At 63.3% G+C, this 55,602-nt stretch carries 56 protein-coding genes (2 of these 56 cut by a window edge); 21 read left to right on the forward strand and 35 right to left on the reverse strand.

The window, feature by feature from the left end; genetic code table 11:
- From ACP7B7_RS13150 to ACP7B7_RS13160, 3 genes are all read left to right on the forward strand, one after another.
- Positions 1-1,027: the 3' portion of a methionine synthase gene (locus ACP7B7_RS13150; RefSeq protein WP_426076945.1), read on the forward strand. The gene continues 2 nt to the left of window position 1, outside the view; 1,027 of the gene's 1,029 nt are visible here — the last part of the coding sequence; only part of the start codon is in view: it crosses the left edge, with 1 base visible at position 1; its stop codon occupies positions 1,025-1,027.
- A 15-nt stretch (positions 1,028-1,042) separates the two neighbouring features.
- Positions 1,043-1,168, forward strand: coding sequence for a hypothetical protein (locus ACP7B7_RS13155; protein ID WP_426077001.1), 126 nt, complete (start codon positions 1,043-1,045; stop codon positions 1,166-1,168).
- 74 nt (positions 1,169-1,242) lie between these two features.
- Positions 1,243-1,374 carry a hypothetical protein gene (locus tag ACP7B7_RS13160; protein WP_308921338.1) on the forward strand — a complete coding sequence of 44 codons (132 nt, stop codon included), beginning with the start codon at positions 1,243-1,245 and terminating at the stop codon, positions 1,372-1,374.
- 48 nt (positions 1,375-1,422) lie between these two features.
- Here the strand turns inward: ACP7B7_RS13160 and ACP7B7_RS13165 are convergent, their stop codons facing one another.
- Both ACP7B7_RS13165 and ACP7B7_RS13170 read right to left on the reverse strand, forming a co-directional pair.
- Positions 1,423-2,655 (reverse strand): MFS transporter, encoded by a 1,233-nt coding sequence (locus ACP7B7_RS13165; protein WP_426076946.1) that lies wholly within the window; start codon positions 2,653-2,655, stop codon positions 1,423-1,425.
- Between the two features lie 234 nt (positions 2,656-2,889).
- On the reverse strand, positions 2,890-3,570 hold the full coding sequence (locus ACP7B7_RS13170) for a TetR/AcrR family transcriptional regulator (RefSeq protein WP_426076947.1): 681 nt from the start codon (positions 3,568-3,570) through the stop codon (positions 2,890-2,892).
- Positions 3,571-3,651: 81 nt separating this feature from the next.
- Here ACP7B7_RS13170 and ACP7B7_RS13175 point away from each other — a divergent pair, with 81 nt between their 5' ends.
- On the forward strand, positions 3,652-4,770 hold the full coding sequence (locus ACP7B7_RS13175; RefSeq protein WP_426076948.1) for an FAD-dependent oxidoreductase: 1,119 nt from the start codon (positions 3,652-3,654) through the stop codon (positions 4,768-4,770).
- Here ACP7B7_RS13175 and ACP7B7_RS13180 read toward each other — a convergent pair.
- The 3 genes from ACP7B7_RS13180 to ACP7B7_RS13190 are packed head-to-tail and all read right to left on the reverse strand — an operon-like array spanning position 4,765 to position 6,143.
- The gene (locus ACP7B7_RS13180) at positions 4,765-5,085 is read right to left on the reverse strand and encodes a hypothetical protein (RefSeq protein ID WP_426076949.1); all 321 of its coding nucleotides are present in this window, start codon (positions 5,083-5,085) and stop codon (positions 4,765-4,767) included. The two genes, ACP7B7_RS13175 and ACP7B7_RS13180, sit on opposite strands and share 6 nt — an antisense overlap.
- An 8-nt stretch (positions 5,086-5,093) precedes the next feature.
- Positions 5,094-5,348 (reverse strand): hypothetical protein, encoded by a 255-nt coding sequence (locus ACP7B7_RS13185; protein ID WP_426076950.1) that lies wholly within the window; start codon positions 5,346-5,348, stop codon positions 5,094-5,096.
- A 9-nt stretch (positions 5,349-5,357) separates the two neighbouring features.
- Positions 5,358-6,143, reverse strand: a complete 786-nt coding sequence (locus tag ACP7B7_RS13190; protein WP_308921344.1) for a DNA/RNA non-specific endonuclease — start codon at positions 6,141-6,143, stop codon at positions 5,358-5,360.
- A gap of 139 nt (positions 6,144-6,282) precedes the next feature.
- On the opposite strand from ACP7B7_RS13190, the gene ACP7B7_RS13195 reads away from it, so the two are divergent.
- Positions 6,283-6,810: an SRPBCC family protein gene (locus ACP7B7_RS13195; protein ID WP_426076951.1), complete on the forward strand. Its 528-nt coding sequence runs from the start codon at positions 6,283-6,285 to the stop codon at positions 6,808-6,810.
- Positions 6,811-6,834: 24 nt separating this feature from the next.
- Here the strand turns inward: ACP7B7_RS13195 and ACP7B7_RS13200 are convergent, their stop codons facing one another.
- The 6 genes from ACP7B7_RS13200 to ACP7B7_RS13225 all read right to left on the reverse strand — a co-directional run bounded on the left by ACP7B7_RS13200 (position 6,835) and on the right by ACP7B7_RS13225 (position 13,888).
- The gene (locus tag ACP7B7_RS13200) at positions 6,835-7,848 is read right to left on the reverse strand and encodes a response regulator (RefSeq protein WP_426076952.1); all 1,014 of its coding nucleotides are present in this window, start codon (positions 7,846-7,848) and stop codon (positions 6,835-6,837) included.
- Entirely contained in the window at positions 7,841-8,938 is a 1,098-nt protein-coding gene (locus ACP7B7_RS13205; protein WP_426076953.1) for a response regulator, read from the reverse strand. Before ACP7B7_RS13205 ends, ACP7B7_RS13200 begins: the two co-directional genes overlap by 8 nt.
- 1 nt (position 8,939) lies before the next feature.
- Positions 8,940-10,283, reverse strand: coding sequence for a sensor histidine kinase (locus ACP7B7_RS13210; RefSeq protein ID WP_426077002.1), 1,344 nt, complete (start codon positions 10,281-10,283; stop codon positions 8,940-8,942).
- Entirely contained in the window at positions 10,283-11,683 is a 1,401-nt protein-coding gene (locus ACP7B7_RS13215; protein ID WP_426077003.1) for an SAM-dependent methyltransferase, read from the reverse strand. The genes ACP7B7_RS13210 and ACP7B7_RS13215 overlap by 1 nt, the downstream gene beginning before the upstream one ends.
- 187 nt (positions 11,684-11,870) lie before the next feature.
- Entirely contained in the window at positions 11,871-12,908 is a 1,038-nt protein-coding gene (locus ACP7B7_RS13220) for an AraC family transcriptional regulator ligand-binding domain-containing protein (protein ID WP_426076954.1), read from the reverse strand.
- On the reverse strand, positions 12,905-13,888 hold the full coding sequence (locus ACP7B7_RS13225; RefSeq protein WP_426076955.1) for a GGDEF domain-containing protein: 984 nt from the start codon (positions 13,886-13,888) through the stop codon (positions 12,905-12,907). Before ACP7B7_RS13225 ends, ACP7B7_RS13220 begins: the two co-directional genes overlap by 4 nt.
- A 187-nt stretch (positions 13,889-14,075) precedes the next feature.
- Here ACP7B7_RS13225 and ACP7B7_RS13230 point away from each other — a divergent pair, with 187 nt between their 5' ends.
- Both ACP7B7_RS13230 and ACP7B7_RS13235 read left to right on the forward strand, forming a co-directional pair.
- Positions 14,076-16,598 (forward strand): TonB-dependent receptor, encoded by a 2,523-nt coding sequence (locus tag ACP7B7_RS13230; protein WP_426076956.1) that lies wholly within the window; start codon positions 14,076-14,078, stop codon positions 16,596-16,598.
- Between the two features lie 11 nt (positions 16,599-16,609).
- Positions 16,610-18,454, forward strand: a complete 1,845-nt coding sequence (locus ACP7B7_RS13235) for a phytase (RefSeq protein WP_426076957.1) — start codon at positions 16,610-16,612, stop codon at positions 18,452-18,454.
- A 39-nt stretch (positions 18,455-18,493) separates the two neighbouring features.
- On the opposite strand, the gene ACP7B7_RS13240 is transcribed toward ACP7B7_RS13235, so the two are convergent.
- The 3 genes from ACP7B7_RS13240 to ACP7B7_RS13250 form a co-directional block, all read right to left on the reverse strand.
- Positions 18,494-19,279, reverse strand: a complete 786-nt coding sequence (locus ACP7B7_RS13240) for a hypothetical protein (RefSeq protein ID WP_426076958.1) — start codon at positions 19,277-19,279, stop codon at positions 18,494-18,496.
- A 65-nt stretch (positions 19,280-19,344) separates the two neighbouring features.
- Positions 19,345-20,466 carry a Gfo/Idh/MocA family protein gene (locus tag ACP7B7_RS13245; protein WP_426076959.1) on the reverse strand — a complete coding sequence of 374 codons (1,122 nt, stop codon included), beginning with the start codon at positions 20,464-20,466 and terminating at the stop codon, positions 19,345-19,347.
- Between the two features lie 28 nt (positions 20,467-20,494).
- Positions 20,495-21,685 (reverse strand): phytanoyl-CoA dioxygenase family protein, encoded by a 1,191-nt coding sequence (locus tag ACP7B7_RS13250; RefSeq protein WP_426076960.1) that lies wholly within the window; start codon positions 21,683-21,685, stop codon positions 20,495-20,497.
- A gap of 93 nt (positions 21,686-21,778) precedes the next feature.
- Between ACP7B7_RS13250 and ACP7B7_RS13255 the strand changes: the two genes are divergently transcribed.
- Positions 21,779-22,819 carry a LacI family DNA-binding transcriptional regulator gene (locus ACP7B7_RS13255; protein ID WP_426076961.1) on the forward strand — a complete coding sequence of 347 codons (1,041 nt, stop codon included), beginning with the start codon at positions 21,779-21,781 and terminating at the stop codon, positions 22,817-22,819.
- Between the two features lie 4 nt (positions 22,820-22,823).
- On the opposite strand, the gene ACP7B7_RS13260 is transcribed toward ACP7B7_RS13255, so the two are convergent.
- Genes ACP7B7_RS13260 through ACP7B7_RS13285 form a run of 6 tightly spaced genes read right to left on the reverse strand, consistent with a single transcriptional unit; the run spans position 22,824 to position 30,978 of the window.
- Positions 22,824-23,210 carry a VOC family protein gene (locus ACP7B7_RS13260; protein ID WP_426076962.1) on the reverse strand — a complete coding sequence of 129 codons (387 nt, stop codon included), beginning with the start codon at positions 23,208-23,210 and terminating at the stop codon, positions 22,824-22,826.
- Between the two features lie 29 nt (positions 23,211-23,239).
- A complete protein-coding gene (locus tag ACP7B7_RS13265; protein ID WP_426076963.1) occupies positions 23,240-24,424 on the reverse strand; it encodes a DUF2399 domain-containing protein in 1,185 nt (394 codons plus the stop codon).
- 11 nt (positions 24,425-24,435) lie between these two features.
- Entirely contained in the window at positions 24,436-27,894 is a 3,459-nt protein-coding gene (locus tag ACP7B7_RS13270) for an SbcC/MukB-like Walker B domain-containing protein (RefSeq protein ID WP_426076964.1), read from the reverse strand.
- Positions 27,891-28,658, reverse strand: a complete 768-nt coding sequence (locus ACP7B7_RS13275) for a DUF4194 domain-containing protein (RefSeq protein WP_308921361.1) — start codon at positions 28,656-28,658, stop codon at positions 27,891-27,893. The genes ACP7B7_RS13270 and ACP7B7_RS13275 overlap by 4 nt, the downstream gene beginning before the upstream one ends.
- Entirely contained in the window at positions 28,655-30,130 is a 1,476-nt protein-coding gene (locus ACP7B7_RS13280; protein WP_426076965.1) for a Wadjet anti-phage system protein JetA family protein, read from the reverse strand. Before ACP7B7_RS13280 ends, ACP7B7_RS13275 begins: the two co-directional genes overlap by 4 nt.
- Entirely contained in the window at positions 30,118-30,978 is an 861-nt protein-coding gene (locus ACP7B7_RS13285) for a helix-turn-helix transcriptional regulator (RefSeq protein ID WP_308921365.1), read from the reverse strand. Before ACP7B7_RS13285 ends, ACP7B7_RS13280 begins: the two co-directional genes overlap by 13 nt.
- Positions 30,979-31,267: 289 nt before the next feature.
- On the opposite strand from ACP7B7_RS13285, the gene ACP7B7_RS13290 reads away from it, so the two are divergent.
- The 3 genes from ACP7B7_RS13290 (at position 31,268) to ACP7B7_RS13300 (ending at position 32,954) form a co-directional block, all read left to right on the forward strand.
- Positions 31,268-32,143, forward strand: a complete 876-nt coding sequence (locus ACP7B7_RS13290) for an EamA family transporter (protein ID WP_426076966.1) — start codon at positions 31,268-31,270, stop codon at positions 32,141-32,143.
- Positions 32,144-32,257: 114 nt separating this feature from the next.
- The gene (locus ACP7B7_RS13295; protein ID WP_308921367.1) at positions 32,258-32,596 is read left to right on the forward strand and encodes a c-type cytochrome; all 339 of its coding nucleotides are present in this window, start codon (positions 32,258-32,260) and stop codon (positions 32,594-32,596) included.
- A 73-nt stretch (positions 32,597-32,669) separates the two neighbouring features.
- On the forward strand, positions 32,670-32,954 hold the full coding sequence (locus ACP7B7_RS13300; RefSeq protein ID WP_426076967.1) for a hypothetical protein: 285 nt from the start codon (positions 32,670-32,672) through the stop codon (positions 32,952-32,954).
- 12 nt (positions 32,955-32,966) lie between these two features.
- Here ACP7B7_RS13300 and ACP7B7_RS13305 read toward each other — a convergent pair whose 3' ends face one another.
- The 3 genes from ACP7B7_RS13305 to ACP7B7_RS13315 form a co-directional block, all read right to left on the reverse strand.
- Entirely contained in the window at positions 32,967-33,230 is a 264-nt protein-coding gene (locus ACP7B7_RS13305; protein ID WP_426076968.1) for a DUF378 domain-containing protein, read from the reverse strand.
- Positions 33,231-33,370: 140 nt separating this feature from the next.
- Positions 33,371-33,898, reverse strand: a complete 528-nt coding sequence (locus ACP7B7_RS13310) for a GNAT family N-acetyltransferase (protein ID WP_308921369.1) — start codon at positions 33,896-33,898, stop codon at positions 33,371-33,373.
- Positions 33,899-33,915: 17 nt separating this feature from the next.
- The gene (locus ACP7B7_RS13315; protein ID WP_426076969.1) at positions 33,916-34,488 is read right to left on the reverse strand and encodes a helix-turn-helix domain-containing protein; all 573 of its coding nucleotides are present in this window, start codon (positions 34,486-34,488) and stop codon (positions 33,916-33,918) included.
- 122 nt (positions 34,489-34,610) lie between these two features.
- Between ACP7B7_RS13315 and ACP7B7_RS13320 the strand changes: the two genes are divergently transcribed.
- On the forward strand, positions 34,611-35,699 hold the full coding sequence (locus tag ACP7B7_RS13320) for a flavodoxin family protein (protein ID WP_426077004.1): 1,089 nt from the start codon (positions 34,611-34,613) through the stop codon (positions 35,697-35,699).
- Between the two features lie 71 nt (positions 35,700-35,770).
- Positions 35,771-36,418, forward strand: a complete 648-nt coding sequence (locus ACP7B7_RS13325) for a LysE family translocator (protein WP_308921372.1) — start codon at positions 35,771-35,773, stop codon at positions 36,416-36,418.
- Here the strand turns inward: ACP7B7_RS13325 and ACP7B7_RS13330 are convergent.
- Positions 36,415-37,176: an alpha/beta fold hydrolase gene (locus tag ACP7B7_RS13330; protein WP_426076970.1), complete on the reverse strand. Its 762-nt coding sequence runs from the start codon at positions 37,174-37,176 to the stop codon at positions 36,415-36,417. The genes ACP7B7_RS13325 and ACP7B7_RS13330 overlap by 4 nt on opposite strands.
- A gap of 85 nt (positions 37,177-37,261) precedes the next feature.
- On the opposite strand from ACP7B7_RS13330, the gene ACP7B7_RS13335 reads away from it, so the two are divergent.
- On the forward strand, positions 37,262-38,020 hold the full coding sequence (locus ACP7B7_RS13335; protein WP_426076971.1) for an AraC family transcriptional regulator: 759 nt from the start codon (positions 37,262-37,264) through the stop codon (positions 38,018-38,020).
- On the opposite strand, the gene ACP7B7_RS13340 is transcribed toward ACP7B7_RS13335, so the two are convergent.
- The 3 genes from ACP7B7_RS13340 to ACP7B7_RS13350 are packed head-to-tail and all read right to left on the reverse strand — an operon-like array spanning position 38,017 to position 40,629.
- Positions 38,017-38,655 carry a CatA-like O-acetyltransferase gene (locus ACP7B7_RS13340; RefSeq protein WP_426076972.1) on the reverse strand — a complete coding sequence of 213 codons (639 nt, stop codon included), beginning with the start codon at positions 38,653-38,655 and terminating at the stop codon, positions 38,017-38,019. The genes ACP7B7_RS13335 and ACP7B7_RS13340 overlap by 4 nt on opposite strands.
- 51 nt (positions 38,656-38,706) lie before the next feature.
- Positions 38,707-39,432, reverse strand: a complete 726-nt coding sequence (locus ACP7B7_RS13345; protein ID WP_426076973.1) for a hypothetical protein — start codon at positions 39,430-39,432, stop codon at positions 38,707-38,709.
- 45 nt (positions 39,433-39,477) lie between these two features.
- Positions 39,478-40,629 carry an MFS transporter gene (locus ACP7B7_RS13350; RefSeq protein WP_426076974.1) on the reverse strand — a complete coding sequence of 384 codons (1,152 nt, stop codon included), beginning with the start codon at positions 40,627-40,629 and terminating at the stop codon, positions 39,478-39,480.
- Between ACP7B7_RS13350 and ACP7B7_RS13355 the strand changes: the two genes are divergently transcribed.
- The 6 genes from ACP7B7_RS13355 (at position 40,628) to ACP7B7_RS13380 (ending at position 46,232) form a co-directional block, all read left to right on the forward strand.
- Positions 40,628-41,080: a hypothetical protein gene (locus ACP7B7_RS13355; protein ID WP_426076975.1), complete on the forward strand. Its 453-nt coding sequence runs from the start codon at positions 40,628-40,630 to the stop codon at positions 41,078-41,080. The genes ACP7B7_RS13350 and ACP7B7_RS13355 overlap by 2 nt on opposite strands.
- A gap of 39 nt (positions 41,081-41,119) precedes the next feature.
- The gene (locus ACP7B7_RS13360) at positions 41,120-42,619 is read left to right on the forward strand and encodes a DUF4331 domain-containing protein (protein ID WP_308921384.1); all 1,500 of its coding nucleotides are present in this window, start codon (positions 41,120-41,122) and stop codon (positions 42,617-42,619) included.
- 10 nt (positions 42,620-42,629) lie between these two features.
- Positions 42,630-42,878, forward strand: coding sequence for a hypothetical protein (locus ACP7B7_RS13365; protein WP_426076976.1), 249 nt, complete (start codon positions 42,630-42,632; stop codon positions 42,876-42,878).
- A 74-nt stretch (positions 42,879-42,952) separates the two neighbouring features.
- The gene (locus tag ACP7B7_RS13370) at positions 42,953-44,119 is read left to right on the forward strand and encodes a tetratricopeptide repeat protein (protein WP_308921386.1); all 1,167 of its coding nucleotides are present in this window, start codon (positions 42,953-42,955) and stop codon (positions 44,117-44,119) included.
- Positions 44,116-45,243, forward strand: coding sequence for a HupE/UreJ family protein (locus ACP7B7_RS13375; RefSeq protein ID WP_308921387.1), 1,128 nt, complete (start codon positions 44,116-44,118; stop codon positions 45,241-45,243). The genes ACP7B7_RS13370 and ACP7B7_RS13375 overlap by 4 nt, the downstream gene beginning before the upstream one ends.
- A gap of 137 nt (positions 45,244-45,380) precedes the next feature.
- A complete protein-coding gene (locus ACP7B7_RS13380) occupies positions 45,381-46,232 on the forward strand; it encodes an aldo/keto reductase (protein WP_308921388.1) in 852 nt (283 codons plus the stop codon).
- A gap of 1 nt (position 46,233) precedes the next feature.
- Here ACP7B7_RS13380 and ACP7B7_RS13385 read toward each other — a convergent pair whose 3' ends face one another.
- Positions 46,234-46,779, reverse strand: a complete 546-nt coding sequence (locus ACP7B7_RS13385) for an RNA 2'-phosphotransferase (protein ID WP_308921389.1) — start codon at positions 46,777-46,779, stop codon at positions 46,234-46,236.
- A gap of 26 nt (positions 46,780-46,805) precedes the next feature.
- Positions 46,806-48,878, reverse strand: a complete 2,073-nt coding sequence (locus tag ACP7B7_RS13390; protein WP_426076977.1) for a TonB-dependent receptor — start codon at positions 48,876-48,878, stop codon at positions 46,806-46,808.
- A 128-nt stretch (positions 48,879-49,006) separates the two neighbouring features.
- Here ACP7B7_RS13390 and ACP7B7_RS13395 point away from each other — a divergent pair, with 128 nt between their 5' ends.
- Entirely contained in the window at positions 49,007-50,191 is a 1,185-nt protein-coding gene (locus tag ACP7B7_RS13395; RefSeq protein ID WP_426076978.1) for a response regulator, read from the forward strand.
- Here ACP7B7_RS13395 and dld read toward each other — a convergent pair.
- The 6 genes in view from dld to ACP7B7_RS13425 are tightly spaced (at most 37 nt apart) and all read right to left on the reverse strand, a layout consistent with a single transcriptional unit that may run on beyond the window.
- Positions 50,188-51,897 carry a D-lactate dehydrogenase gene (dld, locus tag ACP7B7_RS13400; protein WP_426076979.1) on the reverse strand — a complete coding sequence of 570 codons (1,710 nt, stop codon included), beginning with the start codon at positions 51,895-51,897 and terminating at the stop codon, positions 50,188-50,190. The two genes, ACP7B7_RS13395 and dld, sit on opposite strands and share 4 nt — an antisense overlap.
- Positions 51,894-52,760 carry a fumarylacetoacetate hydrolase family protein gene (locus ACP7B7_RS13405; RefSeq protein ID WP_426076980.1) on the reverse strand — a complete coding sequence of 289 codons (867 nt, stop codon included), beginning with the start codon at positions 52,758-52,760 and terminating at the stop codon, positions 51,894-51,896. Before ACP7B7_RS13405 ends, dld begins: the two co-directional genes overlap by 4 nt.
- A gap of 37 nt (positions 52,761-52,797) precedes the next feature.
- Entirely contained in the window at positions 52,798-53,694 is an 897-nt protein-coding gene (locus ACP7B7_RS13410; protein ID WP_308921395.1) for an SMP-30/gluconolactonase/LRE family protein, read from the reverse strand.
- Positions 53,695-53,705: 11 nt separating this feature from the next.
- Entirely contained in the window at positions 53,706-54,455 is a 750-nt protein-coding gene (locus ACP7B7_RS13415) for an SDR family oxidoreductase (RefSeq protein WP_426076981.1), read from the reverse strand.
- Positions 54,456-54,475: 20 nt separating this feature from the next.
- Positions 54,476-55,492, reverse strand: coding sequence for a hypothetical protein (locus ACP7B7_RS13420; RefSeq protein WP_426076982.1), 1,017 nt, complete (start codon positions 55,490-55,492; stop codon positions 54,476-54,478).
- A protein-coding gene (locus tag ACP7B7_RS13425; RefSeq protein WP_426076983.1) for a GntR family transcriptional regulator crosses the window boundary here: on the reverse strand, positions 55,461-55,602 show its 3' end. The gene runs 626 nt beyond the window's last position; 142 of the gene's 768 nt are visible here — the last part of the coding sequence; the start codon falls outside the window, past its right edge — the gene reads right to left on this strand; its stop codon occupies positions 55,461-55,463. Before ACP7B7_RS13425 ends, ACP7B7_RS13420 begins: the two co-directional genes overlap by 32 nt.

Below are 55,602 nucleotides of genomic sequence, written 5' to 3' on the forward strand. Positions count from 1 at the left end.
GAAAAAATTATTGCCTACTTCAACTGCCGGCAGCTTGCCGAAACCTTCCTGGCTGGCAGAACCAGAAAAATTGTGGTCGCCCTGGAAACTGCAAGACGAAGAATTAATCGAGGGCAAACAAGATGCTCTGCGTTTGTCACTGCAGGAACAACAGCACGCGGGCATCGATATCGTCAGCGATGGCGAGCAGACCCGCCAGCATTTTGTCACCACGTTCATCGAGCATCTGAACGGCGTTGATTTTGAAAAACGCGAGACCGTCAGGATACGTGATCGCTATGATGCGAGCGTGCCGACAGTCGTCGGCGCCGTGAGCCGCCAGAAGCCGGTGTTTGTCGAAGACGCCAAGTTTCTACGCCGGCAGACCAGCCAACCGATCAAATGGGCCCTGCCGGGTCCGATGACGATGATCGATACGCTGTATGACAGCCACTACAAGAGCCGCGAAAAACTGGCCTGGGAATTTGCCAAGATCCTCAATCAGGAAGCCAGGGAACTGGAGGCCGCCGGCGTCGACATCATCCAGTTTGACGAACCCGCCTTCAATGTTTTCTTCGATGAGGTCAATGAGTGGGGGATTGCCACCCTGGAACGGGCGATTGAAGGGCTCAAATGCGAAACCGCCATCCATATTTGCTATGGCTACGGCATCAAGGCCAATACGGACTGGAAAAAGACGCTGGGCTCCGAGTGGCGCCAGTATGAAGAATCGTTCCCCAAGCTGCAGCAATCGAGTATCGACATCATCTCGCTGGAATGCCACAACTCGCTTGTTCCGATCGACCTGATTGAACTCATACGCGGCAAAAAAGTGATGGTCGGGGCGATTGACGTGGCCAGCAATACCGTCGAAACGCCAGAGGAAGTCGCCGCCACCCTGCGCAAGGCGCTGAAATTTGTCGATGCCGACAAGCTCTACCCTTCCACCAACTGTGGCATGGCGCCCTTGCCGCGTGACGTGGCAAGAGGCAAACTGAGTGCCCTCAGTGCGGGCGCAGCAATCATCCGCGCAGAACTCTCGCGCTAGTTTGCGCGGGCGCTGCTGATCCAGCAGTGGCGCCACCTGGCTGACGAGCAGATGGCCTTCCATTTGCTCGACCGCCTCAACTTCCAGCATTTTTTCGGGCGGCGCCACGGCAGCCCGATTCCCGTCCTCACCACAGCCTGATCCAGGCAAGTACCGCGACGGCGGCACCATCTACCCGCAATCGTATTGCTACTACGGGACCGTCCAGCCAGGCGATGCCGGCAGCCGCAGCACGGCCGCGCCGCGCCGCGCCGTATGATCCGGGTTACGCCACCACCGGCTACAACGAAGGCCTGCATAACAACTATGGCCGTTACTTCTCCTTCAATGCCCGCTACACGTTTTAATTAAACGCAGCGGTAGTAACAAGCGGACGCCTCCCTCGGGAGGCGTTTTTATTGGCCACGCGCTTTGCGCCGTCCCAGCGCGGCGGCGGCCAGCAGCACCGCCGTCGCCGCCACCGCATACGGCGCCCCCGCATGCAGGCCATACAGCCAGGCGCCCGCCAGCGGACCGCCCATGCGCGCAATCGACTGTTGCGCCTGGTTCGCGCCCTGCACCTCGCCCTGGCGTCCGGCCGGCGCCGCGTCGGCGATCAGCGCGCTGACGGACGGCTGGAACAGGCCGTCGCCGAAGGTGAACATGGCGATGCCGCAGGCCAGCAGCGGCAGCACGGGAAACAGGCCCAGCAGTGCCAGCAGCAGCAAGCCGCACGCATTGATCAGCAGGCCGGCCGTGGCGACGCGCCGTTCGCCAAAGCGTGGCAGCAGCCAGGTCGCCACCAGCCCCTGGCTGACGATATCCATCACGCCGATACCGGCCAGCACGAAACCGATGGCGGCGGGCCCGAAAGCGAGCAACTCCTTCAGCATCACCGCCAGGTTCGATTGCAGCACCACGCTGCCGAAGGCAAAACAGAACACCACGCCGAACAGCAGGCGCAAGCGCCGTTCACGCAGGGCTGCGGCCAGCTGGCTGATGGCGTTGAAGCGGCCGCCTTGAGGGGGCGCACTGCGCTTGCCAGGAGGCAGGCTTTCCGGCAGGTAGCGCTGGACCAGCCAGGCGTTCACCAGCGCCAGCGCGCTGGCGCCATACAGCGGCGCGGACAATGATAGCTGCCCCAGCAAGCCGCCAAGCACCGGCCCCAGCATGAAACCGAGGCCACCGGCCATGCCCAGCAGGCCAAACGCGGGGCCACGCTCGGCCGGGGCATGGGTATCGGCGACATAGGCGTACAGAGTGGAAATACTGCCGGCCGTCAGGCCTTCCATCACACGGCCCAGTACCAGCACCCACAGCGCGCCGCCGATGCCGAACACGGCAAAACCGATGGCCGAGCCGCACAGCGACAGCAGCAGTACCGGGCGCCGGCCATGGCGGTCGCTCAGCGCGCCCAGCACGGGCGCGGCAACAAACGAACACAGCGCATGCACGGCCAAGATCAGCGCGACCCAGAAAGCGACCTCGCCGGCGGCAACATAACGCGCCACCGAGAACGGCAGCACGGGAATAATCAGGGTAAAACCGGCGAAATTGAGAAAGACGGACAGCAGCAAAATGCCGGTGCGGCCCTTGAAGATGGCGGTGAAACGGGTGGCGAGCGAGGTCGCCGCTTGGGGATGATGCATGTACTGCTCCTGGGCTTGGCCCGACCGGAGCGGTTCATCGACATGAGAACCACACGGACGAACCACGGACGCCAAACGGCATCCAGATTCGTCGAGGGGACTCATGCATAAAGCAAGGAACAGAACTTTCACCTGTAACAATGAAAGGATTTGGGCTTACCTATGACCAAATCTGCCTTTTCCGACAAGGGCATTCTAGGGCATGCGGAAAAAAATTGCCAGACAGATCCGCGGTCAGTGGCCGGCGCGCGACACCATGCCGTCCAGGATCAGGTCGATTCCCACCAGAAAATCAGCACGGTCGTCGTGCGCGCTCATCTGCGCCGCGACACTGCGCACGAAGGGATAGGCTTGCGCATCGAGCTGCGACCAGCTGGCGGCCACCGCACCCAGTACCTCGGCCCGGCCGGCGCCGCGCAGACGGGCGGCCTGGGCGTTGGCGGCGTTCTGGCCGCCGACGCCGAGTATGTAGTTCAGCAAAGCCGAGATGGTGGCCCAGTGTTTTTCCGGTGCCACGCCCAGCGCGCGCACCTGCTGGCCCAGGCATTCGATAATGCGCACCATCGTCAATTGCCCCGCCGTCCAGGTCAGCGCCGCACCGATCCAGGGGTGCGCATCCATCGCGTCGAACATGGCCAGCGCCACGCCGCGCACGGTCTGTGCGGGTGCCGCGCCAGCCGCGCCCAGCTCCACCGTGCGCGACACGATGGCGTCGCAGGCCGCCACCAGCAGGTCGTGCTTGCTGGCGATATACCCGTAGATGGCGCCCGGCCCGGTGGCCAGCCGTTCGGACAGGGTGCGGAAGGTCAGCGCGGCCTCGCCCCCGCTGTCGAGCAACTCGATCGAGGCGGCAATGATGCGCTCGCGCGACAGCGCATCGTCGCGGCGGGGGCGGCGTGGTGTTTTTTCAGTCATGCCGCATCTTGACACAAATGGAATTCCATTCCAATATATTGGAACGACGTTCCAAACTATGATCAACCAGGAAAAACCACCATGAAAACACCGGTCACCATTATCGGCGCGGGCCTGGGCGGCCTCGTGCTGGCCCGCGTGCTGCATCTGCACGGCATCGCCGCCACGGTCTACGAAGCGGAAGCCTGCGCCACTTCGCGCGCGCAGGGCGGCATGCTCGACATCCATGACTACAACGGCCAGCTGGCCCTGCAGGCGGCGGGGCTGATGGCACAATTTCACGCGCTGATCCTGGAAGGCCGGCAGGCGATGCGCGTGCTGGAGCGCGACGGCACCGTCCTGCTCGACGAACCCGACGATGGTTCGGGCACGCGCCCGGAAGTACAGCGTGGCGAGCTGCGGCAAATGTTGCTCGACTCCTTGCCTGCCGGTACCGTGCAATGGAATCACAAGGTCAGCAGTGTGGCTGCGCTGGGCAATGGCCGTCACGCCGTCGCGTTTGCGCATGGGGCCACAGTTGAAACGTCATTGCTGGTGGGCGCCGACGGCGCCTGGTCGCGGGTACGGCCACTGCTGTCAAACGCGACACCAGGCTATATCGGCACCTCGTATGTGGAAACGTGGCTGCACGATGCCGGGGCGCGGCATCCGGCCAGCGCGCAGATCGTCGGCGGCGGGCAGATGTGCGCGCCGGCACAGGGTCATTCGATCATGGCGCATCGCGAACGCGGCGAGACCTTGCACGCCTATGTCATGCTGGCCAGGCCGCTGGCCTGGTTTGACGATATCGATTTTACGGACCAGGCCGCGGCCGGCGCGCGTATTGCAAGGCAATTCGACGGCTGGGCGCCGGCATTGACGGCCCTGATCACAGACAGCGACACGGCGCCACTGTTGCGCCCCCTGTACGCCCTGCCCGTCGATCACCGCTGGGAGCGGATAGCCGGCGTCACCCTGCTCGGCGACGCGGCCCACCTGGCCGCCCCGAATGGCGAAGGCGCCAACCTGGCCATGCTGGACGGCGCCGAGCTGGGCCAGGCCCTGGCCGCCCATCCGGAAGATGTCGAGGCCGCATTGGCAAGTTATGAGCAGGCCATGTTCAGCCGCAGCGCACAGGCAGCCATCGAGGGCGAGCAGCTACAACGGCTGCTGACCGGCGACAATGCGGCCGCCAGGCTGGTCAGCATGCTGACATCATGAACCGCCATCGCCATGGAAACATTCCCACGCCGCCGCTTCGATATCCTCGATGACATTGCCGTCCTCGTCCGTCACCGTAAACTGTTGCTGGCAACCGCCCAGGCTGGCCGCGCCGTCCAGCGCCAGCAGCATGGTGTACACCGTGTCGCGCACCACCGTGTCCAGGATGGCTGTCAGCTGCCGCGCCTGCTGATCATCGAGTCCCAGCATGGCGATCTTGGCGGCAACTTCGCTGCCGGACGCACGCTGCGTGAAATCGTTGACCAGCTCAGCCCTCAACGCATTGCAGTGGCCGGCGAATTGTGCGCCATCCATGGCCGGCATCACTCGAACGGGTTGTCGACCGTCTTGACCTCGGGCGGCGGCAACTGCTTGGGCAGTTCCTGCTGTTCCAGTTGCGCCACCACCTCGCCGAGCAGCTTGTGCAGCTGCTTGGCCAGTGCCAGTCCGGCCTGGTCCAGGGTCAGGTCCAGGTCGCCAATGAGGCTGACGCGGTCGAGGCGGTTTTCCACGCTCAAGGTGCCGATATTGAGCACATCGCTCTCATTGGCGTAGGGAACGAATTTTTTTGCGCACATGGGATGGCCTTATTTGAACTTTTTGCTGTTGATCTTGGGCAAGCTGAGCATGCGCAGCTTTTGCTGGCGCGTCAGCGACGGTAACAGATTGATGCCAAGCTTGTCTTCCAGTTGGGCGATGCTCAGCACTTCATAGTCCCTGGTATCGGTGTTGGCGATGAAATAGGCGGCGCCGGCGCCCTGGCGCGGGCTGTAGACGGCCTTGTACAAATGGCTGGGAACGAGCACCCGGCCCACCTTGCGCAAGTTGCCGCCGATAAAGGCCGGCCCCGTGATCACATACAGCGCGCCTTCCTTCTTGGCCATCTTGCGCACGGCGCCCTCGATGCCGGCCCACACATAGCGGTTGTTGCGCGCATCCTGCGGCACCATATTGGCCAGGGTAAAACTGTCCTGCTGGCTGCGGCGGTCGGGCATGTCGCCATTCGGCGCCATATGGCCGCGGTCGAAGCCGCTGCGGGCATAATCGGCCAGTTCGGCGCGCTGGCCGGCGGGCAGCTTGCGTTCCGCATGAAATGAGTTTTCGCGCGACAAATCCTGCGCCGCTTCGACATTGCTGGCTGTCAGGTGCTCGGCCGACCACAGCGGCGTGCGCGTGACACCGGAATGCATGACGCCAAACACGGTATAGCACAGCTCGGTGGTCGATACGTCCAGCTTGGGATTGGTGATTTCGGGCGGCCGGCCATCGACATAATGTGCGGGACAGGCGGCGGCCCAGGCGGTGTTCGCGGCCAGCGCTGTCGCCAGCAGGCCGCACGCCAGGCCGAGCCTGGCGATGGTACGTTGAATCATGATTCCCTGGTTTCAAATTCTTGCAAAGCAGCATTCTAGCGGACGCCAGCCGCAGCCGACAAACGCCATGCGCAGCCGTGCGCGCATCTGCTAAGATTGAACCGATTTGTCGGTATCCCTATCAAGCATTGGAGAGCATATGATCAAGAAGACCTTGCTGCTGATTGCCATTTTCGTTGCCGGCGTGCTCGGCTTTGCCACCACCAAGCCGGACATCTTCAAGGTGCAGCGTGAAGTGAGCATCAAGGCGCCGCCGCAGAAGATCGCCGCGCTGATCACCGATTTCCGCGAGTGGAAAACCTGGTCGCCCTGGGAAACGCTCGATCCCGGCATGCAGCGCACCTACAGCGGCCCGGACAGCGGCAAGGGCGCGCGCTATGCGTGGCAAGGCAATGACAAGGTGGGCGCGGGCCGCATGGAAATCATCGAGGCGCCCGGCCCCGAGCGCACCGTGATCAAGCTCGACTTCCTGCAGCCCTACGTCAGCCACAACACCACCATCTTCACCTTGAAACCCGACGGCGACAACACGCTGGTCAACTGGACCATGACCGGCCCCACCCCGTATGCCAGCAAGGTCATGAATGTGTTTGTCAGTATGGACACCCTGATCGGCAAGGATTTCGACAAGGGCCTGGCGCAATTGAAGCAGGCCGTGGAGGACTGATCGTCCGCTGCCACGGCGGGCCGGTCAGAACTGCTCGATCCACGCCGCCAGGTGATCGGGGGTGAGCGCCGGTTCCGCCTGCATCACCTTGCCCTGCAAGCCCTGCTCGCTGGCGTCGACCTGCAGCGACCAGCCGCGCCGCGCCAGCCACAGCAGGCTGGCCAGCCAGAAAGCGTGCGTAGCCGAGACCGGCGTGCCGGTCGGCGCTTCCAGAAATTCCGTCAACAAGCGGCTGTCGAGAAACAGCACCGTGCCGCCAACGTCGCGCACCGCCGCGCCGAACACCGGCAGCAGCAGGTCGATGGTCTGCTCCACGCCGCGCCCCGGGTGCGCCGCTTCCAGCGCGTCGAACTGCTGCCGCACATCGGCGCCGAAGGCGGTGCTGCGGAATGCCTCCGACGCGACCAGGTCGGCATAATCCATCAGCAGCCAATCCGGTTCCGGCGCAATCACGCCGGCCGTCAAGGCGGCCGACAGATAGGCTTCCACCGGCAATTGCTGCTCCGGCCCGGCCAGGCTGGCGCACAGGCTGTACAGGCTGCCGATGCGGTTGGCGACCGCCTGGCGCTGGCGCACCAGCAGCTTTTCGCGCAGCAACTGGGCGTGCTCGCTGCGCAGCTGCGCCAGCGCCAGCGCCTGCTTCAACTCCATGCGCAGCGCCGCGATATCCCACGGCTTCTGGATATAGCGGTGGATCTGGCCCTGGTTGACGGCCTCCACCGTATGTTCCATCTCGGAATATGCGGTGGTGAGAATGCGCACGATATGCGGATAGCGGTCCCAGGCATACGACAGCAATTCATTGCCGTAGGCGCCAGGCATGCGCTGGTCGGAGACCAGCACGGCGATCCGGGCCGCGTGTTCGTCGAGCACGCGCTTGCCCTCCTCGACCGACATGGCGGTCAGCACATGGGCCAGCGGCGACATGGCGCGCTGGAAATATTTGAGGGCGTTGGCCTCGTCATCGACATACAGTATCGTCGGCAAGGCGGGTACCGGCTCGCGCTGGGCCGGCAAAGGCAGGGAGGCGTCAATCATGCTCGTTCCTTATAGGTACTGGAAAATTCAGGGTGACGGTGGTGGAAATGCCATGCTCGGTGGCGATAACGATGGTACCGCCGAACGATTGCATCATGCGTTTGCAGAAGATCAGGTTCCAGCCCGGCGCTTGCGGGCCGGCGGTGGCCAGCGGATCGCGCAGCAGATGCTCGGCCAGCTCAGGGCCGGCGCCGCCATCGGCATTGCTGCGCACGCTGATGCTGCCCGCCGTCACCGCCAGCACGATGGCCGGACTGGCATGGCCCTCGAGCGCGCGCAAGCCACTGCCCAGCACCGACGACAGGATCAGCGAGACGCAATGGGGCGACTCGGCAATGGCAAAATCACCGCCCTCCTGCAGCGTGATGCAGGCACGCTGGCCTGGCGTCATGGGGTAGCTGTCGAGCAAGCCGGCCAGCAGTTGCCGCGCGCTGCTGCCGGTCACGGTCCCCGTCACGATCCCGCTGCCGGCCAGGCGCACGGTGTCGACGAAGCTGGCCAGCACCGCCAGGCAATAGCGCGCATTGTCATGCATCAGCGCCGCCGCTTCGGCGATCTCGGCCTCTTCGCCGTGCAGCGCGGTGGCGCGCCGTTCGATGCCGCGCGCAAAATTGGCCACCGCCGCCAGCGGCGTATTGAGTTCATGTTCCAGGAAAGCCAGCGATTCGTCGATCGCCATCAGGCCCAGGCGGCGCGCCGCGCGGGCGCGCCCGGCCTGCACCGCCAGTTCCAGGGCGCGCAGCAGTTCGTTTGTCTCCAGCGGCTTTTCCAGCAGGCGGAACAGGGAACCGGCATTGATCAGTTCCAGCAGCACCTGCTTGTCGGCGTAGGCGGTGGCCAGCATGCAGACGATGTGCGGATAATGGCGCTCGACTTCCGGCAGCAGCTCGCTGCCCAGGCGCCCGGGCATGCGGTAGTCGGTCACCAGCACGTCGATGCGCGCGCCGCTTTCGGCCAGCAGCGCCAGCGCCTGGTCGACGCCGGCGGCCGTCAGCACGCGGTAGCGCGCGCCGGCAAGATGGGCAAAATACTTGCGCGCCAGTTCCTCGTCATCCACGTACAGCACCGTGGCGCGGCTGTCGAGTTCCATGCTAGCGGCCCTCCCAGTCGGAGCGCTGCAGGTCGAAATTCATGCTGGCCCAGGAACCGAACAGGCTTTCGGCCGACAAGGTGCCGCCGTGGCGCTTGATCACGCCATAGCTGATGCTCAGGCCCAGGCCCAGCCCCTGGCCCACTTCGCGGGTGGTAAAGAACGGTTCGAACACACGCGCCAGGTTTTCCGGCTCGATGCCGGGGCCGTTGTCGCGCACGCTGACATGCAGCCGCTCGTCCTGCCAGTGCGCACTGATGCGGATTTCGAAGGGCTGCAGATTGCGCTTGCGCATCGACAGCACGGCGTTGCCCAGCAGGTTGATCAGCACGCCGACGATGGCCGCCTCGTCGCCGCGCACCAGCGTGTCTTCCGGCAATGCATGGCTGATATCGACGTTCTTGGTTTCGTGGCCGACCAGGCGGATGGCGGATTCCAACGCGCGCTGGAACTGGAAATGGCCCCGTTCGAGCTGGTCGCCGCTCTTGCGGTAGGCAAAGGTCTTCAGGTCCGAGACGATGTGCTGCACCCGCAGCATGCCCTGCTTGGCGTCGGCCAGGCATTCGCTGATCAGGGCGTTCTGCCGCGCGGCTGGTTCCTCCATGGCGACGTCGATCGCCATCATGCAGAAATTGACGGGGTTGTTGACTTCATGCAGCAAGCCGGCCGCCAGGGTGCCGATCGCCGCCATCTTTTCCTGCTGCAGCATCTGGCCCTTGATATCGGCCAGGTCCTTGTTGGTCTCTTCCAGCTGCAAGTTCTTTTGCGCCACTTCGGCCTTCAGCTGGAACAGCATGAAGCGCGCGCGTTCGTTAAAGTAGGTAAAGACGGCGCTGATGCTGGCCGACATCACCAGGAACAGGCAGTTGACGACGAATTCCGGCGACAGCTGCGCGCCGCCCGCATGCCAGGCGCAGGCGGCCACGTACAGCAGGCAGGACAGCGCGCCGAACACCATGTTCTGCCACAGGCCGAAGGCCAGCACGATGCCCGAGGAATAGATCGCCAGCGTCATGCCGACGTAATAGATCGAGGCCGCGCCTTCGGTCATGGCGATCATCCAGGCGATCATCAGTTGCGGCAGCAGCAGCCAGGCGAACGTCATCCAGGCGATGCGTTCCTGTGCCCATCGCGTGCGCATGGCCAGCGCCACGCAAAAGATCAGCGCCGCCACCAGCACCCGCGCGCCCGTAAACGAGCGCTGCATGTCCGGATACAGCGCCGAGTCCAGGCCCATGCCCAGCAGGATCAGCACGATGCCGGTATACGCCCCGCCGCGGCTGAATTCCAGCCGGAAGTCGCGCAGCACGGCCGTGTAGCCGGCATGCAGGCCTGGTCTGTCCATCACGGAATGCTCACTTCCGCAAACACATTCACGCCGGTGGCGTCGACATAGATATGGCGCTCGACCGCATACTCGGGCAGCAGGGCCGACAAGGTCGCTTCATTGCGGTAGATCAAATGCCACTCCAGCAGATGCTCCATGCCGAACTTGCCGGGGTTGTTTTCATGCACGTTGGTGACCAGCAAGCGTCCGCCAGGCCCCACGCGTGAGGCGAAATGCATCAGCAGGCGCGCGCAGACCTTGTCGGACAGGTAATCGAACAGGCCGGCGCAATACACGGCGTCGAAATCGCCGCCCCTGCCCGCCTCTGCCTGCGCGGGGCCGTGGCGGCGCTTGAGCAGGTTGTGCACGGAATCGTGCACGTATTCGATCACGGCCGGGCGGCCCGTGCGCTGCATGATGGTGTCCAGGCGCGCGCGGGTCCAGTCCAGGGTTTCGCCGCTGAAGTCGACCAGCTCGAACGACAGCCACTGCGCATCCATGCAGGTGTCGAGGAAGCGCTGTACCTCGACGGCCGGGCCGCAGCCGACATTGAGCACGCGAAACACGCGCCCGGCCTGGCGCGCCTCCGCCGCTTTTTGCGCGAGAAAGTCCGTCAGAATGTCGATGCGGTTGCGGTGCGCGGTGGCCACCGCCGCCTGCAAAAAGGCCGCATTGACGATCTGAAAATAAGTGCTGGGGCCCTGGCGCGGATCATCGAGCAACTGGTTGACCATCTGGTAGTCGCCCGCATAGCCGAGCGGCTTGGTAAAGGTGCGGAACACGAACGGCGCGCGCAGGATCAGGGGATGCAGGGCGGCCTGGGCAAACGCGCGGTGGGCCGGCGCATGCTCGTCGGGCACTTGCGCGGCGGCCGTTTCCAGCTGGCGCAAGTACAGCTGGGTCTGTTCCATCAGCGGCTGCGCCAGCTCATCGAAAATATCGCTGCGCAGGCGGCCATTTTCCTTCGGCAGCGAATCGGACAGGTCGACCTGCTCGACCCAGCGCGCCACCTCCGACAGAAAGGCGCGCATCTCGTTGACGACGATCTGGTAGTCGCGGCTGATGCGCGAACGTTCGCTCCAGCCGGTCACAAAGGCCGACGATTCGCGGCCGATGGCGCCCTTGACCACCACCACGTCGCTCAGTTCGCGCCATTCATCGATCAGGGTCACCGAGACGATGGCGGTAAGCCCCGTATTGACGCTGCTGATGACCACCGCCTTGCCGACATAAGCGTTCTTGGCGCCCATGCGCACGGTCAGTTCGTTGAGCACTTCGCTCACCTGCACGATCGAATAGGGATTGTAGATTTCCATCACCAGCGAATTGCGCTGCAGGTTGAAAATCGTACCGCGCACCGCTTCACCCTGGGTGTTGCGGAAACTGACGACTGGATCGATTTGCGATTGTGAATACACGATTGAGGTTATCAAGTTGTCGGTTGCCAAACGCCATCCGTGCCCGGGATGCGCCAGCGACCGCACAGGGTTGGTGGCCGGCCTGGCCATTTTCCAGCGTCTGTTATCGCTCTTGTCGAGTGTACTATGGATGTAGCCGGAAGGGCAATTGTTCGCTCTGGAACCTATCTGCGCAGGGGCCGGATGCCTATCCCGAGACGAACAAACCGAGCGCGTGGCGCAGCAATTGCGGCGTCTGCCCGGTCCAGCGCTTGAACGAGCGGCGGAAATTGGTGGCGTCGTGAAAACCCAGGTAGGCGGCCACGGCGTCGTTGTCGTAGCCATGGGCCTGGAACAGATAGATGGCCTTGTGCGCGCGCACCTGGTCGAGCTCGGCCTGGAAATGACTGCCGTGGCGCGCCAGGTGGCGCTTCAGGGTGGCCGGGCTGACGCCGAAGTCCTGCGCCGTGCGCTCCAGGGTCGGCGCGCGGCGCAGTTCACGCAGCAGGTAATCGTACAGGCCGCCAAGCAGGCTGGGCGCGGGCGCCGCCTCCAGGCTGGCGGCGCGCTGCGCCAGGGCCGCCGCGGTGGCATTGCCGCGCGGCCAGGGCCGGTCCAGCCAGGCCGTGTCGATCAGCATGGCGTCGAGCTGGCAATCGAAGCGCAAGTCCTGGCCCAGGTGCACCTCGTGCTGCTCCACATGGCGCGGCCGCGCGCGGTTGAAACAGTAGCGCCATGGCAGCTTCTCGCCGGCCAGCCAGCGGCACATGGCGCTCAGGGCGGTCATGTGCATTTCGACCAGGAAGGGCAACTGGCTCGGCGCGCCGAAGGCATCGGTCCAGTACAGCACCTGCAAGGCGCCGGCGTCGCGCAGGCGCGGCTGCAACAGCGGACACAGCCTTGTATGGCTGCCGCACAGCACGCCCAGGGCCTGGCGCAGATTCTGCGCCTGCAGCAGCGCGTGGCTGACGGCGCCATAGTGCCCGGGCAGCAATTGCTGGCCCAGCATGAAACTGGTATCGCTGCTCTCGAGGCTGCGCGCCACATTGGCCAGCAGCTGCAGGTATTGGGTGGCCGACAGCAGGCTGTCATCCAGCCCTTCGTCGACGCTGTCGAGACCGGTGCCGCGCAGCAGCGGCGCGCCGGGCGCATCGCGCGAACGGGCATAGCCGAGCACCAGCGCCGGCTGGTGCCGCGCCGCAATGCTGGGCTCCATCGCCTGCGTCAGTTTCACCGGGCAGTTCAAGCGGGCGCCGCGCCACGCAGCGGCGTTTCCACGGCGCGGCTCAGCTCGGCCAGCACCACTTCGGGCACGCCATCGGTCATCGAGCAGGCATGGCGCAGGCTCAGGCCCACTTCGCCATCCCTGGCGAAATGGCGCATCTGGCCGACCATGAAACACAGATGGCGCGCCACCTCGACGGCGTCGGTACGGGCCACGCCCGGCATCAGCACGGCAAAGCGGTCGCCCGCATAGCGGCACAGCAGGTCGTCATTGCGCAGGTTCAGCAGCAGCATATGGCCGACCGCCTGCAGCACGCGGTCGCCTTCGGCATGGCCGTGTTCGCGGTTAATCAAATGAAATTTGTCGATATCGAGCAGCACCAGCGCGCAATCGACGCCGGGGCGGCGCTCCTGCTCCAGCCGCAGCTGCGTGCGCAGATAGCTGGCGTCGGCCAGTTGGGTGATGCGGTCGAATGCGCGATGGTCGCGGAACAGGCGCTCGCGCTTTTGCAGGTGCTCGTTCAGCCGGAACTGTTCATGGCGCCAGTAGTACATACCCACCGTCACCAGCAGCATGCCGAAAGGAATCAGCGCTTCGAGCCAGTTGTCCCACAGCTCCTGCTTGTCGACGGCAAAGAATTCATCGAGACAATCGGCCCAGGACCCCAGCATGATGGCGCACAGGCCGCCCGCCAGCAGGCGCGTCACCAGCCCGCGCGGCCGGCTGCTGAGGGTAAACAGGAACCAGATGCCCGCCATCACGGCCGTGCCGCCTTCGCAGACGATGTCCATCCATTTCCAGGCGTGAAATGGCTTGGCCACGCCCAGGGTCGAATACAGCAGGAAAAAGACCGGCAGCGCCAGCGCGGCGGCGATCAGACTGTTGCGGTGAAGTTGCAGCATGGCGTTACCCTTTTTGACAAGTGCGACCACCATACCGGCCAGCCATGACAGCACGATGACATGTGCGTGGCGCGGCGCCGACAGGTGCAAACGGCTCACGGCGAGAGCGAAAGCCCCGCTAAAAACATGGCGCCGCCGCCCTGGCCCGTGCGTGCAAGAGTCATTTCAGCTCATCCGGGCCTGAAACCCGCTGCCAGCGCGCCTTTGTGCCGTGCCCTGTCATGGATCGGTCATATTTGCTGCCTAGAATCCGCCCGGTTCCCTCCACTCCCCTCTTGAGCCCAACATGAAAACCAGCATCACTTCTTCGATGTCTTCCCCGCTGCGCCTGTCCGCGCTGGCCCTGGCCGTGATGGCCGCCTTCCATGCGCCAGCGCAGGCACAGGACGAGTCCGCTACAGTAGTCATCAAGGGCCAGCGCTCCAGCCTGCGCAATGCGATCGCGGCCCAGGAAAAGGCCGACAATATCGTCAGCGTGATCAGCAGCGACGATATCGGCGGCCTGCCCGACAAGAACGCGGCCGAAGCGCTGGCCAGGTTGCCCGGCGTTTCGGTGCAGCGCGACCAGGGCGAAGGCCGCTATATCACCGTGCGCGGTCTGGGGCCGGACCTGAACGCCGTCACCATCAATGGCGCGCTGGTGCCCTCGCCCGAAGCGGGCCGCCGCGCCGTCGCGCTCGACATCCTGCCGGCCGGCCTGATCCGCACCCTGGAAGTGTCCAAAACCCTGCTGCCGGAAATGGACGCCAACTCGCTGGGCGCCACGGTGGAAGTGAAATCGCTGTCGGCCTTCGATGTGCCGGGCAAACTGTTGTCGGCGAATATCGCCGCCAGCCACGACGATAAAACCGGCAAGACCAGCCCCAGCGGCGGCGCGCTGTGGGCCCAGCGCTTTCTCGATGGCAAGCTGGGCGTGGCGGCCGGCATCAGCGCCGAAAAGCGCTCCTTCGGTTCCGACGACGTGGAAACGGGCGGCGCCTGGAGCAATGGCCGCCTGAGCGGCCTGGAATTGCGCGACTACCTGCCGGTGAGGAAGCGCGGCGCGCTGGCCGTCAACCTCGACTACCGCCCCGAAGCGGGCAACAGCTGGTTCCTGCGCTCCTTCCTCAGCGAGTTTTCCGACAATGAAGTGCGCGACCGCCTGAACATCAGCAATATCGCCGGCGGCAGCCTGGCGGAAGGCGAAACGGGCACGGCGCGCGCCGAACGCCGCATCCGCCAGCGCAAGTACACGCAGCAGGTGCGGTCGCTGGTATTGGGCACCCAGCAAATCTCGGGCGACTGGACCCTCGATATCAAGGGCGGCGCCAGCCGCGCCACGGAAGACACGCCGGAGTCCTTGAACGACGGACGTTTTCGCGCCACCAGCAATATCGCCGGCGTCGGTTTTACCGACACGCAGCAGCCGCTGTTGACCGGCCCGGCCTCGCTGTACGACCCGGCCAGCTATGCGCTGAACGCCATCACCCTGCAGCAGCGCTATTCGAAGGACAATGAGCATCATGCGCGTATCGATCTCACCCGCAAGTTCGATAGCGCCACCCTGAAATTCGGCGCCAAGGCCAGCCGCCGCGAAAAAACCAATGACACCAATCAATGGGCATATAACAGCAGCAAGGCCACCAGCGGCAATTACTGGGGTGCGGGCAGCACCGCCATGAGCGCTTTCGTGCAGGGCCGCAATCTCGACTACGACCTGGGTGCCATCGGCGTGGCGCTCGACCCCGCTTTGATCCGCGCCCGCGTGGCCGGCCTGGACCGCGACAAGGCGCGCCTGGCCACCGAATCGATCATCAATGACTACCGCATGCATGAAGACATCAATTCCATGTACGTGCAGAACAGCTATGACGTCGATGCCTGGCATGTGCTGGGCGGCGTGCGCGCCGAGCGTACCAGCTTTGAAGCCGCCGGCTCGCAAGTGAACAGCAGCGGCGTCGCCACGCCCTTGACGCGCGAGCGCTCCTACACCAACTGGCTGCCGAACCTGCAGACGCGCTACGACCTCGACCATAAAACCAGCGTGCGCGCCGCCTGGACCCAGGCCGTGGTACGGGCCAACTTCAGCCAGCTGGCGCCCGGTGTCAGCCTGGCCAGCAATACGGAAGCGGTGATCGGCAACCCGGACCTGAAACCGTTGAAGGCCAACAACCTGGACCTCGGCATCGAGCGGGTGCTGGGCAACGACGGCGTGGTGTCGGCCTACGGTTTCTACAAGGACATCAAGAATTTTACCTACACCACCAACCTGGCCGGCACCGGCCAGTGGGCCAGCTACACCAGCGCCACCTCGTATGCGAATGGCGACGCGGCCAAGGTCAAAGGTATCGAGCTTTCTTACATGCAGCCGCTGCGCATGTTGCCCGCACCGTTCAACCAGTTCCTGCTGGGCGTCAACGGCACCTTGACCACCTCGTCGGCGCAGATCGCCCGCTACGACAAGGCGGCCGGCCGCCAGTTGTCGCGCAACATCCGCCTGCCGGGCCAGTCGAACCAGGTGATGAATTTGATGCTGGGCTATGAAACCGGCCCCGTCAGCGCCCGCCTGGCCCTCAACTACAAGTCGCCATATCTGCTGGAAATGGGCGGCGATATCCTGCAGCAAAGCCAGGACCATATCGTCGACAGCCAGAAGCAGCTCGATTTTTCGCTGTCCTACCAGCTCAGCAAGCAACTCCAGCTGACGTTCGAGGCGGCCAACCTGAACAATGAAAAATACTATGTCTATCAAGGCACGAAGCAGTTCAACGTGCAGAACGAACAATACGGCCGCACCTACAAGCTGAGCCTGAAAGCGAGCGCCTTTTAATGAAAGTCATCTTGAAAAAATCCCTGTTGCGCGCCGCCCTGCTGGCCGCTTTTGCCGCCCCGATCACCTTGCTGGCCGCCACCCTGCCTGCTTTTACTCCACAGGCCGAAGAACTGGCGCGCCTGCCCGGCGGCGGCTGGCTGGCGCTGGACAAGCATGGCCTGCACCTGTTCGACAAAAGCGGCCGCGAGCAGGACAATGTCCCGGTGCGCGCCAAGCAGCTCGACACGCGCATTGCCGGCAACCAGGTGCTGGCCGTCTTCCTGGAAGCCGATACGCAGCGCCCCGTGCCCGTCACGGTGGACCTGCAAGCCGGTAAACTCACGCGGCTGGCGCCGTTCCCGGACGCCACGTTTTCGGTGGAGGCATCCTGTTTGTACCGCGACGCCCAGCGCCTCGATCATCTGTTCCTGATCGCCAAGGACGGCCAGGCCGAGCAATGGGTGATGCAGGGTGAACAGCGCCGCCTGGTGCGCAAGCTGGCCCTGCCGCCGCACGTCAAGCATTGCCGGGTTGACGATGGCGCCAAGCAATTGCTGGTCAGCGAAGGCAACCTGGGCGTGTGGGCCTATGATGCCGAGTCCGAAGGCATGGGCAAGCGCGAGGCGGTGGCCTTGCGCCGCCCTTACAGCCAGCTGGACGGCGGCGCCGGCGCCCTGGCCGTGCTGCCGGGCGGCGTCGCGGTGCTGGACGCCAGGGCCGAAAAACTGCACCTGCTGGCGCACAAGGATGGCCGCTGGACGGCCTTGCCGCCGCAAGCCGTGGCCCTGAACGTGCGCAAGGGCGACAGCCAACTGGCCCTGGACGAGGGCAAGCTGCTGCTGCGCGGCAAAAATGGATGGCAGTCACGCACCCTGGCCTGGCAAGGCAAGGCCGACAAGACGATGCCGGTGGCCATTATCGAACCGCAGGCGCAAACGGAGCCGATGGCGCGCCAGGGCGACGCGGCCGACGATCCGGCCATCTGGCTGTCCAGCAACCCTGCAGACGCACGCATCCTGGGCACGAATAAAAAGCAAGGCCTGCTGGTCTACGACCTGCAGGGCAAGCAGACGCAGTTGCTGGAAGTGGGCAGACTGAACAACGTCGACGTGCGCCAGGGCATTGACCTGGGCGGCGCCAAGGTCGACCTGGCCGTCGCCACCCGCCGCGACGACAACACCATGATGTTGTTCAGCATAGCCGCCAATGGCGAGCTCAGCGTCGCCGGCAGCTTCGCCACCGGCCTGAACGACATCTACGGCATGTGCTTGTACCAGCCCAAGGCGGGCGGCGTGGAAGCATTTATCAACGACAAGGACGGCACTTTCCAGCAGTACAAGATCGGCATGAATAACGGCAAGTTCGGCGCCACCCTGCTGCGCAGCTTCAAGGTCGCCACCCAACCCGAAGGCTGCGTGGCCGACGATAACAGCGGCCGCCTGTTCCTCGGCGAAGAGCGGCGCGGCGTCTGGACCACCTCGGCCGATGCGGCCAAACCGGACGCCCTCAGCATGGTATTGCCGGTCGGCGCCAACCTGGCGGCCGACGTGGAAGGCATGGCCATCTACCACGGCCGCAATGGCGCCCCGAGCTACCTGGTGGTCTCCAGCCAGGGCGACAGCAGCTACGTGGTGCTGGACGCCACCGCGCCGTACAAGGTGCGCGGCCGCTTCCGGGTCGGATTCAACCTGCGGGCCGGCGTCGATGGCACCTCGGAGACCGATGGCCTGGAAGTGACCTCAAGTAACTTGGGCGGCCCGTATGCGCAAGGCATGCTGGTGATCCAGGACGGCTACAAGCGCTTGCCGGACGGGCCGCAGAACTTCAAGTATGTGGCGTGGGGGGATGTGGCGAGGGCATTGAAGCTGGATTAATGGCGGCTGGGCACGCCTCAGCGATGCATCGGATTAATGCTATGCATCGCTGCCCAGCGCCTCGATCAGCGAAAAAGAGTGGCCGCATTCGGCACAGCGCGCGCTGCCAAACAGGAAAGGCAGGCGAAACGCGACGTCGTCGAGGCAGGGCAAGGCGGCCGTTTGCGCCTTCAGCCTGGCAAAGGCGGCGAGCTGGGTTGAACTGTCGACCGGCCCGGCAGTCACCAGTGCCGTTTTCGCCGATGGCGTGAAGACAGGGTCTGCGGTGGCGGCCGACAAGCCTTCCGGCACCGGCCAGACATACAGGTCGATGCCGCAGCCCGGGCAAGCCAGGCAGAACTCCTCATCGGCAAAACCGCTCAAGACCCGCGCCGCGCCGGCAAATCCGGCAAATGCGGCAGCGGCTTTGAGCAGGTAGATGCCGTTCAGCCTGTCCTGAACCTGTTGCAGGTCGGCTGTCGCCATGGCTAGCGCGACCGGCACCGCGGCACGAAATGCGGCGACACAAGGGGATGCCTGCAATTGCTCGTCAAGGCTGGCGCTTTCACAAATCGAGCCGGCCAGCGACAGCAGGCCCGCGCGCAGGTCCGGCGCTGCCACTGCCGCCGCCACCGAAACCAGGTGCGGGAATGCGGCGACCGACGCCGGGTAAATCGAGCCCTGGTGACAGATATGGCCATATAAATCGTCCAGGGCCTCGGCGTCTCCGTGTCGCAGTTCTTGCAGCAGCGCCGGGATTTTTTCAGCGCTGCCGTAAGCATCGGCCAGGCTGGCCCATGCCGCAGAGTGCAGGTCGAGTGGCGTTGTTTCAGTCGGTTTTTCCATGGCGCCAACTTAAACCATGGGTGCCGGCTTGTCCAGCGCCGCTCTTGACGTCGCCGAGACCCATATTATCCCAGCGACACCCACCCCCGCTCGCGCATCGAGCGCAGCGCGGCCTCCACCACTTTATCCACTTCGTAGCCATCGCGAAACGTCGGCCACACGGCCTGCCCGCTGGCGATCGCCTGCAAGAAGTCGCGCGCTTCGATCACGATCTGGTCGTTATAGCCGGTGCCGTGGCCCGCGCCCTGGCTGAACGCCAGGTAGTCCGGGTGCGCCGGGCCAGTCAAGATGCGCTGGAAACCCTGGCGCTGGGCCGGGCGGCCGGCGTCGTACAGCCACAGTTCGTTCTGGTTTTCCTGGTCGAAGGCGATCGCGCCCTTGGTGCCCGTGATGCGGTAGGTATAGCCCATCTTGCGCCCCGCCGCCACCCGGCTGAAGGTCAGCGCGCCCAGGGCGCCGCTGGCAAAGCGCAGCATCAGATTGCCCTGGTCGTCGTTTTCCACCGCTTCGCGCCCTTGCGGCCCCTCGCGATGGGCATGCACCACGTTCATGTCGGCCACCAGCCTGTCGACCGGGCCGGCCAGGCGCAGCACCAGGTTGATCAGGTGCGAGCCGACGTCGGCCAGCGCGCCGGCCCGGGTGGCGGTGGCCGCGCGCGTGCGCCACGATGCCTGCGCGCGCGGATCGTGCAGATAGTCCTCCACATGTTCGGCCTGCACATGGATGATCTCGCCGATTTCGCCCGCTTCGATGATCTGCCGCGCCAGCTGGCTGGCCGGCGTGCGGATATAGTTGAAGCCCACCATATTGGCCACGCCGGCGGCTTCCGCCGCCTCGGCCAGCGACAGCGATTCGGCGGCGGAAAAGCCCAGCGGCTTTTCGCAGAACACGGGTTTGCCCAGCGCCAGCGCGGCCAGCACGATGTCCTTGTGGGTGTGCGGTGGCGTGGCGATGATGATGGCGTCGACATTCGGGTCATTGACCAGCGCGCGCCAGTCGCCGGTGGCGCGGTTCCAGCCCAGTTCCCGGGCGCAGCGCGCGGCACCCTCGTCACTGCTGGTGCAGATGAGTTCGCAGACAGGCATCAATTCGGTATTGAAAATGCTGCGCACGGATTTATAGGCGATGGTGTGGGCCTTGCCCATGTAGCCGGCGCCGATCAGGCCGATACGGATGGTGTTGGTCATGGTGTCTCTCGTTGTTGTTGGTAAAGGCTCAGGCTTGCTGGCGCCATTGTTTGTCGGCCAGCGCCGCGTCCAGGCGCGCTGGCGGCCACTGTTCCTCCAGCGCCTGCAGCAGGATTTGCTGCTGGGTGGCAGGCGCCATGCCGCCGATCGGCGGGTCGCGGTCGAGGTTGCAGGGAAAGGCATAGCCTTCGGCACAGGCCGCCACCGCGTGCGCCGCTTCATCGCGCGGCTGGCCTTGCGCGCGCAGCGCCAGCAGGGCCGGATACAGCGCCTGGCTCATGGCCTGGCGATCCAGCGTTTCCATGGCGCGGCCGAACGGCGACGACACTTGCAGCAGATTGGCCATGCGCCGGATGCTGGTCGAGCGGTTGTGGCCGGCCGCATGGAACAGCGCCGGATTGAAGAACACGGCGTCGCCCGTCTCCAGGGGCAGTTGCACCTTGTGCTGCTCGAAATAATCGCGAAAGGCCGGCTGGTGATACGCCAGGTAGCCGGCCGGGTACAGCTGCGAGTAAGGCAAATACAGCGTCGGGCCGGACTCCAGCGGCATGTCGCAATGGGCCACCGCGCCCTGCAGGGTCAAGGCGGCCGACATGTGATGCACATGGGCCGGGAAGCTGGCGCTGCTGGCCTCGCTTTGAAAACCCAGGTGGTAGTCGCGGTGCGCCGACTGCGCCGCGCCACCCGGGTTGACCACATTGACCTGCGCCGTCATCTGGTAGCCCGGCCCCAGCCAGGCCTGGCTGATCCAGGCCAGCACGGGATTGCCGTAATAGCGGCCGAACGCGTCCGGGTCGCGCAGGCACAGCTTTTGCTGGGCATTCCAGATGCGGTCATTGGCGCCGGGTTTCGCAAAATGGTCGCCACTGGCGCTGCCGCTGGCATGCTGCTCGGCGATCAGCGCGCGGAATACATTGCTCACCTGCTCCAGCGTGGCCAGGTCCGCCACGGCGCGCTGAAGCACGATCACGCCAGGACCGCCGAGCAGCGCCCGGCCCCATTCGGCCTGCAGGGCTTGCAGGGTTGCCGGGTCTTTGCCCAGGCGCCGCACGCTGTCGCAGTCGTAGACCGGCACCCTGGACTGCACGCTTGCTGCGTGCGGGTAATCGGCGGCATCGGTCTGCCGGCTGGCCAGGCGGTGGAATGCGTCCAGGTCGCAATCCTGCCTGGACAACCAGTAGGGCTGCAGCGGCGCGCTGGCGGCGCTGTATTCGTGCATGAAGGTCTCCTGTGTTTTTTTTGAATGTAAAATCAGTATAAGCAAGGAAACCTGCATTTTTGATCCGAAAACCCCTCAAGAAACCGTCAACTCATGGCCCACCCCTTCCCCCTGAAAGTTGTCGCACTGCAGGCCGGCGTCAGCATTGCCACCGTCGAGCGCGTCGTCCGAGGCGGCGCTGGCGTGCATCCTTCCACCGTGCGCCGGGTGCTGCAGGCGCAGGAGGAATTGTCCAGGCAGAGCGTGCAGGTGGGCTTGTCCGGCAAGAAATTCATGATCGATGTGCTGATGGTGGCGCCGCAGCGTTTCACCGACTCGGTGCGCCAGGCGCTGGAGGCGGAACTGCCGTCACTGCACCCGGCCGTGCTGCGCTCGCGCTTTCACCTGCATGAAACGCTGGAGGTGGAACGCATCGTCGAGCTGTTGGAACGCATCCGCAAAAATGGCAGCCACGGTGTGCTGCTCAAGGCCCCCGACCTGCCGCAGGTGGCCGATGCTGTTGGCAGGCTGGCCGCCGCAGGTATTCCGGTAGTGACCCTGGTGACCGACCTGCCCGGCTCACGGCGCTGCACCTATGTCGGCATCGACAACCGCGCCGCCGGCGAAACGGCGGCCTACCTGATCGGCCAGTGGATGGGCAACGCAAAAAAACAGCAGGTGCTGGTGACGCTCAGCAGCAACCGCTATCACGGCGAGGAAGAGCGCGAGCTCGGCTTTCGGCGCGCGCTGCGCGAACGCCATCGGAACTTGTCCATCGTGGAAGTGAGCGAAGGCCATGGCATCGACGGCGCCACGGGGCCACAGGTAGCCCAGGCGCTGCGGGACCACCCCGGCATTGCCGGCGTGTATTCGATAGGCGGCGGCAATGCGGCCATCGTCGCAGCGTTCGCGCAGGCGGGCCGGCGCTGCAAGGTCTTTATCGGCCACGACCTCGACGCGGACAACCTGGCGCTGCTGCGCGCCGGCGCCATCCAGGCCGTGCTGCACCATGACCTGGGCCAGGACATGCGCCGCGCCTGCCAGGATGTCCTGCGCGCGCTGGGGGCATTGCCACCTTTGAAGCAGGGCCAGTCGCTGTCGGCGATCCAGATCGTCACGCCATGGAATTTGCCGGCGCTGGCGGCGCGGCCGTAGACGCTTATTGCCCCGACGGCGGCTGCCACAGCTCGACCTTGTTGCCCTCGGGATCGAGCACCCAGCCGAACTTGCCATATTCCGACGCCTCGCCCGCCTCCAGCACATTGCAGCCTTCAGCCCGCAAGGCGTCCAGCAGCGCATCGAGATCGTCAACCCGGTAATTGATCATGAACGGCGAGCTGCCGGGCGCATACGGCTCGCCCTGCGCCGGCGCGATATTCCAGATGGTCGTGCCGGCGCAAGGCTGGCCATCCTCGCCCGCCCAGCTGAAAGCGGCGCCGCCCCAGGCCTGCACATCGATGCCGAGATGGGTCTGATACCAGGCGCGCAGGGTGGCCGGGTCTTTCGCCTGGAAAAAGATACCGCCGATGCCGGTGACACGTTTCATGTGAGCTCCATAAAGAATTATCAAAACTTTTAAGCCAGCCCCTCCTGTTCAACAGTCATCTTAGCAATTTCGACTGCCGCACTAATTTCAGGCCAGCCTGCACTGAGTGCGTAGCGACTCATTCGGGCCACCGTACCTTCTGAAGCAGGTCGCCGTAGATCTTCCTGTATATCGTCGGGATGCATTCGCCAAGGCTGCAGAATTTTTCCGGCATGGTTGCTATCTTGAGCTATCAGGGTTGCAATTCTATACCCGCCTTCATCGATATCCCCCCAGTGACGGACTGGCACTGAGTCAGGAATCGATGCGATAAGCCGGCGGTACATGGCTCGCCATGCAGGACTCGGCGTGCCACCTGTATAGATCAACAGGCACCTTTCGTTGCATTGTCGGCGCGCTTCGCTGTGAAACGTTGTCAAATTCTCGATCGTTGTGACATGCTCAGGAACATCGACGATACCCAGAAGAGACGTAGCTGCAAACGCGGCGTAAGGAGTATCAAGAGTCGCTGTTAGGCGTTCGCGCTTGATCGTTACGTTCCCTGCAAGCCGAATAGGCTGCTCTTCGCGAAACAGCCCGATTTCCTTCCAAACTTCGTCACCGGGACGCGGCAAGGCATCAAGGTCATTGTAGAGCAGCACATCCACCGCCGGCGCCAGCTTTTCAAGGCGTTTGGTATCCTTGAATATACGATAACTCGCTTCGCGAATGGGAAGGGCTATGGCGTCGGCCTCTCGCAAGCCGCGCGCGAAAACAATCACTCGAATTGCATCGAGCCATGCTTGGGCGCTCTCTGGACCAAGTCTGCGTACAGTGCGAAGCAAAGCCCAGCGCTCGCACAGCTGAACCAACACAGGAAATGAATCAAATTGAGAGGAAAGCAACGCTACCGCCTCTGCCTGGATATCTCCGCGCGAGCGCTCACCTAAAAAATCAGCAAGCGATGTCAGGGTAGCGAGATTGACGCGCTCGATAAAGTCGTCCGGAGCGCTTTCGTTGACACTACCTTGGTCCCAGACAAGCCGCACCGCGCCCTGCGCCCTGGCGGCGCGCATTATCGACTCAAATTCGTCCTTATCCTTTAATGATACGGTGTTGCGGTAGTCCGCAAGGTCCAGCGCCTTCAGCGCCGGCGGTCGCGAACGAACGCCGGCGGCGCACCGCTCACCTTCTGCCAAGAGTTTATGTAAAAGTTTTTGAGCAAGAGTTCTCATGATGTTTAGCCTTACGCTGTCGGACCACTCGGTGGAGCCGTCTTTGGCTCTACGTTACTGCCATGGGGGCCGAGAGACGGCTGAAAATTACGCAGCTCTTCATCAATCAACTCGGGATGAAACTCTGGCAAATCACTGCGGAACAGTTCGCGCGCTTCCTCACTTACATCATGACCCTCAAGATAAATAACGTTGGTTTTAGCGTCTCGCATGATGTCATAGTAACGGTGCAGAAACGCTGTCAAAATACCAAGGTTTTCACCGGGGCTGACCATTAACACCTGCAGGCCGATATCTTCAAGATAGCGCATGGTGGCCGTAATGTTGGTCATATCCATCTTGTTAAACGCTTCGTCCAGCAAGATAAGGCCGACCCCATCCTGGTGGGTGTCGTCCAGCCGATAAGCAGAAGCCAATGCGGCGCCAGCGATCACGTAGAGCGGCGCGCGGTGCTCACCTCCTGAGCCAGGCCCGAGGCGCTTGCTGAGCATGCCGACACGCTTTGTGGCGCCTGTGACGGCATCTTCACGCTGGATCTCAATATCGAACTCGAAAAACTCACGGTAGTCATCCAGGGGACTGCGCGCGCCAGCTGCGCCCGTAGCGATCTTATCGTCGAGCAGATCACGGAACTGCTCAGGCAGCTCCCCGGCGGATCCAAACATGCTACCGCTAACGCCAAAAGCGGCCACATCTTTAATAAACTTCAGAAGGTGGGCGAGCTTAGGCCGCGGGTTGGCGACAAATTGATAGCGTTCTCCGTTTGTAAAAACTGGGCAATTTTTCAATGCGCTATTCAGCCGATTAATTGTGCGGTCCAGCCACTCAAAATTCGCATCCAGAAGGACTGCTACGTCCGTTTTGAAGGTCTCCTGGGAGGTTTGATAGGCATGATCCATTTCTTGCTTGTAATCGACAAGTTCGATATCGCGCAGCCGAGCGATAAAATTGCCAAGCCACATGCGCGACTGTTGCCAATCCCCCAGCACTTCGCGGCTGACATGTTCCCTGTACTTACTGATGAACTGCCCAAAATTCGTCGCGCCACGTGATCGTGCCGTCTCCAGCCTGTTGCGTGCCAAGCGCGCCTGGTCGGCACAATGGGTGCGCATCAAAGCGTACTGTGAACCGAATTGGCCAAGGCATTGGTCCCAATCTTTAGACGCAGCATCGACATCGAACTCCCCATCTTGGCGCGCCTCCTCAGCGCGTGCATTTGCAAACCGGGAGTTTTCCGCAGCCAGACCTTCTGCCTGTATTGCCATCCCCGCTGCCGAATTTGCGTTGGACTCTTCCTGATAAAGGCCGTTCATGGCACCTTGCAGTCCAATTTCCTTCTCAATAGCAGCATTCAATTCCAGGTTCAGCCGCACGTACTCAGCGTCTGCCGTAGCGGCCAGTCTCGTGGCGAGGGAAGACTTCTCTTCAAGCGCGTCCTTGACCTGTTTTACTGCCGCGATGGCGCGATCAATGTTTTCTGCAGAATTGAACGCTATCAACTCATTCGTCAGCTGGCGAACGGCTGTTTCGCGCTTTTCGAGAACCTCGATTTGAGCCTTCAATCTCATAATCTGCTGCGCCAGCTCGTCGCGCTGTTCTATTGCAACCCTTCCAATACGGCACCGGCCGGGCTCGACTGGCTGAACGCGGTCGATATCGCCGCCATTGACATACATACCGTCGTTCATCAATGTACGTGGTCCGAGCAACGCTTCTGCGTTTGTATGTGCTCTCATCAGGTCGCCGAATTTGGCGCGGACGTACGCGACGGCTGCAGGCGAGTCGCCCTCAATCAATTCGGCAACAGATCCCGCCTTGGGCCGCCAGTTGATATTCTGGCGCGACTCCATGCCCATCTTGACACCGTACAGAGGGACCGAACGATAGCAAGAAAAGCTCTCTTCTTCTTCCCCCGGCGGTACCAATAGCGCCTCACGATGAGGGCCAAGATAGCCCTCGATCACGCCCTGCCAAGCTGGATCGGTAACACGCACGAGATCACATACTGGGACTGGGCTCAGCTTTTCCCGCTGCATAGCAAGCAACAGCCTTTTAACGTTGTCAGTCAGTGGCGGACGTCCCTCCTTGATACGTTTCAGATCGTCTTCAGCCTCACTTAGCTGTTCACGCAGCGTTCCGATTTCGTGACCAATCGCGCCAGGCAGCCTGAAGAGCTTAGTGACGGCTGCAGCGATCAGCTTGTTCATCGGCCTAAATGCGGCGCGCAGTGCATCGGCCGACATGCTGGCAGCAGTCTTTCCACTCTCGGGCAACCCGGCTGCACAGGCTTGCAGGTCAGTCGCCTCATTTTGTAGGTGCTCGCTGGCGCCAGCGGCGGCGAGATGCATGCGAGCAAGGTCGAGAAACCCGCTGAGCTCCTTCTCGCCGCTTACAGCCCGGGCATTTGCTTTCTCGATAGCAAGCTGCAGTGTCCCGCTATCTTGATGAGCTGCGTGGCCGTCTCGCAGTGCGCGCAAGCGCATAATATCCGCGCGCTTCTCGTCAAGGCTGGTTTGTCCATGCTGGAGCGCGCTCTTTGCATCGTTGTACCTCGCCTCGGCCCGTTCGCGCGATGTCGTCGATAAGTCGTGCTTTTCCAATTCGGCTTCGCGCACGCACGATAGGGCCAAAGCGTCCCAGGTAACTGCCCGGCTCGATTCGGTCGCTGCGCGGGTAAAGTCCTTCAGGATCGCATCGCCATCATTGATCTTGGTTTCTACGTGCGCCACCATCTCGGCAAGTTTCTTGAACGAATCTGTAACATCCTTGAACTTTTTGATGTTCGTAGGTTTGCGCTCCAGCACATCGTCTCGCACAATGTTGTCCACGGTCTTGTCGAACTTCATACGCAAACCGAATCGAAAGGCGCGCGTAAACGCTTCAGTCACCGGCGCGCCGCCGCTCCCACGCAAAGCGAGCAGATGAGCGCGGATAAAGCGTTCGCTATCTGTGAACAGGATCGTTTCAGCATCCTGCCCAGAGCGGTGCAGGAGCTGCTGCCGGAAGCTCTTCCAGTCTCGAGGTTGCTCGTCGCCATCAATCGTTTCAAGATGGTCGCCCATCGACAGTTCGATCCCATGCAATACATACCGCCCGAGCACTTCATGACCATCTTTTTCAATGGAGGCGTAAATGCACACTCCAACAGTGATTGGCAGGTTCGTCTGGGAATCTCTGAACAGCAGCGTAATATAGGTAATGGCTTGGTCGCGGACGCGGTCTTCAGGGTTTGGACCGTATTGCCCAAGGCAATACGAACGAATGTTTCGTGTTGTGCTGTTGTCGTCAGCCTGAGCATTCAATGCGAGTAAATTGGAGTTCCCGCCGAAGAGCGCGATCTGGGAAGCGTCAAGCATGGAGCTCTTGCCACTACCATTCGGTCCGAACACACCGGTGATTTTCTTGATGGAGAACTCCTGTTGTTCATACAGGAAAAACTGAACTACTTTGATACTCTCCAAATATTTCAATTTGTGTCCCCTTCAAGGTGGTGATGGTCTTCGTCCAATTCCGGTTTGTCGTCATTTATTTCCAGATCAACTGGCCAGTTCTCCGCGACGATCATCTCTTGCTGCGGCTCTGCATCATCATGATTTTTGTCGTCCTCGCCATCGTCATCATCCAGGTTGCCCGGGAGTGCCCATCCGGCGAGTCGTGATAGCGCTGCTTCCCCTAAAACAACGGTGATCGCATGTCGGATCATAATTGCGTAGTCCTGGCCGTGAAGATCCACATCGAGGACCTCCTCGTCGGCACCGCCTACGATGCGAGCAATGCCCCAGCGTCTCGCAGTACGGAGGAGATCCCTCAATTCCGATTTCCCAGGAAGCGTCCGGCCGGTCATCATGCGATACTTTTCGCCTAGTTCCACGAGATCACAAACCACCTCGCCATCGTCGTTTGTATCAGCATTTCGCGCCGCTTCGTCATAGATATTGCGCAGCACCAGCGCGAACAGGGTCTGGTTGGTGCTGGCGGTACCGGATTTTCCATGTAGTGGCACTGCATAAGCGTACCGGAGCTCGCGGTTAACTTGGACGCCCACACCCAAGGGGCGCAATGCAATCCTGATATCGCGCTCATAACCCTCGATAAGGTGGTACGCGTTACGGCTGTGCCTGTCCGAGTGGTACAACACCTGTTCGTTGACCAGACGGTAACTCGCTAATTCAAACTCGGCGGGCATGTACAGGCCCTGCGAGCGCGCTGCCAAGGTATCCCAATGATTACTCATGATTTGCCTTTTGCTTTGTTCTTGCGTGCCACCCTGAACGTGCGCCCGCTGACCAAGTGATGTGATTCTTCCCCAATGGATTGCGGCATAACGTTAAAACCAGGGACCATTGATCTGACATCCCGTTGTAGCGTGGGGCTTTCGGTACCCATCGCAACCGATATGGTTAAGAGCGACTGATATGCTCTGCCCTCTACCACCTTCTCAATTTCCAGATCGGAGCTTTCGATCTGGGTCTGGCCGCCCAACTGCTGCAGCAAAAATGCAGTCAATTTCGGCGAGTTCATCGCACGCGCATCGCGGGCCCGTTGCATCACATGGGCACGCGCAATGTCCCCGGGGGCAGGAAGCACCTTCCTGAGCTTCGACGGCGCCAGGCGCTTCGTGAATTTGCGTGGCAGTGCCAGGTTCATTCCATTGATCATCCCGCCAGCGGCAAACGGGTCACACATGAGTAGCTGGGTGCCGCCATTAATACTTTCGATCGCAACATTGATCATTTGACCGATAGGGCGAACGGTGCGAACCGAGTAGTCCAGGTAAGCTAGGGCACGACGATTCGCGCGACGGATTTCGTCATCCAGCCGGTCAAGGTATTCGTCAATGCGCGTTAGCTCGCGCAAGCGATGCAGGTCACGTTCGTACTGGCGTTCAGCGCGCGCCATGTCACCGGGGAACTGCTTGTCTTCATACCATTCGATCAGCCGCATTCGCTCGATTGGTGATTCATCGATCCCATCGACGATGCGCAGGATTTGCTGACGTTTGGACAATGGATGCTCTCGCGTACGCAACTCCCTATAATCACCAATGAACACTCGCTCGATATAGTCGCTGAAGAACTTGGACAGGTACCTCGCCGGAGTCGCTTCTTTACTCAGCGACTCCATCAAATCGCGGATGATCGTACTGGTATTGCGGATGTGCTCAAGCAGATTGCGAGCCTGCTGCGCCGCCTCGATCAGCGTGTCCCCACTAGCTTCCTCATTCTCGACCATCGTAATCAAGCCAAAGATCGAATTGATTTTCCCTGACACGTAAATTGGTCCACTCTCAGCAAACTGCATAAGCAAATTTAGAAAGTGACTAATGGACGGACTCATCGTGACAACTTTTTCCGCACCGTGGCGGCCACGCCGCAGCCATTCAGTTTCCACAAATCGATTGAAAACCAGGTTGGCACGCATGTTGAGGTTTGAAACGGGGCCGCTACCCTCTTCATCCTCCCAGGCCTCGCTGTCATCGAGCTCACGCTCGATATCCGCAATGATGTCGCGGATCGGAAAGCCGTCACTTGGTGGTAGTGGCGCATCTGGCCCAAAACGGGTTCGGTGCAACCCTACCAGCACAGTCCAAAATCGCTCATGGTTCAGCGACGCGAGGGGTTTAAAGATAGTCCCGGGCAGCCGGTCGAATAGCGGCGGTACGTTGACGCTCGCGGCCCTGCTCAAAGTCGGTTCTAGAAGAGCCATTGCTCAATCTCCCTGACATTTTGGACCGCAAGCTGGTAGTCCGGCGGGCGCTGCGTCTCGACGTTAGTCGCTGCACGCACGTCCTGAACAAAATACTGGATCAACGCGGCCCGGCAGGTTTCGACAAGTGCCACCGCGCCATTCATGTACTCAAAGCGGATTACTTCCGCCTGCTCCGCTGACAAAGCGGGATGAGCAACCAGAGAAATTTTCACTGGTGTCATCCACGCAGTATCGGACTCAGATGTAAATTCGGCCTGTCGATCCTTCAGTATCTTGGCGCTCACAATACGGCCCAGTGCGAAGTCACGATATCCGGCGGCTTCCTCACAATAGGCACGGACATGCCAGCGGCACCCCGCTCTGATGAGACTATGCGGGCTGACAGTTCGTTGGTGCGGAGCCGGATTTTTCATCGATCGATATGAAATACTGACCACCCGGCGCTCACGCGCGGCCGAATGCATAGACGAATAGATCGCGGGACCAGGCGCTGCAATATCAGGATATCCAACCCAAACAAGCGAGTGTTCTTCACCGATCGGAGTGGCATATGGCATTCCGGCAAGCACGAGGTAGTGCGCGAGTTCAGCTGCGTTATTGCGGCGATTCGACTGCGCCGTGTGCAATGGACGCAGGAAGTCTGCGGTCGGGTAGAAGTTCTTGGTCTTCGAGTCATGAATGAGCCAAGTTGGATGCGCCTCCCGGAACTCCCTGATCAGGACACTAGCCCGCACGCTGCTATTCAAACCGAAAATTCCACGCAAACGTGCGTTGTTTAAGCGTCCTTCCCAGCGCAGCAAAATCTCCATTTGATGCAGTTGTGAGTATTTTTTTTCACTATACATAGGAAAGATATTCTCAAGTCGTTACCAAAGTTGTAAAACTGCACCCAAGAAAAAATAATATTCCAAAAAATATGATATGTAAATATGTATTATGTTATTTGCATTTTTCTGAAATAATTTGTTGATTAACCATCTCCATTGACAAATAAATGACACCCACGAGTTTCTGGTATTGAGCAGTTAAAAACAACGCTGCGGAGCAAGTCAAAATCGGCTGCATTTGCGGCACTCTGCCATTTCCCCGTAAAGGTGTCGCTGAAGAAGCTCTGGCGTATTAAAATCACGCCCCATGACCTCCCCCACCACCACTTCCCCCATCCCCGACAGCATCCTGCTCCCTTCCCTGGCCGTACTGGGAGGGCAGATTTCCGTCAACCTGGGGGCGGCGGTGGCGAAAAACCTGTTTCCGGTGATCGGCGTCGAGGGCATCACGGCCTTCCGGGTGGGCTTTTCGGCGCTGTTCCTGCTGGCGGTGTTCCGGCCCTGGCGTTTTACGCTGACGCGCAAGGATGTGCTGAACCTGCTGGTGTACGGCTCCGTGCTGGGGCTGATGAATTTGCTGATTTACCGGGCGTTTGCACTGATTCCGATCGGCATCGCGGTGGCCATCGAGGTGACGGGGCCGCTGGCAGTGGCGATGCTGTCGTCGCGCCGGCCGCGCGACCTGCTGGCGGTGGGGTGCGCCGTGTTCGGCCTGTATCTGCTGCTGCCGCTGCAGGGCAGCCCGGGCAGCCTGGACCCGGTCGGCGTGGCCTATGCGCTGGGCGCGGCCACCTGCTGGGCGCTGTATATCATTTTCGGCAAGCGCGCTTCTTCACTGCAGGGTGGCCAAGCCGTGGCCTGGGGCATGACGGTGGCGGCCCTGCTGACGGTACCGATCGGTGCGGCTTATGCGGGCACCGCCCTGCTGTCGCCGTCGCTGGCCCTGATGGGGCTGGCGATCGCCATGTTGTCGAGCGCGCTGCCGTACACCTTGGAAATCTTTGCCCTGCGCCGCTTGCCGCAGGGCGTGTTCGGCATGTTCAGCAGCGCCGCGCCGGCCGTCAGTGCGCTGGCCGCCATGGCGGTGCTGGGCGAGCACCTGAGCGCGATACAATGGCTGGCGATTGCCTGCATCGTGCTGGCGTCGGCGATGGCGGCGCTGGGCGCGCAGTCCAAACGTTGATCGACAAGGACGGGCGGGCAGCCCTGTAGAATAGCTCATCGCCATTTACGCCGCATCGTCACCACCATGATTCTTTTTTCGCCATCGGCTTGCCGCGCTGCCTTGAGCCTGGGTATGGCTTTACTCGCCACGCCAGCCGCCGCCCTGAAAGGCGACCCCGTCGCCGGCAAGGCGGCGTTTTACAGATGCGCCTCCTGCCACCAGGTGGGTCCGTCCGCGCGCGCCGGATTCGGGCCGAAACTGTCAGGCGTGATCGGCCGCAAGGCGGGCGCCACGCCGGACTACCGGTACTCGCCGGCCATGAAAAACGCGAATATCGTCTGGACCGAACAAAACCTGGCCAGCTTCCTGAAAGCGCCCGGCGATTTTATTCCGGGCAATAAGATGCGCTTCTGGGGACTCGGCAACGCCCAGCAGGTGGCAGACCTGCTGGCCTACCTGCGCACGCAATAATGTTGTCATAATCAGCAGATATAATCACCACATTCAGCCCACTGTTCAGCACCGACCACAAGGACCTGTTTCGATGACCACCATGCCAGCCAACTCCGTTGCCAGTAAACTGATCGCCATGCGTGGCTGGCTGATCGCCCTGCCCTGCGCGCTGTCGCTGCTGCTGGCCCTGCCGTGGCTTGCCTCGCTGGGCGGCACCAGCTTGCCGGCGTGGTTCACTGCGGCTGGCGGCCTTGCCTGCCTGTTTGCCATGCTGGTCATTGCCTGGCGTGCAGGCGCCTTGCGCGGCGGCTTCATATTTGCCTTCGCCGCTGCCCTGCTGCTGTTGCCCGCCGCCCGGTATTTGCAGCTGATCTGACCTTCCGGTGGCTCACGGCTTGGCCGGCAGCTTGCCGGCGCACAGGTAAATCGCATACACGGCGGCCATCCCCACCAGCACATACACGGCGCGCGAGGCCGTGGTCATGTCGCCCAGCAGGCGTGCCACCACGTCGATACCGAACAGGCCCAGCAGGCCCCAGTTCAGCCCGCCGATCACCAGCAAGACCAGGGCCACCCAGTCCAGCGTGTTCAGGCGCGCTAGGGTCAGTACCTCACGCACGCCGCTTTCCGTCCCCGATTGAGTATTCGCCATCGCTGCCTCCCGTCAAGTTCGAAAACCTGGCCGTGCCATCGCGCGCCAGGCCAGGACTGGAGTGTAGGCGCGGCGCGCGCGATGGGCATTCAGAACATGCCGCAGGAATCAGTAGGACGACTCCTGATTTGCCGCCAGCATCAAGGCAGGCTCAGCTGCTTGTACATGATGGTGGTGGCGTCCAGCCTGCCGCCCTCGGGCGCCAGCGCATAGCCGGGTATCACGCCGGCTGTCTTGTAGCCCAGCGAGCCATATAACGATTCGGCATGGTCGTGGGTGCGCGTGTCGAGCGTCAGCAGCTGGCGGGGCAAGGCGCGTGCCCTGTCTTCCACGGCCTGCATCAGCCGGCGGGCAATGCCGCGCCGCCGGAACGCGGGATGGACCAGCAGCTTGCGCACCTCGGCCCGGTGCGCCTGGTTGGGCGGCGTGTCCCAGTCCAGCTGCACCGCGCCGGCGATCGCGCCAGCGAACTGCGCCACCAGCAGCAAACGGCTGCCGCGCGCCACCGCCGGCAGCACATTGCCGGTCCAGAAAGCATCGCTGTCACAAGATTTGAACGGCAAGATAAAACCGATGCTGGCGCCGTCGTGCACGCAGGCGTGCAGCAAGGCGGACAGTTGTGGCAGGCGCGCGGCAATGGCATCGGCGTCGAAGGTTACAAGGTGCATGGGGTCCTCGGCAGTCATCAGATAATCAACAGGAAATAGCGCGCGCCGCTGTCAGCAGGCGTATCGAAGGCGCTGGGGCCGGACAGCTGGTAGCGCAGGCAGTCGCCAGGCAGCAAGTCGTGGCGCTGGCCATCGACGGTGACGGCCAGCTTGCCTTCCTGCATCAGCAAATGGTGTTCCATGCCGGGACGCGGCGAGGTGGCGTAGGCGATATGGGCGCCGGCATCGAGTTCGCATTCGAGCGCTTCGCCGGCCAGCGCCTGCGACGGCGGCGAGACGGAACGGCGGCGAAAGCCCGTTTGCGGATCGCTCCAGACGGGCTGGTCCGCGCGCCGCAGCAGCGGTGGAAAATCCTCTTCCACCATGCGCAGCAAACGCGACATGCTCAAGCCATACACGGCGCACAAGCGGCCCAGCACGCTGGTGGTGGGACTGACCTCGGCGTTTTCCAGGCGCGACAAGGTGGCGCGGCTGACCTGGCTTTGCGCGGCCAGCTGATCGAGCGACCAGCCGTGCTCCACGCGCAGCTGGCGCAAGCGCTGGGCCAGGCGCTGTTCGGTGGCCTGTTCAGATGTGATTGCATTTTCCATATATGGGAATATATTCCATAAATGGAAATTTCTCAAGCACCGACCGTTGCGCAACGTACAGACCCAGCCGCAAGCTGCTGCCAGCATGGGGCCTCACTCACCAGGAGATCGCCATGCCAGCGATGAAAGACACGCCAGCCATTCCGCCAGCCCGCCAGGGCCAGGCCCCCACCAAATTGCAGCGCGACGAGTTCCATTTGCAATTTGTGCGTTCGTTTGCCGATCCGACCTTCGACAAGGTGCGCGAGGCGCTGGGCCAGGTGGAGGACGTGGCGTGGAGCAATTACGAGCAAGGCCGCAAGGCGCCCGTCACGCAAAAAGCGGGCCCGGGCTTTGCCGACCCCGACTACGATCTGTCGGTGGAATGGAAGGAAACCCACGACCGTCTGCTCGCTGCGGAACAGCGCCAGAAAGACCCGGCCACGCCGTCGCGCGTGCTGCTGATCTGCGCCTCGGCCCGCAACGACGGTTCTTGCCCCGGCGAAATCTCGAAGACCTGGCGCATGAATCTGTGGGCCCGCGAGATCCTCGAAGCCGATGGCATCGAGGTGGACTTGCTGGACCTGAGCCTGCTGACGTCCTCGTACGATTTGCATATTCACCCGTGCAAGGGCTGCGCCTCGACCGCCATGCCGCTGTGCCACTGGCCGTGCAGCTGCTACCCAAACCATGGCGAACGGCAAGTCAACGACTGGATGGCCAGCATCTACGAACAATGGACGGCCGCGCACGGCGTGATCATCATGACGCCCGTCTACTGGTATCAGACGCCGGGCGTGCTCAAGCAGATGATAGACCGCCTGGTCTGCGCCGATGGCGGCAATCCCGACCCCACCTCCACGCATGGCAAGAAGGCGGTCGAGGCGAAGGCGCTGGAATTGCAGGGCTGGAATTACCCCAAGCACCTGGCCGGGCGCGCCTATGGCCTGGTGGTACATGGCGACGTGGCCGGTATCGAAGGCGTGCGGCGCGGGTTGTCGGACTGGCTGGACTGGATGGGCCTGGTCGCCGCCGGCGCCAAGGCACGGCTGGACCGCTTTATCGGCTACTACGAAAGCTATGCGCAAAGCCATGAAACCCTGGACCGCGACTTGGCGATGCAGGAAGAAGTACGCAACGTGGCGCGCGCCGTGGCCGAGGCCGTCAAACGGCAACGCGCGGGCACCCTGGCGCCAGCCGATGCGGGCCTGACGCCGCCACGGCCGAAATAAGGCAGAGGCGACCCGGCCTACCGCAAAACTTCGTACAATAGGGGCTGGCCGATTTTTCCTTCAGGTATCCCATGCATTTCTCGAACTGGCTGCTGTTTTGCGGCGTTGCCCTGCTTGTCACGTTTTCGCCCGGCCCGGCCGTGCTGTTGGCCATCTCGAATGCGATCGCCGTCGGCCCGCGCCGCGCCATGGTCAGCAGCTTGGGCAATGGCGTGGGACTGTTCATTATTTCCGGCGTGGCAATGGCCGGCATGGGCGTGGTGCTGGCCACCTCGGCTACCGCCTTCATGCTGCTGAAACTGGCCGGTGCCCTGTACCTGGTCTACCTGGGCATCAGGCAATGGCGCAGCAAGACCAGCATTGTCGCCGCAGCCGAAGTCTCTCAACAGCCGCGCGCGGCCAATCCGTATTCGAACTGGAAACTGTTCCGCCAGGGCCTGACGGTGGCGCTGACGAATCCGAAAGCCATCCTGTTCTTCTCGGCCCTGTTTCCCCAATTTATTACACCAGGCGAGCCGGTCGGCATCCAGTTCGCCGTGCTGACGACCTCGTTTGTCGCCTGCGCCATGCTGGCCCATCTGTTCTACGCCACCCTGGCGCGCCTGCTGAAAAGCCAGCTGGCCAGCCCCGGCCGCGCCAGGCTGTTCAACCGCATCTCGGGCGGCGCCTTCGTGCTGCTGGGCCTGAGTTTGTTGCGCCTGCGCAGCAAAGCGGCTTAATCGCCCAGGAACGCCTCGATGCTGGCCGCCAGCGCCAGCGGGGTTTCATTCATCGGATAGTGGCCCGCGTTGTCCAGCACCTCCAGCCTCGCTTGCGGGTACCACGCCAGATAAGTGCGGCGCATCAGGGCCGCATCGAAACGCGGGTCGTGCCGCCCCACCAGCGCCAGCAAGGGAACGTCCAGCCTGGCCTGTTTGACTTCTCCGCTGAAATCCGTGTCGCTCCAGGCAAGAAAATACTTGGCAAACGCGGCCGGGTCGGCGCTGGCCCAGGAGTAGCCAGCTTTCCAGTCCAGCCAGGCCGCCGATAAACGCCCACCCGTGCTGCGGTCGATGATTGCCCGCCGCGACTGCAAGCTGCCGGCCGCGTCCATGAACAGCGCACGCGCCGCGTCGTCAAACGCCACGCCGCAACTGGGCACCGGCGCCAGCGCCACCAGCTGGCGCAAGCGCCCCGGGGCCAGCAGCGCCAGCCTTTCCATCGCCATGCCACCCATCGAGTGGCCGATCACGCTGAAGGTGGCGAGGCCCAGGCTGTCCGCCAGCGCCAGCGCGTCGCGCGCGATTTCCTCGATGGTGCAGTCGCCGGCCGCGCCGCGCATGCCGCCATAGCCGCGGCTGTCCATGAAGAAATAGCTGCATCGATGGCCGTCCAGCCCCACTTCCATGGGAGCAAACGCCCACGCGTCGCCAAACCAGCCGTGCAGCACGATCACGGCGTGTGCGCCCTTGCCGTAGCGGTGATAGGTGTTGACCATATGATTGCCTTTCAAATCGACGATGGTAAGGGCGACGACGTCGGCCTGCTACCGGCAAAAGGTCAAATACTGTAGAGTTTGGGCCATGAGCGATTTTTATACGGAAGTGCCACGCGAACTGATCACAAGCAGGCGGGACCATGCCGCCGGCACGCAGTTCCCCAGGCATCGGCATGCGCGCGGCCAGTTTGCCTGTGCCGCCAGCGGCGCCATCAGCGTGCATACGCCGGAAGGCAACTGGCTGGTGCCGCCGCGCGGCGCCTGCTGGCTGCCGCCGGGCATGGAACACGGGATGCGCATGCATGGCCAGGTGACCATGCTGAATGTTTTTGTCGACGCAGCCGCCATCGCCAGGGCGCAGCTGCCCCTGGACTGCCGGGTGCTCGACACCACGCCGCTATTGCGCCAGCTGCTCGGTGAGGCCGTCAAAACAGATCCGCTGTATGCGCCGGACTCGCGCGCGGGCCGGCTGATGGCCTTGCTGCTCGATGAAATCGGCGCCATGCCGGCGCTGCCGTTGAATGCGCCGCTGCCGCACGATGCGCGGCTGGCGCGCCTGTGCACCGGCCTGCTTCAGCAACCCCATCTGCATGACGACCTCGATGCCGTGGCGAATACGGCCGGCATGAGCCGGCGCACCTTTACCCGCTTGTTCCGCGCCCAGACGGGCCTCAGCTTTGCGCAGTGGCGCCAGCAAGCCTGCCTGCTGGCGGCGATTGCGCGCCTGGCCGACGGGCAGGCCGTCACCCGCGTGGCGCTGGACCTCGGTTATGCCAGCCCCAGCGCCTTTACGGCCGCGTTTCGCCGTGTGCTGGGAACGGTGCCCAGCGCATACAATCCTTAGGCGATCAACCCGGCAATGCGCTGCGCGATCGCCTGTGCCAGCTTCTGGATATGGTAACCGTCGACAAAGCCGTGGTGGGCCTGCACCGAAAACGGCACCGCCATGCGGCCATCGATGCCCGGGCCAAACTTGCCCCAGCTAATGCACGGAATATCGGCGTCGCCGTGGCGGTAGACCGGGTGCTCGATGGCGCGCAGGTCGAGCCACGGCAGGCTGGTAATAAAGATATTGTGGCGCTGCTCGCGCACGCTCTCGCCTTCGCCGGTATTGATCAGCTTGGCTGAAGCTTCGGCGATGCGCTTGGCGTCCAGGCTGCGGGCGATAAACAGGTCGAGCTGGTCCGTCATCTCGAAGCGCGTATAGTTCAGGTTGTCGTCCGCATTGATGACGGTGTAGGAAGCGGGAAAGTCATCGATCTTGATGACTTCGCCGTCCAGGATGCGGTACATGAAGTTGTCGCTTTGCTTGACCGTGTTCAGCACGCAATACAGGAAAAAGTGGAACACGGGAATCTGGCGCGCCTTGCACCAGGGCCGGAAGTCCGGCACGTCGAGCAGGAAATTGATATTGACCAGGGGATTTTCAAACGAGCTGAACAGCTCATAGCGGTCGCGCCGCTTTTCAAAATTTTTCATGCGGCGAGTGTAGACGATGGATGTGCTGGCGGGCAAGCCCGGCAGGATCATCTATTGCCTGTCGACCGGGATCGTCACAAACACCATCTTGCGCGAGGCGCTGCGCGGTTTCCACGGCGGGTTGATGACCGAGATATCGCGCACGCCCAGCCGGGCAAAGTCGTCCAGGCTATAGGTCCAGCCCGCCGCATTCGGGTTCGCCTTGACGAATTGGTCGTAGCGTTCGTTCTGGCCCAGCGAGCTGATATCGGCGCGCACGCCCAATTGCTCGAAATATTGCGCTTCGCGGCGGCCACCCTGGCTGCTGATGCCGGCGATCTGCGCCATGAACGCCTTCTGTTCCTCGGCGGACAAGGCGTCATAGATCTTCCGGGCACTCTCGTCCAGAGTCAGTTTCTCGAGCTTCCCCGGCCCGCCGTGGTAGCCAATCATGGCGAAATTGCTGACGATCTTTTCGATTCCCGCCGGGAAAACGTAATTGGCGCAGGACGACAGGCAGAACTCCATCACCCGGACATTGAGCTTGTGCGCGCGCACCCAGCTGCCCAGGTCCATGCCCGCATTGACCTCGCCGCCAGGGCTGCGGATCGACAGCACGGCCGGCTTGGCCGCGAGGCTGTCATACAGCGCAATCAGCTGCTGGTTCGCCGCCTGGTTGATGGGCCCGACATATTCCAGCTGGCCATTGCTGAAGTACACCTGGGTTGTCTCTTCCCCGGCCGCCATGGCCGGAGAGAAAAGCGCCAGCAGCGCGGCGCTGCACATCAAATTACGCATCAAAAACCACCATATCAGGAAAGGAAATCAAAAACGGGCCCGGCATCATGCCTGCAAATCCCGTTGCACGCGCCAGGCCAGCGGCAAGGTCAGCAACAGCATGGCGGCCAGCGCCAGCAAGGCCAGCGGCACGCCGGTGGCGTCGCCGAGGGCGCCGAACAGCACCGGCGCGACCGCGCCACCGCCGATGCTGCCCGTATAGAACAGGGCGAAAGCCTGCTCGCGCTTGCCGGCCGCGGCCAGTTCCGGCACCATGCCGTACAGTACGGACGAGGTGCCGTTCAGCGCCAGGCCCAGCAAGGGCAGCATGACCATAATGGCGGCCAGCGGCAGCCACAGCGCCAGCACGATCAACAGCGACGTCATCGATTCGGTCAGCCAGACGGTTTTCATCATGCCGATGCGCGCGCCTAGATAGCCGCACAGCAGCTTGCCGAAAGCACCGCCGACGAACAGCAGCGACAAAGCCACGCCGATGCCCGCCGTGCCGGCGCCTTTGCTTTTCAACAGGAATGGCAGAAAGGTCAGAAAACCCATGCGCACGGCGCTATCCAAGGTGCCGGTCGCCAGCAGCGCATGAAAGCCGCCCCGGGCATCCTTGCCTGCGATGGCTTTGCGCACGGCTTGCTGGCTGGCCCGCAGCTCTTCCGGCTTGGGCAACAGCCACCACAGCAAGGCGGCGGCGGCCAGGCCCAGCAACCCCAGCAGGCCGACGCTGGCCTGCCAGCTGCACACCAGCAGCAGCAAGCCGACCAGGGCCGGGATCAGGGTCTTGCCGATATCACCGGCGAAATTGTATTGCGACAGCGCCTCCTTCACGCCGCCGCCCGCCTCGTGCGTGTCGGTGACGATCGACGAGGCCAGCGGATGCTGCACGCTGGCGCCCAGGCCGCCCAACAGCAGCGCCAGCAGCAATACCGCCAGGCCACCGGCCAGGCCCGCCAGCAGATAAGCCACACCCGCCAGCGCCGTGCCCGCCACCAGCATGCGTTCGCGTCCCCAGCGTTTGGCCAGGCGGCTGGCCAGCAGCTGGAAACCGGCCATCATGCCCGAATACGATACGCGCAACAGCCCCACCATGGCGTAACTGAGGGCAAACTGGGCCTGCCACAGCGGCAGCAGGACATAGATCGCATCCGTCAGGCCGTCGTGCACGGCGTGCGCGCCGCAGGCGGCAAACAGCGAGCGCCGGCGCATGGATTTTTCCGCACCCGGGGTAGCGGATATCGAAGCAAGCGCTGCGGCGGGCGTATCAGTCATGGCCTGGCATGAGGAAGATCGAGGGCTTGCCAGTCTACACCCTGCCCGCAACTGCTGTCACGATGTCACGGTGGCGCCAGCGACAGCCTATCATGCCCATACCGACAAACTCACGCATTCCCACCCGCTGCGCCGCGCCATCCTGTGCGCGCATGCCAGCTCCTGCCCGTCACATGCTCGCGGCTGCCCTGAATCATGGCCAGACTGCCATTATTTCTTGTCGCCGAAATATTTATTTTTGTTGCACTGGAAGAAACGGGTAGATTGGATGGGCGCCTGCCAGTCCCGGAAATCGATGGATGCCGATTCTTCCCGAAAAAAATTGCAAGAATTTGAATCCGGTCACGTTTGCCATCCGTACAAGTCAGGCAGCTCTGTAGTTCATTGAAGTATTGCTCTTGCGTATAACAATTCAGGGAGAATCGACATGTCTTTAATGCAATCGAAAACCGCACTGGGCGCCGCCATCCTCGGCAATCTGTTGGCCATGGCGTTTGCGCCATCGGCCTTCGCTTCCAGCCACCGCGAAGCACCGTTCATCACGCAAAACCCCAAGGTCGACGCCACCGACTTCTATATGTTCCGCAGCTATGAAGCGGGCCGCGGCGCCTACACCACCCTGGTGGCCGACTATGTGCCGCTGCAGGACGCCTATGGCGGCCCGAACTATTTCACCATGGACCCGCAGGCCCTGTACGAAATCCATATCGATAACAACGGCGACGGCAAGGAAGACATCACCTTCCAGTTCCGCTTCACCAACACCATCAAGGACGCCCAGTTCACCGTCGGCGGCAAGAAAGTCTCGATTCCACTGGCCATCAACGGCGGCGCCATCGACACCGTCAACCCGGCCGGCCTGAACGTGCGCGAGACCTACAGCGTCACCGTGGTGCGCGGCGACCGTCGCAGCGGCACCCGAACGGCGGTTACCAATGCCAGCGGCGGGGGCACCACCTTCGACAAGCCCATCGACAATATCGGCAACAAGTCCATCCCCAACTACGCGGCCTATGCGGCCCAGCACGTGTATGCCGTCAATATTCCCGGCTGCGCCACACCGGCCCGCATGTTCGTCGGCCAGCGCAAGGACCCGTTCGTGGTGAACCTGGGCGAAACGTTTGACCTGATCAATATCAAGGCGCCCGCCACCGAGTTCGCCGCGAATGCGGAGTCGGCCACCAAGGATGACCTGGCCAAGAAAAACGTCACCGCCATCGAAATGGAAGTGCCGACCTCGTGCCTGACGGCCGGCGCCGACCCCGTCATCGGCGGCTGGACCACGGCCAGCCTGCGCCAGGGCCGTCTGCTCAACCCTGCGCCGGGCACCACCACCACCGCGTCGAAAGAAGGCGGCGCCTGGGTCCAGGTATCGCGCCTGGGCATGCCTTTGGTGAATGAACTGGTGATCGGCCTGAAGGACAAGGACCGTTTCAATGCCAGCAAACCGTCGGGCGATGCGCAGTTTGCCGACTATGTGACCAACCCGACCGCACCGGCCCTGGTCGAAGTGCTGTTCGGTTCGGCCGGCGCCAAGGCGCCCACCAACTTCCCGCGCAATGACCTGGTGGCGACGTTCCTGACCGGCATCAAGGGCGTGAACCAGCCGACCACCGTCACGGCCTCGGAAATGCTGCGCTTGAACACCTCGATCGCGGCCACCGGCGTCGGCGCGCAAAACCGCCTGGGCGTGATCGGCGGCGACAATGCGGGCTTCCCGAACGGCCGCCGTCCTGGCGACGACGTGGTCGACGTGGTGCTGCGCGTGGCGATGGGCAAGCTGTGCACCCTGAATATCGGCTGCGTACCGGCCGATGCACCGGCTGGCGGCCTGCACTTCACGGACGGCGCCTTCCTGGACGAAACATCGTTCACGGCCGGTTTTCCTTACCTGAAAACCCCGATCGCCGGCTCGCCACAACTGTAAGGAGTACGACATGAAAAAGCTCAGCTTGATGGGCGCGCTGGCGGTAACGGCGCTGATAGCCGGCTGCGGTGGCGGACACAGCAGTCACCATGACGACAGTGGCAGCGGCGGCGTCAATCCGCCACCGGTGGCCCTGCTCGACACGTTTTACGTGGCCGTCAGCAATCTCATCCTGACCACCAGCGAGGACAAGGAAGGCGTCAGCATCGACGCCATCGTCGCCACCTCGCCGGAAGACAAGGAACCGGTAACATTGTAAGCAGCACCGGCGGGCCGCGGGAGCATTGCTCTGGCGGCCCGTATCACCCGACCGCAGGCCCGGAGCCCTCGCTGATGAGAAAATTGTTCTTGCTGTTTTTTACCCTGGCCAACATCGCGCACGCCGCGCCGTATATTCCCAAGGACGGCAATGCCGTCATCGAACAACTGCCGCGCCGCGCGGACACCACCCAAAGCGAACTGCGCAGCCTGCGCGCGCAGCTAAGCAGCCGGCCCCAGGACTTGGCGCTGGCCACCAGCCTGGCGCAGCGCTATATCGGCCTGTCGCGCAGCGAGACCGATCCGCGCTATCTGGGCTATGCGCAGGCGGCGCTGGCCCCCTGGTGGCGGCAAGCCGCGCCGCCCGTGCCGGTGCGCCTGCTGCGCGCCACCATCCTGCAAAGCACCCACCATTTCGATGAGGCCCTGCAAGACCTCGACGCGGTCATCGCGCAAGAACCGGCGAATGCCCAGGCCTGGCTGACGCGCGCCACCGTGCTGACGGTGCAGGGCGACTACGAAAAAGCCACGGCCAGCTGCGCCCGGCTATCTGCGCTCGCCACGCAACTGGTGACCGTCACCTGCATCGCCAATGTGGCGGGCGTGACGGGCCGCGCCGCGAAAAGCGAGCAACTATTAGATCTCACGCTCCAGCGCAGCGCCGGCACCGCGCCCGAACTGGAACACTGGGCCTTGAGCCTGCTGGCCGAAATGGCCGCGCGCCGTGGCGATGCCACGCTGGCCGAGGCGCGCTTCAGGCAGGCGCTGGCGCAGCAGCCGCGCGACAGCTATCTGCTGGGCGCCTACAGCGACTTTTTACTGGACCAGCGGCGCGCCCCCGAGGTCATCACCTTGTTGAAAGACCAGCAGCGTATCGACGCCCTGCTGCTGCGCCAGGCGCTGGCCATGCAGGCAGTGCAGAACCAGGACGCACCGTTAAAGGCGGCCACCGCCGAGCTGGCGGCCCGCTTCAACGCCGCCATGCAGCGCGGCGACACCGTGCACCAGCGCGAACAGGCGCGTTTTGCCTTGTTCCTGCAGCGCGATAGTGCCGGCGCCCTGCTGCTGGCGCAAAAAAACTGGGCCATCCAGAAGGAGGCGGCCGACATGCGCATCCTGCTGGAAGCGGCCGTGATGGCGCGCGACCGCGCCGCCGCCAAACCGGTGCTCGACTGGATAGCCGCGCACAAGGTGGAAGACGTGGCGCTGCAGGCACTGGCACGGAAAGCGGGTGCCCTGTGAACGCCCGCTTGATTGTCTTCATCGTTCTGCTGTGCGCCTGGTGTTCCCCGGCGCAGGCGCACAAGCCCAGCGACAGTTATCTGGCCATTACCGTGCAGGGCCAGCAAATCACCGGCCAATGGGATATCGCCCTGCGCGACCTCGATTTCGCCATCGGCCTCGATGGCAATGGCGACGGCCAGCTGACCTGGGACGAGATCCGCGCGCGCCACCAGGCGATTGCAGCGTATGCACTGCAGCGCCTGCATATCGCCACCACCGAGGGAGCGTGCACCGTGCAGGCGGGCGAACAGCTGATCGACCATCACACGGACGGCGCCTACAGCGTGCTGCGTTTTACGGCCGCCTGCCCCGGCACCGCCGCGCCCGCCAGCCTGGATATCGGCTACACCCTGTTCGCCGACCTCGACCCGCAGCACAAGGGCCTGCTGAAGCTGACGCACGATGGCGAGACGCAGACGGCGATTTTCGACCCCGACAGCCCGCGCCAGAGCTTGTCGATGGCCGCGCCGGACCGGCTGGCGCAGTTCGGCGCGTACGTGAAGCATGGGATCTGGCATATCTGGATCGGTACCGACCATATTTTGTTCTTATTGTCGTTGCTGCTGCCGGCCGTGTTGTTGCCGGGACTGCGCGAGCAGCAGGCCAGCTTGCGCGCCGCCTTTGTCGACGTGCTCAAAGTCGTCACCGCCTTTACGCTGGCCCACTCCATTACCCTCACCCTGGCCAGCCTGTCGCTGGTTTCCTTGCCCTCGCGCTGGGTCGAGTCGGCGATTGCCGCCTCGGTGGTGCTGGCCGCGCTGAACAATCTTTATCCGCTGTTTCGCGGCAGGCGGCCGGTGGCGGCGTTCTTGTTCGGCCTGATCCACGGTTTCGGCTTTGCCAGCGTGCTGCGCGACCTGGGCTTGCCGCAATCGGCCCTGGTCAGCAGCCTGTTCGGCTTCAACGTGGGCGTCGAGATCGGCCAGTTGGCCATCGTCGCCGTGTTCCTGCCGCTGGCCTGGTGGCTGCGCAAGAGCTGGTTTTACCGCCAGTTGTTCACCTGGGGCTCGCTGGCGATTGCGCTGGTGGCGGCCGTCTGGCTGGTGGAGAGAATTGCCGATATTAAACTGATCAGCGCCTGACGATGGATGCAGACGGCGCAGCTTGGCTGCACCATTGATTAGCCGGGCTTATAAGTCCATCCCGCTGCCGGCGGCTAATCAAATGCCGCCCACGCCGCTAGACTGTCTGCCATCGCCACCAATCGCAGGAGCCCGCCATGCAGCATGTCACCTTGAATAACGGAATCATCATGCCCGTGCTGGGCTTTGGCGTATTCCAGATTCCCGATCCGCAGGAATGCGAGCGCAGCGTGATCGACGCCGTCAACAGCGGCTACCGCCTGATCGACACGGCGGCGTCGTACATGAACGAGGCGGCCGTCGGCAAGGGACTGCGCAACAGCGGCATCGCGCGCCAGGAATTGTTTATCACCAGCAAGCTGTGGGTGCAGGACACGGGCTATGTGAACACCCAGAACGCCATCGAACAGTCCTTGCAACGTTTGCAGCTGGACTACCTGGACCTGTTCTTGATACACCAGCCGTTCGGCGACGTGCACGGTTCGTGGCGCGCGATGCAGGATGCGTACCGGGCCGGCAAGCTGCGCGCCATCGGCGTAAGCAACTTTCACACCGACCGCCTGATGGACCTGATCGCCTTCAACGAGATCGCCCCGGCCGTCAACCAGATCGAAGTCAACCCCTACCACCAGCAGGCCGGCAGCATGGCCTTCATGCAGGAGCACGGCGTGCAGGCCCAGGCCTGGGCGCCATTCGCGGAAGGCCGCAACAATCTGTTCCAGAATGAGGTACTGCTGACGATTGCCGCCAAACATGGCAAATCGGTGGGCCAGGTGGTGCTGCGCTACCTGCTACTGCGCGGCATCGCCGTACTGGCCAAGACCGTGCGCCCGGAACGCATGGCCGAAAACCTGGCCGTGTTCGACTTCAGCCTCGACGAAGCGGACATGGCCGCCATCGCCACCCTGGAAACCGGCGCCAGCAGCTTTTTCTCGCACCGCGACCCGGCCATCGTCAAGTGGATGAGCGAACGCAAGCTCGATATCTGAATCAGGGGAACGAGATAAACGCTGCCGGCACGGCGTCGGTCAGCCACACCCCATTCGCCGCCAGATAAAACACATGGCCCTGCGCCTGCATGGCGGCCGTGTCGACCGCCAGCACCACCGGCTTGCCGTGGCGGCTGCCGACGTTGACGGCGGTATCTTCGGTGGCCGACAGGTGCACATGGTTGCGGCTGCCGGCGCGCAGGCCCTGCTCGCGGATGGACTCGACAAAGCGGCTGGCCGTGCCGTGGTACAGCACGGCTGGCGGTATCGCCGGCGGCAAGGCGATGTCGACGGTCGCCAACGAGTGACCCTGGTTGGCGCGGATGCGCAGGCCATCCATGCTGACGGCGTAGCGCGTCTTGCTGTCGTTCGCCACCACTTCATCGAGCTGTGCGCGCGAGATGGTTTTGCCGTGGCTGGCCGCCTGCGCCAGCAGCTGGGCAATATCGGCCCAGCCGTTGGCGTCCAGGGTCAAGCCGATGGTCTCGGGCGCATGGCGCAATACAAGAGAAAGAAATTTGCTGGTTTGTACTGAATGATCTGTCATGCCCGCAGTGTAGCAGAGCAATATTGCTAGAAAGCGTAAGCCAGGGTCAAGCGTACCGACCTCGGTTCGACCGGATGAAAATGCCGGTCCTCCACTCCTTCCGCAGCTTCACCGGGCAGGCGCGACGCGTAGTAGTAATCGATGTCGCTGGCTCGCTTGTCGAACAGGTTGAACACATCGAGCGAGACGCGGGTCTGGCGGTTGAGCTGGTAACCGAGGCGCGCATAGGCCAGGGTGGTCGAGGCGGAGCGCACACTATTGTCTTCCACCAGCGGGCGCGGGCCGAAGTAGCGCAGTTGGAAGGCGGCCGACCATGGGCCCTGGTCGGTCAGGGTGACGCCGAACGAGGCCACCTTGTCGATCGAGCCGGGAATGAAGTTGCCAGCCGGGTCCTGCTCCGTATAGCGCGAGCGCGAGGCGGCCAGGTCCAGGTCGAACAGCAGCCAGGGCGCGGCAATATAGTGGTTGTTCCATTCGATGCCGTGGCGGCGGCTGGCGCGGCTCGGTTCGGTCTCGCCGGCGTCGCCGACAAACAGCAGCTCCGAATCGATGTCGAGGCGCCATAGCGCCAGCGAACTTTGCAGTCCCGGCAGCCATTCCGTGCGCGCACCGAGTTCCATGCCGCGGGTGGCGACCAGCGGCGTGACGGGCGCAGACGCCGTGCCGTCGGGCAAGCGCGTCTGCGTGGTGCCGCGCGCGTCATTGCTGTGGAAACCCTTGCCGGCATTGGCGAAGAACTCCGTCTTGCTCCACGGCCCGAAAATCAAGGACAGCTTGGGCGAGGTGATGCCGTCGCTGGCCTTGCCGCTATTGCCGGCGATACTGCTGGCCACATTGAAACGGTAGGCGTCATGGCGCAGTCCCGCCACCGAGCGCAGCCACGGCAGCCATTGCGTGCTGTTTTCCGCGTACAGGCCCACGCTGCCCTCGCGCACCCGGTCTTCGCGTACCGTGCTGTGCCGCACCCTGTCCTGGGTGCCATACAGGCCGACCGGCGACAGCCTGTCATGGCGCGCCTGCAGGCCGACCTTGTTGCGCATGGCAAAGCCGGCCAGCTCGGTATTCCAGCTGGCACTGGCATTCACGCCCGCCACCGTGCGCCGCTCGCTCTGCTGGAACTGGTCGCCCAGTTCAGGATCGGCCAGGAAGTAGGTGAAATTGCTGGTCAGGTCCAGCTGCGAGCGGATCACATAGGCGTCGAATTCGAACAGGCGGTTGTCCGTGCGCTTGCGCAGGGCGTAGGCCAGGCTGTAGCGGCTGGTATCGCCGCCGTCGCTGGGGTCCAGCGCGCCGTAGCGGCCAATCACGCCGGACTCGACCGCGCGCAGCGGCACCTGGTCGGTGGCGTTCCAGCTGTTCCTGTACGCCATGGCGGTGACATTGAAACCGTCATCCTGCGTGCCCTGGCTGTAACGCAGCACGCCGCTGTATTTGCGCACGCGCTCGGGACTGTCCCAGGGGCCGTCGTTGCGGTTCAGTTCCAGGCCGTACAGCAAGGTGCCCTGCATGGCGGCCACCGAATCGGCCAGCACGCCACGCGCATAGCCATGCTGGCCCACGGACAGGCTGGCCATGCCTTGCGGCAATTTGTCCATCAGCCGGATGCGCGCCGCGCCGGCCGAGGCGAAGTCGCCCTCGCCCGCAAAATACGGCCCCTTCTTGTAATCGATGCGCTGCACCAGTTCCGGAATCAGGAAATTGAGGTCGGAATAGCCGTGGCCGTGGGCATGCGTGCGCATATTGACGGGCATGCCGTCGACAAAGGTGGCGAAATCGGTGCCGTGATCCAGGTTAAAACCGCGCAGGAAATACTGGTTGGCCTTGCCGTCGCCGCTGTGCTGGGTGACGATCAGCCCAGGCACGAATTCCAGCAGCTCGCCCGTGCGCAGGGCCGGCCGGTTGACGATCAGCTCGTTCGTGATCACGCCCTGGCTGGCCGCATCCGAGGTACCGACGGCGTTGTCGTAATGGCCGGCCACGCGCACGGTGCGCGCCTCGTCAGGCGAGGACGCGCCCTCGGACTGCGCCGCCGCCTGGCCCGCCATCAACAACAGGGCCAGCTTGCAAGCTGCCGCCAGTTTGCTTTTTCTCAAATGCATGTCGTCTCCAGTTTTTATGATGTCTAAGCGGGCTTGCAACCTTGCTTGATGCAATATACGCGGCAACTTGTTTGCTGGATTCAAAAACTTTGCTTTTCTGACCAGTGACTCTTTCCCGAGGAACCATCGTGGACCAGACCGACAGCGCGCCCAGGCCGGCCGGGCGCATCCTCCCCGCCAAGCGCGACGTACTGCCATATATCCTGCTGTCCATCCTGCTGGCCGGCGCGCTGGCCGTCCTCTGCGGCGCACTGTTTCCACCGTATTACCACGCCGTGCCGGCCCTGTTGTGGAGCCTGGGCTTTTGCGTCAGCGGCATGTTGCTGGGATTTTTGTTCGGCATACCGCGCAGCTTGCCGTCGGGAACCGTCAATATGCCGCCGGCGGAAGAGCGCAGCAACGGCAAGCGCCGCAGCGGCGACGAACCGGCCGCCATGGAAGCGGCGGCCGGCGCCAGCAATACGATTTTTCTCGGCACGCCCTCGCCGATGGAAATCAATTCCAACCTGGTGGAAGTATCGGACTGGCTGACCAAGATCATCGTCGGCGTGGGCCTGATCGAATTGAAAAGCCTGCCCGCCACGGCGCAGGGCGTGGCCGCCTTTATCGCACCCAGCCTGGCCATAGCTCCGGACACGGCCAGGGCGGTGGTGGGCGGCGTGATGCTGTTTTTTTCCGTCCACGGCTTTTTGATCGGCTACCTGCTCACGCGGATTTACCTGTCCATCATGATCAAGCGGGCCGACACCTTGGTCAAGTACGAGTCGGTCAGGCTGGAAAGCGGCAGGGAAATCGAAGTGGCGGAGCTGAGCCGCTTGCAGCAGAAGTCGCTGGAAGACCTGCAGGAAGCGGTGACCCAGCTGCTGCTGGCGCGCACTGCCGACGATGGCCAGCCGGCCGTGGCCACGCTGGCCGGCCTGCCGACGGCGCAAAAGCCGCCCGCGCGCGTGCTGTGGCTGGACGACCATCCGCGCAACAACACCTTGTTGGTGGAACAGCTGGCGCGCGAAAACATCAAGGTCGACCTGGCGCAGTCGCTGGCGCAAGCCCTGAGCCTGCTGCAAAAGAACCAGTACGCCCTCTTGATCACCGACATGGCGCGCCTGGAAGGCGGCCAGCGCGTCAAGGACGCCGGCGTGCGCACGGTGCGCGACGTGCGGCAAGCCATGCCGGACCTGCCGGTGATCGTCTATTGCAGCAAAGATACCGTCGCCAGCTACGGCAAGGAAGCCGAAGCGGCCGGGGCGCGCTTTATCACCGCCTCGGGTACCAGCTTGCTGGCGGCGGTGAACAAGCTGATACAGGCCGCCTAAGCTCCCTCCCCCCAGTTCGCCAGCTTCGAGGTCTTGCCGATCCCCGGATTGAACTGGTTGCACGGATCGATCTCGCGATAAAAAGCCGCCAGCGCCGGCTTGGCTGCGTACAGGTGGCCGACATTGTGCTCGGCCGGGTATTCGGCGCCGCGCTGGTCCAGCAGGGCCAGCATTTCGTGCTCGACCTCCATCGCGTCATTGCCCTTGTTGACGATGTAATCCTGGTGGAAGACATGGCACAAGAAGTGGCCGTAATACAGCTTCTGCGACAGCTTGGCGTCGATCTGCGGCGGCAGCTGCTCGAACCAGTCGCGCGTGTTGCGCGGCAGGGCGATATCGAGGGCGACGATGTCGGCGATCTGGCACCGGTGCATGGTGCGGTAGCGAACGGCGGCGCCGGCCACGGCGAAGCGGTGCAGGAAGGCGCGCGCGCCCTCGTCGGCGTCGCAGGTGAAAAAAGCGCCCTCGCCTGCCGGGAAGCGCCGTTCCAGCAAGGCGCGCGTGGCCTGCGCCTGGTCGCCGGCCACTTTCAGCATCAGATGGTGCTGGTACAGGTCGCGGTACTGCAACATGCGGTGCGGCAGATGCGAGGGGAAGCAGCGCCCCAGCCATTGCATGGCGCGGTCGCTGATATCCGCCGGCAGCCAGCGCCAGCGCGCCAGCAGGCGGTCCAGCCTGGCCTTGGCCGCGAACAGGGCCGGCAGGCGCGCCGTGCCCAGCAGGCGTATCAGCAAAAACATATCCTTGCCGTAGCGTTCGGCCAGGTTGAAGGCGTCGCGGTGCACGTATTCGGCGGCGATCGGCAGCGGCGTGTCGCCGGCCAGTAGCTCGCGGCGCAGCAAGGTCAGTTGCTGCGGGTCATTAGTGCCGATATAAAACACCTGCGACGATAGCTGGGCCGGAAAGGTGTCGAGCCGCACGGCAAACAGAATCAGCTTGCCGGCGCAGCCCGAGCATTCGTACAGGCGCTGCGGATCGGCGTTGTAGCGGGCCGGTGTGTCCTGGTCGACTTCGCGCACCTGGCGCGCATAGCGGTCGTCATGCGCCTTGCCGACATGGAAATCGATATCGCCATCGGTGTAGTCGCGACTGTCCAGGCGCGCCAGCATCGCTTCCGGCTCGTCGCCCAGCGCGATGCCCAGGTGGTTCACCAGTTCCAGCCGGCCATGTTCGTTCACCCGGGCGTACAGCGACAGCTCGGTATACGCCGGGCCGCGCTGCACCAGCGAGCCGCCCGAGTTGTTACAGACGCCGCCGAATACGGACGCGCCCACGCAGGACGAACCGATCAGCGAATGCGGCTCGCGGCCCAGCGGCTTGAGCGTGCGCTCCAGCAAGTCCAGCGTGGCGCCAGGAAAGCACACGACCTGCCTGCCCTCGTCCACCACATGCAGCTTTTTCATGCGCATGGTGCTGATGATGACGATATCGCGGTCGTAATCGTTGCCGTCCGGCGTGGAGCCGCCCGTCAGGCCCGTATTGGCGGCCTGCATGATGACGATGGCATTGGCCGCCACGCAGGCCTGCACCACCTGCCACTGCTGCACCAGGCTGGCCGGGCGCACCACCGCGATGGCCTCGCCGCTGCCAAAGCGAAAGCCGCTGCAATACGGCCGCATGCGGTCGGCCCGGTCGATCACGTCGCCGGGGCCGACGATGGCCTTGAGCGCGGCGATCAGGCCGGCATTGCCGGCGGCGCCGCTCATGCGTCCAGCACGGCCGCGTCCCAGGCGTACACAGTCTGCCGCTGCTCGCCCAGGCCGGCGATCGACAAGGCCATGGTGTCGCCCGCGCGCAAGAATTGCGGCACGGGTTTCAGGCCCATGCCCACGCCCGGCGGGGTGCCGGTGGAAATGATGTCGCCCGGCTCCAGGGTCATGAAGCGGCTGACATAACTGATCAGTTCGGCCACGGTAAAGATCATGGTGGAAGTCGAGCCGTTCTGCACGCGCCGGCCGTTCACTTCCAGGCTTAGCGCCAGTTGCTGCGGGTCGCCCACTTCATCGGCGGTGACCAGCCATGGACCGACCGGGCCGAAGGTGTCGCAACCCTTGCCCTTGTCCCAGGTACCGCCGCGTTCCAGCTGGTATTCGCGCTCGGACACATCGTTGACCACGCAATAGCCGGCCACATGCTTCAGCGCCTGGTCCAGCTCCACATAGCGGGCGCGGGTGCCGATCACCACGCCCAGCTCGACTTCCCAGTCCGTCTTGACGGAATCGCGCGGCATGACGACCGGGTCGTTCGGGCCCTGGATGGCGGAAACGGCCTTGGTAAACAGGATGGGCTCGGCCGGTATCGGCATGCCGGCCTCGGCGGCGTGATCGGCGTAGTTCAGGCCGATACAGATGAACTTGCCGCAACCGACCCAGGGCGTGCCGATGCGGCCACCGGCGGCGATCACGGGCAAGGTTGACAGGTCCAGCGCGCGCAGCCTGGCCAGGCCGGCCGGCGACAGCACGCCGGCGTCGATGTCGGCGACGATGCCGGCCAGCGAACGGATCTGGCCGTCGGCGTCGAGGATGGCGGCCTGTTCCTGACCCTTGTTGCCGGTACGCAGTAATTTCATATAAAGACTCCTGGTTGATAATGGTTGTAATTATTTTTCAGGCGACCCGCACCCGGTGCTCGGGCAGGCCCGGCACGGCGCAGCGCAAGGCCCACAGCGAGCCGGCCAGGCGTTCGCCAGCCTGGCGGCCGGCGGCGGCCGAGGTCACGAACAGCGTGCACAGGTCGGTGCCGCCAAAGGTGGCGGTGGTGATATTGGTGACGGGCATCTCGACCACGCGGTCGATGCGGCCGTCCGGCGCGATGCGGACGATGCACTTGCCGAAGAAACGGCAGTTCCATAGATAGCCCTCGGCATCGATGACTGAGCCGTCCGGCAAGCCCCGCTCCCAGCCGCCGAAAAACGGCCGGCGCCGGCTCAATGACATGCTGGCGACATCGAAATCGAAGGCCCAGATCATATTGTCCAGCGTATCGGCCGTATAAAAGGTGGCGCCGTCGGGGCTCCAGCAGACGGTATTGGCAATGCCGATGCCGTCCAGGTGCACGCTGGCCGCGCCATCGGGGCGGATGCGGAACAATTTTCCGTCGCGCCCGCCCGCTTCGCCCTGCTCGCCGTCCGCGCCCACGTTGTTGCGCATCGAGCCGATCCAGAAATTGCCGTGGGCATCGGCGCGGCCGTCGTTCAGGCGCACGGCGGGAAAGCCGTCGAGCATGAAACCGTGGTCGCGCCGCACATCGCCCTCGGGCCACCACCAGATCAGGCGCGAGGCCAGCGCCACCAGCCAGCGGCCCGGCTCGGTGCTCAAGGACAGCGCCACCACCGGCTCGTCGAACAGCCAGGTGATGGTGCTGGCCGTGCTTTCCGCATGGCGGTGGATCAAAAAACGGTTGATATCGGTCCAGTACAGGGCCTGTTCCTGCGCGCACCAGACGGCGCCCTCGCCGACGGCGTCGCCGGTGGCCGCAATGCAGCGCGGTTCATACAACGCCATGGCCGGGGCGTTCAAATCGTCACGCCGCCATCGACGCACAACGCCTGGCCGGTCACGCAACGCGATTCGTCGCTGGCCAGGTAGACCAGCATGGGCGTGATATCGTCGACGGTGGCCAGGCGGCCCAGCGGCTGGCGCGCGATAAAGTCGCGCTCTGCCTGCAGCGGATCGGCGGCGGCGGCGATGCGCGCGCGCAGCGAGGGCGTGTCCACCGTGCCGGGACACACGGCGTTGCAGCGGATCTGCTGGCGCACGAAATCGGCCGCCACCGCCTTGGAGAGGCCGATGACCGCGCCCTTGCTGGCGCCGTAGGCATAACGGTTGGCAAAACCCTTGATGCTGGACGCCACCGAGGCGATATTGATAATGCTGCCGCCGCCGGCTGCCACCATGCCCGGCAGCACGGCGCGGATCAGCCTGTGCATGCTCGATACATTGACTTCCATGGTGCGGGCCCAGGCGTCGTCGTCGCAGTCGAGCGCCGTGCCATGGTGGACGATGCCGGCGCCATTGAGCAGCACGTCGACATGGCCATGCGTGGCCGCCACTTCGCTCATCAGGGCGGCGATGCCGGCGCCATCGCACACGTCGAGCACGTGGCAATGGATATTCGGGTGCTGCAAACGGTCCAGGCCGGCGGCGTCGATATCGCAGGCCCAGACCTGGGCGCCCTGTTCGGCAAAGGCCAGCGCGGCCGCCTTGCCCATGCCATTGCCGGCCGCCGTCACCAGCGCCGTCTTGTGTTGCAAGCGTGCAGTCATTTGTGTCTCCTTGAATGTTTTTATAAGGTAAGGCCGCCGACTGTCATCTGATAGGCAATATCGAGCGGCTGGCCCGGTTCCAGTTGCACGCAGGTGGCCACGCCGCGCGTGGACACGGGATTGGGCTTGGTGCCGGCGTCCACGCCCCAGTCGAAATAGCTGCAGACCGGCTCCACGCCCAGCGCAAAGTGGCGCCCGCTCCACGGCCAGGCCTGGCGCCCGCCGTTGCTGATCCACAGCAGGCACGAGGGCAGCACCTCGGCATCCCAGGCGAGGGCAAACGCATAGCCTTCGTCGAGGTTGCTGACCGTCATCTGGCCATCAACCCCGCACAATTGCACCAGCGATTCGGTGTCCTGCGCCAGCGGCAGGTGCGACAAGTCGAGCGGCTGGCCACCGGCGCCCGGCACGTGCGACAGCGCCGCAAACTGGGCATCGGGCTGCAGCACATCGGCGCCCGGCTCGTGTTCACGCGGCAAGGTCAGACCAAAGGCAAACGCACCCGCCGTCACCCGCAGCGCGCCGGGCCGCTTGGGCAGGCGCAAGGTCGGATGCAGGCCCAGCGGCAATGCGCAGGCGCGGCGCACCGTGACCTTCAGACGGCAGCGGATCTCGGCCTGGCCGTCCACGCCGGTAATCAAGCGCTCGACGCTCTCCACCGGGCTGTCGGCCGGAAAATCGTAGCGCAGATGCACATGGGCCAGGTCGCCGCCATCGTCGAGCCGTTGCCACACGCCATGCGCAGGCCAGCCGTGGATGGGATGGTCGAACGGCGCCGGGCCGCCTCCGAACGGCACGCAGGGCCATTCGCCACGGCCGTTGGCCATCAGGCCGGTCAAGGGCGGCTGGCCCGGCGGCAAGGCTTCCTGCGCCCAGGGAAAGACGGCAAACGGCTGCACCTGGCGGCCATCGGGCAGGATAAACGTCACGGGAGCCAGCATGGCGCCCGATGCCTCCACGCTGCCCTGTCCATGCGACCACTGCAATATCCAGCTTGTCACGGTGTTACTCCACAAAAAACTGCTGATGGCTGGCATGTGAAAATTCCAGTACCGATTCCTTGACCCGCGCAAAATGCTCGGCCAGCGCCGCCGCCAGCACCGCCTTGTCCTGCGTAAACAGGGCGTCGACGATGCGCAGGTGGTCT

The sequence above is a fragment of the Janthinobacterium sp. PSPC3-1 genome, from assembly GCF_049896105.1.
Classification (GTDB): Bacteria; Pseudomonadota; Gammaproteobacteria; order Burkholderiales; family Burkholderiaceae_D; genus Janthinobacterium.

Bases quoted from the DNA above. Each gene is read 5' to 3' on its own strand.
- ACP7B7_RS13315 (WP_426076969.1), bottom strand. From the start codon at position 34,488: ATGGAAAATGCAATCACATCTGAACAGGCCACCGAACAGCGCCTGGCC.
- ACP7B7_RS13280 (WP_426076965.1), bottom strand. From the start codon at position 30,130: ATGGCTCTTCTAGAACCGACTTTGAGCAGGGCCGCGAGCGTCAACGTA.
- ACP7B7_RS13240 (WP_426076958.1), bottom strand. From the start codon at position 19,279: ATGGAAAAACCGACTGAAACAACGCCACTCGACCTGCACTCTGCGGCA.
- ACP7B7_RS13385 (WP_308921389.1), bottom strand. From the start codon at position 46,779: ATGACAGATCATTCAGTACAAACCAGCAAATTTCTTTCTCTTGTATTG.
- ACP7B7_RS13335 (WP_426076971.1), top strand. From the start codon at position 37,262: ATGAGCGATTTTTATACGGAAGTGCCACGCGAACTGATCACAAGCAGG.
- ACP7B7_RS13195 (WP_426076951.1), top strand. From the start codon at position 6,283: ATGATCAAGAAGACCTTGCTGCTGATTGCCATTTTCGTTGCCGGCGTG.
- ACP7B7_RS13350 (WP_426076974.1), bottom strand. From the start codon at position 40,629: ATGCGCCGGCGCTCGCTGTTTGCCGCCTGCGGCGCGCACGCCGTGCAC.
- ACP7B7_RS13365 (WP_426076976.1), top strand. From the start codon at position 42,630: ATGAAAAAGCTCAGCTTGATGGGCGCGCTGGCGGTAACGGCGCTGATA.
- ACP7B7_RS13165 (WP_426076946.1), bottom strand. From the start codon at position 2,655: ATGCATCATCCCCAAGCGGCGACCTCGCTCGCCACCCGTTTCACCGCC.
- ACP7B7_RS13175 (WP_426076948.1), top strand. From the start codon at position 3,652: ATGAAAACACCGGTCACCATTATCGGCGCGGGCCTGGGCGGCCTCGTG.
- ACP7B7_RS13170 (WP_426076947.1), bottom strand. From the start codon at position 3,570: ATGACTGAAAAAACACCACGCCGCCCCCGCCGCGACGATGCGCTGTCG.
- ACP7B7_RS13310 (WP_308921369.1), bottom strand. From the start codon at position 33,898: ATGCACCTTGTAACCTTCGACGCCGATGCCATTGCCGCGCGCCTGCCA.
- ACP7B7_RS13355 (WP_426076975.1), top strand. From the start codon at position 40,628: ATGGATTTTTCCGCACCCGGGGTAGCGGATATCGAAGCAAGCGCTGCG.
- ACP7B7_RS13265 (WP_426076963.1), bottom strand. From the start codon at position 24,424: ATGAGAACTCTTGCTCAAAAACTTTTACATAAACTCTTGGCAGAAGGT.
- ACP7B7_RS13250 (WP_426076960.1), bottom strand. From the start codon at position 21,685: ATGCACGAATACAGCGCCGCCAGCGCGCCGCTGCAGCCCTACTGGTTG.
- ACP7B7_RS13415 (WP_426076981.1), bottom strand. From the start codon at position 54,455: ATGACTGCACGCTTGCAACACAAGACGGCGCTGGTGACGGCGGCCGGC.
- ACP7B7_RS13340 (WP_426076972.1), bottom strand. From the start codon at position 38,655: ATGAAAAATTTTGAAAAGCGGCGCGACCGCTATGAGCTGTTCAGCTCG.
- ACP7B7_RS13330 (WP_426076970.1), bottom strand. From the start codon at position 37,176: ATGGTCAACACCTATCACCGCTACGGCAAGGGCGCACACGCCGTGATC.
- ACP7B7_RS13230 (WP_426076956.1), top strand. From the start codon at position 14,076: ATGAAAACCAGCATCACTTCTTCGATGTCTTCCCCGCTGCGCCTGTCC.
- ACP7B7_RS13275 (WP_308921361.1), bottom strand. From the start codon at position 28,658: ATGAGTAATCATTGGGATACCTTGGCAGCGCGCTCGCAGGGCCTGTAC.
- ACP7B7_RS13210 (WP_426077002.1), bottom strand. From the start codon at position 10,283: ATGGACAGACCAGGCCTGCATGCCGGCTACACGGCCGTGCTGCGCGAC.
- ACP7B7_RS13255 (WP_426076961.1), top strand. From the start codon at position 21,779: ATGGCCCACCCCTTCCCCCTGAAAGTTGTCGCACTGCAGGCCGGCGTC.
- ACP7B7_RS13160 (WP_308921338.1), top strand. From the start codon at position 1,243: ATGCCGGCAGCCGCAGCACGGCCGCGCCGCGCCGCGCCGTATGATCCG.
- ACP7B7_RS13300 (WP_426076967.1), top strand. From the start codon at position 32,670: ATGACCACCATGCCAGCCAACTCCGTTGCCAGTAAACTGATCGCCATG.
- ACP7B7_RS13180 (WP_426076949.1), bottom strand. From the start codon at position 5,085: ATGGATGGCGCACAATTCGCCGGCCACTGCAATGCGTTGAGGGCTGAG.
- ACP7B7_RS13325 (WP_308921372.1), top strand. From the start codon at position 35,771: ATGCATTTCTCGAACTGGCTGCTGTTTTGCGGCGTTGCCCTGCTTGTC.
- ACP7B7_RS13290 (WP_426076966.1), top strand. From the start codon at position 31,268: ATGACCTCCCCCACCACCACTTCCCCCATCCCCGACAGCATCCTGCTC.
- ACP7B7_RS13380 (WP_308921388.1), top strand. From the start codon at position 45,381: ATGCAGCATGTCACCTTGAATAACGGAATCATCATGCCCGTGCTGGGC.
- ACP7B7_RS13410 (WP_308921395.1), bottom strand. From the start codon at position 53,694: ATGGCGTTGTATGAACCGCGCTGCATTGCGGCCACCGGCGACGCCGTC.
- ACP7B7_RS13190 (WP_308921344.1), bottom strand. From the start codon at position 6,143: ATGATTCAACGTACCATCGCCAGGCTCGGCCTGGCGTGCGGCCTGCTG.
- ACP7B7_RS13185 (WP_426076950.1), bottom strand. From the start codon at position 5,348: ATGTGCGCAAAAAAATTCGTTCCCTACGCCAATGAGAGCGATGTGCTC.
- ACP7B7_RS13245 (WP_426076959.1), bottom strand. From the start codon at position 20,466: ATGACCAACACCATCCGTATCGGCCTGATCGGCGCCGGCTACATGGGC.
- ACP7B7_RS13360 (WP_308921384.1), top strand. From the start codon at position 41,120: ATGTCTTTAATGCAATCGAAAACCGCACTGGGCGCCGCCATCCTCGGC.
- ACP7B7_RS13285 (WP_308921365.1), bottom strand. From the start codon at position 30,978: ATGTATAGTGAAAAAAAATACTCACAACTGCATCAAATGGAGATTTTG.
- ACP7B7_RS13345 (WP_426076973.1), bottom strand. From the start codon at position 39,432: ATGCGTAATTTGATGTGCAGCGCCGCGCTGCTGGCGCTTTTCTCTCCG.
- ACP7B7_RS13370 (WP_308921386.1), top strand. From the start codon at position 42,953: ATGAGAAAATTGTTCTTGCTGTTTTTTACCCTGGCCAACATCGCGCAC.
- ACP7B7_RS13390 (WP_426076977.1), bottom strand. From the start codon at position 48,878: ATGCATTTGAGAAAAAGCAAACTGGCGGCAGCTTGCAAGCTGGCCCTG.
- ACP7B7_RS13260 (WP_426076962.1), bottom strand. From the start codon at position 23,210: ATGAAACGTGTCACCGGCATCGGCGGTATCTTTTTCCAGGCGAAAGAC.
- ACP7B7_RS13420 (WP_426076982.1), bottom strand. From the start codon at position 55,492: ATGCCAGCCATCAGCAGTTTTTTGTGGAGTAACACCGTGACAAGCTGG.
- ACP7B7_RS13295 (WP_308921367.1), top strand. From the start codon at position 32,258: ATGGCTTTACTCGCCACGCCAGCCGCCGCCCTGAAAGGCGACCCCGTC.
- ACP7B7_RS13320 (WP_426077004.1), top strand. From the start codon at position 34,611: ATGAAAGACACGCCAGCCATTCCGCCAGCCCGCCAGGGCCAGGCCCCC.
- ACP7B7_RS13405 (WP_426076980.1), bottom strand. From the start codon at position 52,760: ATGAAATTACTGCGTACCGGCAACAAGGGTCAGGAACAGGCCGCCATC.
- dld (WP_426076979.1), bottom strand. From the start codon at position 51,897: ATGAGCGGCGCCGCCGGCAATGCCGGCCTGATCGCCGCGCTCAAGGCC.
- ACP7B7_RS13205 (WP_426076953.1), bottom strand. From the start codon at position 8,938: ATGGAACTCGACAGCCGCGCCACGGTGCTGTACGTGGATGACGAGGAA.
- ACP7B7_RS13305 (WP_426076968.1), bottom strand. From the start codon at position 33,230: ATGGCGAATACTCAATCGGGGACGGAAAGCGGCGTGCGTGAGGTACTG.
- ACP7B7_RS13200 (WP_426076952.1), bottom strand. From the start codon at position 7,848: ATGATTGACGCCTCCCTGCCTTTGCCGGCCCAGCGCGAGCCGGTACCC.